General features: G+C 72.8%; 51 protein-coding genes, 1 tRNA gene and 4 pseudogenes (1 of these 56 running past the window's edge). 38 read left to right on the forward strand and 18 right to left on the reverse strand.

Going from position 1 to position 56,231, the window contains the following annotated elements:
• From ABD329_RS21380 to ABD329_RS21400, 5 genes are all read right to left on the reverse strand, one after another.
• Positions 1-589 (reverse strand): lysylphosphatidylglycerol synthase domain-containing protein (locus ABD329_RS21380; RefSeq protein ID WP_344316763.1); only part of this gene is annotated, 589 nt, incomplete at its 3' end.
• On the reverse strand, positions 586-1,491 hold the full coding sequence (locus ABD329_RS21385) for a class I SAM-dependent methyltransferase (protein WP_425574364.1): 906 nt from the start codon (positions 1,489-1,491) through the stop codon (positions 586-588). The genes ABD329_RS21385 and ABD329_RS21380, both read right to left, overlap by 4 nt.
• Entirely contained in the window at positions 1,419-2,525 is a 1,107-nt protein-coding gene (locus ABD329_RS21390; protein WP_198280576.1) for a glycosyltransferase family 4 protein, read from the reverse strand. The genes ABD329_RS21385 and ABD329_RS21390 overlap by 73 nt, the downstream gene beginning before the upstream one ends.
• A complete protein-coding gene (locus tag ABD329_RS21395; RefSeq protein ID WP_037950130.1) occupies positions 2,522-2,920 on the reverse strand; it encodes a 6-pyruvoyl trahydropterin synthase family protein in 399 nt (132 codons plus the stop codon). The genes ABD329_RS21390 and ABD329_RS21395 overlap by 4 nt, the downstream gene beginning before the upstream one ends.
• Before the next feature lie 78 nt (positions 2,921-2,998).
• Positions 2,999-3,997 (reverse strand): zinc-dependent alcohol dehydrogenase, encoded by a 999-nt coding sequence (locus ABD329_RS21400; RefSeq protein ID WP_344316765.1) that lies wholly within the window; start codon positions 3,995-3,997, stop codon positions 2,999-3,001.
• Between the two features lie 118 nt (positions 3,998-4,115).
• Here ABD329_RS21400 and ABD329_RS21405 point away from each other — a divergent pair, with 118 nt between their 5' ends.
• Positions 4,116-4,856 carry a CDP-alcohol phosphatidyltransferase family protein gene (locus tag ABD329_RS21405; RefSeq protein ID WP_198282012.1) on the forward strand — a complete coding sequence of 247 codons (741 nt, stop codon included), beginning with the start codon at positions 4,116-4,118 and terminating at the stop codon, positions 4,854-4,856.
• On the opposite strand, the gene ABD329_RS21410 is transcribed toward ABD329_RS21405, so the two are convergent.
• Positions 4,823-5,539, reverse strand: coding sequence for an SDR family oxidoreductase (locus ABD329_RS21410; RefSeq protein ID WP_198282013.1), 717 nt, complete (start codon positions 5,537-5,539; stop codon positions 4,823-4,825). The two genes, ABD329_RS21405 and ABD329_RS21410, sit on opposite strands and share 34 nt — an antisense overlap.
• A 102-nt stretch (positions 5,540-5,641) precedes the next feature.
• Here ABD329_RS21410 and ABD329_RS21415 point away from each other — a divergent pair, with 102 nt between their 5' ends.
• The 4 genes from ABD329_RS21415 (at position 5,642) to ABD329_RS21430 (ending at position 8,865) form a co-directional block, all read left to right on the forward strand.
• Entirely contained in the window at positions 5,642-6,481 is an 840-nt protein-coding gene (locus ABD329_RS21415; RefSeq protein WP_344316766.1) for a helix-turn-helix transcriptional regulator, read from the forward strand.
• A gap of 886 nt (positions 6,482-7,367) precedes the next feature.
• A complete protein-coding gene (locus ABD329_RS21420) occupies positions 7,368-7,526 on the forward strand; it encodes a hypothetical protein (RefSeq protein ID WP_198276425.1) in 159 nt (52 codons plus the stop codon).
• On the forward strand, positions 7,523-8,071 hold the full coding sequence (locus ABD329_RS21425) for a sigma-70 family RNA polymerase sigma factor (RefSeq protein WP_309142676.1): 549 nt from the start codon (positions 7,523-7,525) through the stop codon (positions 8,069-8,071). Before ABD329_RS21420 ends, ABD329_RS21425 begins: the two co-directional genes overlap by 4 nt.
• Complete coding sequence (locus ABD329_RS21430; protein ID WP_198276426.1) at positions 8,068-8,865, forward strand: hypothetical protein; 798 nt, start codon at positions 8,068-8,070, stop codon at positions 8,863-8,865. The genes ABD329_RS21425 and ABD329_RS21430 overlap by 4 nt, the downstream gene beginning before the upstream one ends.
• A gap of 84 nt (positions 8,866-8,949) precedes the next feature.
• Here ABD329_RS21430 and ABD329_RS21435 read toward each other — a convergent pair.
• Positions 8,950-9,294: pseudogene (locus ABD329_RS21435) on the reverse strand (potassium-transporting ATPase subunit C); the annotation flags it as partial.
• Positions 9,295-9,482: 188 nt separating this feature from the next.
• On the opposite strand from ABD329_RS21435, the gene ABD329_RS21440 reads away from it, so the two are divergent.
• From ABD329_RS21440 to ABD329_RS21490, 11 genes are all read left to right on the forward strand, one after another.
• Positions 9,483-10,640 carry a 4Fe-4S dicluster domain-containing protein gene (locus ABD329_RS21440; protein ID WP_198276427.1) on the forward strand — a complete coding sequence of 386 codons (1,158 nt, stop codon included), beginning with the start codon at positions 9,483-9,485 and terminating at the stop codon, positions 10,638-10,640.
• On the forward strand, positions 10,637-11,092 hold the full coding sequence (locus ABD329_RS21445) for a cyclic nucleotide-binding domain-containing protein (protein WP_198276428.1): 456 nt from the start codon (positions 10,637-10,639) through the stop codon (positions 11,090-11,092). Before ABD329_RS21440 ends, ABD329_RS21445 begins: the two co-directional genes overlap by 4 nt.
• Positions 11,089-11,901: an FAD/NAD(P)-binding protein gene (locus ABD329_RS21450; RefSeq protein ID WP_198276429.1), complete on the forward strand. Its 813-nt coding sequence runs from the start codon at positions 11,089-11,091 to the stop codon at positions 11,899-11,901. Before ABD329_RS21445 ends, ABD329_RS21450 begins: the two co-directional genes overlap by 4 nt.
• A gap of 1 nt (position 11,902) precedes the next feature.
• Entirely contained in the window at positions 11,903-12,745 is an 843-nt protein-coding gene (locus ABD329_RS21455; protein WP_198276430.1) for an NADH-quinone oxidoreductase subunit B family protein, read from the forward strand.
• Positions 12,742-14,097 carry a Ni/Fe hydrogenase subunit alpha gene (locus ABD329_RS21460; protein WP_198276431.1) on the forward strand — a complete coding sequence of 452 codons (1,356 nt, stop codon included), beginning with the start codon at positions 12,742-12,744 and terminating at the stop codon, positions 14,095-14,097. The genes ABD329_RS21455 and ABD329_RS21460 overlap by 4 nt, the downstream gene beginning before the upstream one ends.
• On the forward strand, positions 14,094-14,603 hold the full coding sequence (locus ABD329_RS21465) for a hydrogenase maturation protease (protein WP_198276432.1): 510 nt from the start codon (positions 14,094-14,096) through the stop codon (positions 14,601-14,603). The genes ABD329_RS21460 and ABD329_RS21465 overlap by 4 nt, the downstream gene beginning before the upstream one ends.
• A 187-nt stretch (positions 14,604-14,790) precedes the next feature.
• Positions 14,791-17,106 (forward strand): carbamoyltransferase HypF, encoded by a 2,316-nt coding sequence (gene hypF, locus ABD329_RS21470; protein WP_198276433.1) that lies wholly within the window; start codon positions 14,791-14,793, stop codon positions 17,104-17,106.
• A gap of 18 nt (positions 17,107-17,124) precedes the next feature.
• The gene (locus ABD329_RS21475; protein ID WP_198276434.1) at positions 17,125-17,424 is read left to right on the forward strand and encodes a HypC/HybG/HupF family hydrogenase formation chaperone; all 300 of its coding nucleotides are present in this window, start codon (positions 17,125-17,127) and stop codon (positions 17,422-17,424) included.
• On the forward strand, positions 17,421-18,542 hold the full coding sequence (hypD, locus tag ABD329_RS21480) for a hydrogenase formation protein HypD (RefSeq protein WP_198276435.1): 1,122 nt from the start codon (positions 17,421-17,423) through the stop codon (positions 18,540-18,542). The genes ABD329_RS21475 and hypD overlap by 4 nt, the downstream gene beginning before the upstream one ends.
• A 34-nt stretch (positions 18,543-18,576) precedes the next feature.
• On the forward strand, positions 18,577-19,596 hold the full coding sequence (hypE, locus tag ABD329_RS21485; RefSeq protein WP_198276445.1) for a hydrogenase expression/formation protein HypE: 1,020 nt from the start codon (positions 18,577-18,579) through the stop codon (positions 19,594-19,596).
• 93 nt (positions 19,597-19,689) lie between these two features.
• Entirely contained in the window at positions 19,690-20,355 is a 666-nt protein-coding gene (locus ABD329_RS21490) for a CBS domain-containing protein (RefSeq protein ID WP_309142677.1), read from the forward strand.
• A gap of 31 nt (positions 20,356-20,386) precedes the next feature.
• Here the strand turns inward: ABD329_RS21490 and ABD329_RS21495 are convergent, their stop codons facing one another.
• Complete coding sequence (locus ABD329_RS21495; RefSeq protein WP_198276436.1) at positions 20,387-21,625, reverse strand: Acg family FMN-binding oxidoreductase; 1,239 nt, start codon at positions 21,623-21,625, stop codon at positions 20,387-20,389.
• Between the two features lie 250 nt (positions 21,626-21,875).
• Here ABD329_RS21495 and ABD329_RS21500 point away from each other — a divergent pair, with 250 nt between their 5' ends.
• From ABD329_RS21500 to ABD329_RS21520, 6 genes and pseudogenes are all read left to right on the forward strand, one after another.
• The gene (locus ABD329_RS21500; protein WP_198276437.1) at positions 21,876-22,550 is read left to right on the forward strand and encodes a CBS domain-containing protein; all 675 of its coding nucleotides are present in this window, start codon (positions 21,876-21,878) and stop codon (positions 22,548-22,550) included.
• Positions 22,551-22,581: 31 nt separating this feature from the next.
• A complete protein-coding gene (locus ABD329_RS21505) occupies positions 22,582-23,448 on the forward strand; it encodes a universal stress protein (protein ID WP_246618352.1) in 867 nt (288 codons plus the stop codon).
• A 28-nt stretch (positions 23,449-23,476) separates the two neighbouring features.
• Positions 23,477-23,602 (forward strand): annotated as a pseudogene (locus tag ABD329_RS48260) (universal stress protein); the annotation flags it as partial.
• 33 nt (positions 23,603-23,635) lie between these two features.
• Complete coding sequence (gene ppk2, locus ABD329_RS21510) at positions 23,636-24,517, forward strand: polyphosphate kinase 2 (RefSeq protein ID WP_198276438.1); 882 nt, start codon at positions 23,636-23,638, stop codon at positions 24,515-24,517.
• A gap of 104 nt (positions 24,518-24,621) precedes the next feature.
• A pseudogene (locus ABD329_RS48265) lies at positions 24,622-24,927 on the forward strand (GNAT family N-acetyltransferase); the annotation flags it as partial.
• Between the two features lie 59 nt (positions 24,928-24,986).
• Positions 24,987-25,322 (forward strand): annotated as a pseudogene (locus ABD329_RS21520) (acetate--CoA ligase family protein); the annotation flags it as partial.
• Between the two features lie 22 nt (positions 25,323-25,344).
• Here ABD329_RS21520 and ABD329_RS21525 read toward each other — a convergent pair.
• Positions 25,345-26,223 carry a universal stress protein gene (locus ABD329_RS21525; protein ID WP_198276448.1) on the reverse strand — a complete coding sequence of 293 codons (879 nt, stop codon included), beginning with the start codon at positions 26,221-26,223 and terminating at the stop codon, positions 25,345-25,347.
• Between the two features lie 185 nt (positions 26,224-26,408).
• On the opposite strand from ABD329_RS21525, the gene ABD329_RS21530 reads away from it, so the two are divergent.
• A complete protein-coding gene (locus ABD329_RS21530) occupies positions 26,409-29,060 on the forward strand; it encodes a cation-translocating P-type ATPase (protein ID WP_198276441.1) in 2,652 nt (883 codons plus the stop codon).
• A 29-nt stretch (positions 29,061-29,089) separates the two neighbouring features.
• Here ABD329_RS21530 and ABD329_RS21535 read toward each other — a convergent pair whose 3' ends face one another.
• Genes ABD329_RS21535 through ABD329_RS21545 form a run of 3 tightly spaced genes read right to left on the reverse strand, consistent with a single transcriptional unit; the run spans position 29,090 to position 31,707 of the window.
• Positions 29,090-29,821, reverse strand: a complete 732-nt coding sequence (locus tag ABD329_RS21535) for an FAD:protein FMN transferase (RefSeq protein WP_198276449.1) — start codon at positions 29,819-29,821, stop codon at positions 29,090-29,092.
• A gap of 43 nt (positions 29,822-29,864) precedes the next feature.
• Entirely contained in the window at positions 29,865-30,305 is a 441-nt protein-coding gene (locus ABD329_RS21540; protein ID WP_198276442.1) for an FMN-binding protein, read from the reverse strand.
• Between the two features lie 37 nt (positions 30,306-30,342).
• A complete protein-coding gene (locus ABD329_RS21545) occupies positions 30,343-31,707 on the reverse strand; it encodes a ferredoxin reductase family protein (RefSeq protein WP_344316769.1) in 1,365 nt (454 codons plus the stop codon).
• 169 nt (positions 31,708-31,876) lie between these two features.
• Between ABD329_RS21545 and ABD329_RS21550 the strand changes: the two genes are divergently transcribed.
• Both ABD329_RS21550 and ABD329_RS21555 read left to right on the forward strand, forming a co-directional pair.
• Positions 31,877-32,611: a response regulator transcription factor gene (locus ABD329_RS21550; protein WP_246619180.1), complete on the forward strand. Its 735-nt coding sequence runs from the start codon at positions 31,877-31,879 to the stop codon at positions 32,609-32,611.
• Entirely contained in the window at positions 32,608-34,086 is a 1,479-nt protein-coding gene (locus ABD329_RS21555) for a sensor histidine kinase (protein ID WP_198282060.1), read from the forward strand. The genes ABD329_RS21550 and ABD329_RS21555 overlap by 4 nt, the downstream gene beginning before the upstream one ends.
• A 158-nt stretch (positions 34,087-34,244) precedes the next feature.
• Here ABD329_RS21555 and ABD329_RS21560 read toward each other — a convergent pair.
• A tRNA-Leu gene (locus ABD329_RS21560) sits at positions 34,245-34,329 on the reverse strand.
• Between the two features lie 243 nt (positions 34,330-34,572).
• Here ABD329_RS21560 and ABD329_RS21565 point away from each other — a divergent pair.
• Positions 34,573-35,910, forward strand: coding sequence for a M20/M25/M40 family metallo-hydrolase (locus tag ABD329_RS21565; protein WP_198280740.1), 1,338 nt, complete (start codon positions 34,573-34,575; stop codon positions 35,908-35,910).
• Positions 35,911-36,282: 372 nt separating this feature from the next.
• A complete protein-coding gene (locus ABD329_RS21570; RefSeq protein WP_198280741.1) occupies positions 36,283-37,200 on the forward strand; it encodes a chaplin in 918 nt (305 codons plus the stop codon).
• Between the two features lie 195 nt (positions 37,201-37,395).
• On the opposite strand, the gene ABD329_RS21575 is transcribed toward ABD329_RS21570, so the two are convergent.
• Positions 37,396-37,584 carry a DUF5703 family protein gene (locus ABD329_RS21575; RefSeq protein WP_014059547.1) on the reverse strand — a complete coding sequence of 63 codons (189 nt, stop codon included), beginning with the start codon at positions 37,582-37,584 and terminating at the stop codon, positions 37,396-37,398.
• Positions 37,585-37,631: 47 nt separating this feature from the next.
• Between ABD329_RS21575 and ABD329_RS21580 the strand changes: the two genes are divergently transcribed.
• On the forward strand, positions 37,632-38,321 hold the full coding sequence (locus tag ABD329_RS21580; protein WP_198280742.1) for a hypothetical protein: 690 nt from the start codon (positions 37,632-37,634) through the stop codon (positions 38,319-38,321).
• A gap of 367 nt (positions 38,322-38,688) precedes the next feature.
• Here ABD329_RS21580 and ABD329_RS21585 read toward each other — a convergent pair whose 3' ends face one another.
• Positions 38,689-41,643 (reverse strand): helix-hairpin-helix domain-containing protein, encoded by a 2,955-nt coding sequence (locus tag ABD329_RS21585; RefSeq protein WP_425574365.1) that lies wholly within the window; start codon positions 41,641-41,643, stop codon positions 38,689-38,691.
• Positions 41,644-41,711: 68 nt separating this feature from the next.
• The gene (locus tag ABD329_RS21590) at positions 41,712-42,692 is read right to left on the reverse strand and encodes an aldo/keto reductase (protein WP_198280943.1); all 981 of its coding nucleotides are present in this window, start codon (positions 42,690-42,692) and stop codon (positions 41,712-41,714) included.
• Positions 42,693-42,819: 127 nt separating this feature from the next.
• Between ABD329_RS21590 and ABD329_RS21595 the strand changes: the two genes are divergently transcribed.
• Together ABD329_RS21595 and ABD329_RS21600 are read left to right on the forward strand one after the other, a co-directional pair.
• Complete coding sequence (locus ABD329_RS21595; RefSeq protein WP_198280942.1) at positions 42,820-43,869, forward strand: LLM class F420-dependent oxidoreductase; 1,050 nt, start codon at positions 42,820-42,822, stop codon at positions 43,867-43,869.
• A 258-nt stretch (positions 43,870-44,127) separates the two neighbouring features.
• Positions 44,128-44,952 carry a ferritin family protein gene (locus tag ABD329_RS21600; RefSeq protein ID WP_198280941.1) on the forward strand — a complete coding sequence of 275 codons (825 nt, stop codon included), beginning with the start codon at positions 44,128-44,130 and terminating at the stop codon, positions 44,950-44,952.
• Between the two features lie 52 nt (positions 44,953-45,004).
• Here the strand turns inward: ABD329_RS21600 and corA are convergent, their stop codons facing one another.
• The gene (gene corA, locus ABD329_RS21605; RefSeq protein ID WP_198280940.1) at positions 45,005-45,997 is read right to left on the reverse strand and encodes a magnesium/cobalt transporter CorA; all 993 of its coding nucleotides are present in this window, start codon (positions 45,995-45,997) and stop codon (positions 45,005-45,007) included.
• Between the two features lie 97 nt (positions 45,998-46,094).
• Here corA and ABD329_RS21610 point away from each other — a divergent pair, with 97 nt between their 5' ends.
• The 4 genes from ABD329_RS21610 (at position 46,095) to mshC (ending at position 49,812) form a co-directional block, all read left to right on the forward strand.
• Positions 46,095-46,790, forward strand: a complete 696-nt coding sequence (locus ABD329_RS21610; RefSeq protein WP_198280939.1) for a histidine phosphatase family protein — start codon at positions 46,095-46,097, stop codon at positions 46,788-46,790.
• Between the two features lie 123 nt (positions 46,791-46,913).
• A complete protein-coding gene (locus ABD329_RS21615) occupies positions 46,914-47,504 on the forward strand; it encodes a DUF3090 domain-containing protein (RefSeq protein WP_344316770.1) in 591 nt (196 codons plus the stop codon).
• Positions 47,468-48,442: an SCO1664 family protein gene (locus tag ABD329_RS21620; RefSeq protein WP_344316771.1), complete on the forward strand. Its 975-nt coding sequence runs from the start codon at positions 47,468-47,470 to the stop codon at positions 48,440-48,442. Before ABD329_RS21615 ends, ABD329_RS21620 begins: the two co-directional genes overlap by 37 nt.
• 140 nt (positions 48,443-48,582) lie before the next feature.
• On the forward strand, positions 48,583-49,812 hold the full coding sequence (gene mshC / locus ABD329_RS21625; RefSeq protein WP_198277588.1) for a cysteine--1-D-myo-inosityl 2-amino-2-deoxy-alpha-D-glucopyranoside ligase: 1,230 nt from the start codon (positions 48,583-48,585) through the stop codon (positions 49,810-49,812).
• 121 nt (positions 49,813-49,933) lie between these two features.
• Here the strand turns inward: mshC and ABD329_RS21630 are convergent, their stop codons facing one another.
• Positions 49,934-51,133: a PAC2 family protein gene (locus ABD329_RS21630; protein WP_198277589.1), complete on the reverse strand. Its 1,200-nt coding sequence runs from the start codon at positions 51,131-51,133 to the stop codon at positions 49,934-49,936.
• Positions 51,134-51,351: 218 nt separating this feature from the next.
• Here ABD329_RS21630 and ABD329_RS21635 point away from each other — a divergent pair, with 218 nt between their 5' ends.
• From ABD329_RS21635 to ABD329_RS21650, 4 genes are all read left to right on the forward strand, one after another.
• Positions 51,352-52,806, forward strand: coding sequence for an enolase C-terminal domain-like protein (locus tag ABD329_RS21635; RefSeq protein ID WP_246618509.1), 1,455 nt, complete (start codon positions 51,352-51,354; stop codon positions 52,804-52,806).
• Positions 52,803-53,579: an SDR family NAD(P)-dependent oxidoreductase gene (locus tag ABD329_RS21640; RefSeq protein WP_198277590.1), complete on the forward strand. Its 777-nt coding sequence runs from the start codon at positions 52,803-52,805 to the stop codon at positions 53,577-53,579. The genes ABD329_RS21635 and ABD329_RS21640 overlap by 4 nt, the downstream gene beginning before the upstream one ends.
• A gap of 121 nt (positions 53,580-53,700) precedes the next feature.
• Positions 53,701-54,735 carry a sugar ABC transporter substrate-binding protein gene (locus ABD329_RS21645; RefSeq protein ID WP_198277591.1) on the forward strand — a complete coding sequence of 345 codons (1,035 nt, stop codon included), beginning with the start codon at positions 53,701-53,703 and terminating at the stop codon, positions 54,733-54,735.
• 2 nt (positions 54,736-54,737) lie between these two features.
• A protein-coding gene (locus tag ABD329_RS21650; protein ID WP_198277592.1) for a sugar ABC transporter ATP-binding protein crosses the window boundary here: on the forward strand, positions 54,738-56,231 show its 5' portion. 93 nt of this gene lie beyond the right edge of the window; the window shows 1,494 of its 1,587 coding nt (coding positions 1-1,494); the start codon lies at positions 54,738-54,740; the stop codon falls past the right edge of the window.

The raw sequence follows: 56,231 nt of genomic DNA on the forward strand, positions 1-56,231 counted from the left end.
CCAGGAGCGCGCCGCGGACCGCGCCCCGCCGCCGCCCGGCCACCGGTGCCGCACGGCGGCGCCGGACGGCCGCCACCGCGAGGAGCGCCAGGACGCACCCCGCGGCCAGTGCCCATGCCGCGGCCGGCCCGCCGATCAGCCGACCGGCGTGCTCCAGCGCCGGTGAGGGACGGGCCAGCAGGATCGCCACCCCCACCGCGATCAGCACCACCTGGCCCGCGACCCGCTCCAGCACCACCGCGCGCACTCCCCGGCCGACATCCCCCGCGTCCCGCCCGTGCCGCACCGCGCGGTGCACATCGCCGAGCACCCCGCCGGGCAGCGCGGCGTTGAGGAACAGCGCGCGGTAGTAGTCGGCGACGGCCGGGCCCAGCGGCAGCCGGATCCGCAGCCCCCGAGCCACCAGACACCAGCGCCAGGCGCTGAAGACCGTGGTGAGCAGGCCGAGGCCGACCGCCGCCAGCAGGGTGAGCCCGTCGACGGTGCGCAAGCCGTCCACGAAGGCCCCGGTGCCCAGCCGCCACAGCACCACCCCGAGAATGGCGACGCCCGCGGCCGCCCCGAGCCGGGCCCGCAGCGCGCCGGTCACGCGGCCGCCCCCAGCGTGCGGGGCGCGGGCAGCGCCAGCAGATCGTGGTGGTGCACCACCACCCGCAGCGCGCCCGCCGCGGCCATCGCCAGCCGGCGGCGCAGATACGCCTCGGCGTGCGCCCCGAGCTCCGGCCGGTGCTCCACGGCCGCGCCCACCCAGCCCCGCAGCCACTCGGCCGTCAGCGCGGAGTGCTCGGCGCCCAGCACCCAGGGGCTGGCGTGGGTCCGTACCGTGGCGCCGTGCCGGGCGAACGCCTCGGAGGCCACCGCCATCGCGTCGGGGCCCACCAGACCGCCGCGCCGCTGATGGGCGTTGAACGCCTCGGTGATCTCCGCGTCCATCGGGTCGGCCGGGGTGAGCTCCACCCGCCCCACCACGGACAGCGCCAGCAACGCAGGGCACTCCGCCTCGGCGCAGGCCGCGGCGATCCCGTCCACCTCCTCGGGGGTGAGCACGTCCAGCAGCGCGGACGCCGTCACCAGCGAGGCGCCGTCCAGCGTGCTCGCGGTCAGCCGGGAGAGGTCGCCGCGCGCCGTCGCGATGGTGATGCGGCTGCCGTCGGTGGCCGCCCGGGGCATCCGCACCGCCGCCCGGTCCAGCAGATCGGGGTCGCGGTCGTGCAGGATCCACAGCTGCGGACCGCTCAGCCGGGGCGCCAGCCAGCGCCCCATGGAGCCGGTGCCGCAGCCCAGGTCGTGGATCACCAGCGGCGGGCCGGACAGCCGGGGGCGGAGCGCCTCGAGGAGTTCGGGGGAGCGGGCCGCCGCGTCGGCGCCCTCCCGCAGCTCCAGCCAGTCGGGGGTGTAACGGGGTACGTCGGTCGTCTTCACGCGGCCCTCCGCGGTTCGTCTCGGAGCTGTTCCAGCGCACCGGCCAGATTGCGGGTGGTGTTCTCCCACCCGGCCAGCGCGGTGCGCCGCTCGTGCGCGGCGGCGGTGAGCCGGCGGCGCGCCCCGGGGTCGCCCAGCCAGCGGCGCAGCGCCGCCGTGAGCGCGTCGGGGTCGTCCGGGTCGACGAGGATGCCCGGCACCCTGCCGTCGGGCGCCTGCCCGACCGCCTCCGGAACCCCGCCGACGGCCGTGGCCAGCACCGGGATCCCCCGGGCCAGCGCCTCGGTCACCGCCATGCCGTAGGTCTCGGCGTACGAGGCGAGCACCATCGCGTCGGCGGAGGCGTAGCCGGCGTCCAGCTCGGCGCCGGTCCTCGGGCCGAGCAGATGCACCCGGTCGGCCACGCCCAGCTTCTCGACCAGCTCCCGGAGCCGGGCGGCGTACTCCGGGTCCTGCTCCAGCGATCCCACACAGTCGCAAGCCCAGGGCAGGTCGTCGATCCGCGCGAGCGCCTCGACCAGCCGCAGCTGCCCCTTGCGCGGGGTCACCGAGGCCACGCACAGCAGCCGCGAGCCGTCGCCGCCGGAGGAGGCGAGCGGCGCGATGTCGGCGCCGGGCGCCGCCACATGGACCCGGTCCGGGACCAGCCCGTGCAGCTCCACCAACCGCCCGGCCGCCCAGGCGCTGGTGGCCACCACCGTCCGCACCGCGCGCAGCGTCCGGCCCTCCAGCGCCTTCAGATCCTCGGCCCGGCCGGGGGCCAGCCCCGTCTCGTCGCTCAGCGGCAGATGCACCAGCACCGACAGCCGCAGCCGCTGGGCCTGCGGAACGACGATGTACGGGAGCGCGCAGGCCACCAGCCCGTCGAGCAGGACGGGCGTGCCGTCCGCCAGCGTGGTCAGGAGCCGGGTCAGCTCGGCGCGGGCCGCCGGGCCCGGCTGGGGCCAGTCGCCCGCGATGGCGTGCTCCTCGACCCGCCAGCCGAAGCCGGGCAGATCCCGGCAGATCCGCCGGTCGTAGACGTTGCCGCCGCTCGGCGTGGCCGGGTCGGCCACACCGCCGGGCATCACGAAGTGCACCGTGCGCGGTGCGGCCGGGTTCATAGGCCACGCTCGTAACTCGCCCAGGCGACGTGCGACTCGTGCAGCGTGACGGAGATCCCGGACAGGCCCCGGGCGCCCTCGCCCAGCGCGCCCGAGCCCACCCGCTCGGCGAGGCGGTCGGCGATCACCTTGGCGAGGAACTCGGTGGAGGTGTTGATCCCCTTGAAGTCGGGTTCGTCGTCGAGGTTGCGATAGCTGAGCGCGCCGCACACCTCCCCCAGCTCACGGGTGGCCAGGCCGATGTCGACGACGATGTTGTCGTCGTCCAACTCGGCACGGCGGAAGGTGGCGTCCACGAGGAACGTCGCCCCGTGCAACCGCTGCGCGGGTCCGAAGACCTCGCCGCGAAAACTGTGAGCGATCATGATGTGATCGCGAACGGTGATGCTGAACAACGGATGACCCTCCAGATACGGCGCGTCGGGCCCTCAGCCGGGGCACGCCCTCTAGTACGGCCGTCGCGTTCCCCGTGTTCAGCCGGGCGACACGGCAGATTCCGCGTCGTAGCGAACCCGGTGGCACAACCCCGGAATCTCGCCCGAGGCGAGCCTCGGAAGCACCTCGGGAAGCTCCTCGAAACCGCATTCGCCGGTGACGAGGGCGTCGAAGGCGGGGTCGGCGAGCAGTTCGAGCGCCAGCGCCATCCGGTCGCCGTAGGAGCGGCGGGCGCCCCGGGCCGGGGACACCGTCCCCACCTGGCTGCTGCGCACCGTCAGCCGCCGGGAGTGGAACGCCTCGCCCAGCGGCAGACCGATCCGCCGGTCCCCGTACCAGCTCAGCTCCAGCACGGTGCCCTCCGGGGCGAGGAGCTCGAGCGAGCGCGCCAGCCCCTGCTCGGTGGCGCTGGCGTGCACCACCAGATCGAGGTCGCCCGCCGCCTCCCCGGGGAGCGCGAAGTCCACCCCGAGCGCCCGCGCGACCTCCGCGCGCGCCGGTTCGGCGTCCACCAGTTGCACCCGTACGGCCGGGAACCGGGACAGCACCGCCGCGACGGAGGCACCCACCATCCCCGCCCCCACCACCGCGATCCGGTCGCCCAGCAGCGGCGCGGCGTCCCACGCGGCGTTCACCGCGGTCTCCACCGTCCCCGCCAGCACCGCGCGCGGCGCGGGCACGCCCTCGGGCACCGGGGTCACCGCGCTCGCCGGGACCACATAGCGGGTCTGATGCGGATACAGGGAGAAGACGGTGCGCCCCCGCAGGGCCGCCGGGCCCTCCTCGACCAGACCCACATTGAGATAGCCGTACTTCACCGGCCCCGGGAACTCGCCGTCCTGGAACGGCGCGCGCATCGCGCCGTACTGGCTCTCCGGTACGCCACCGCGGAAGACCAGGGTCTCCGTACCGCGGCTCACCCCGGAGCACAGCGTGCGCACCACCACGTCCTCGGGCCCGGGTTCGGCCAGCTCCACCTCCCGTATCTCGCCGTGTCCGGGGTAGTGGAGCCAGAAGGCACGGGCGGTGCGCGTCATACGACGTTCTCCTGAGGGGCTGAACAATCGGACGGTGGTCCACGTACGGATGACCATGAAGCCGCGAACACGGTACGCGGCACCCATCCACTCCGCCACACAGCCCGGAGGGTGCACGGTGGCCCTGAACAATCCCTACAACACGACGCTGTTGCGCAATGAGACAGCCGCGGGCGCGGCCGCGCAGCTGCTGTTGCTCGTCCTGCTCGGCACGGCGATCGACCTGGGACCCGCGGGCTGGCTGACCGGCCTGGCCTTCGCGGTCGCCACCTGGGCGGTGCTCACCCGCGCCCTCCAGCGGTCCTGGCTCGCCTCCTTCGGCGCGGCCAACCGCGTCACCCTGGCACGGGCCACGCTCGTCGGCGGGGTGACCGCGCTGGTCGCCGACTCCTTCGAGAGCCCGACGCCGGTCACCGCCCTGGTGTCCCTCACCGCCGTCGCGCTGATCCTCGACGCGGTCGACGGACAGGTGGCGCGCCGCACCGGCACCTCGTCCTCCCTGGGCGCGCGGTTCGACATGGAGGTCGACGCCGTCCTCATCCTGGTGCTCAGCATCTACGTGGCCACCTTCCTCGGCCCCTGGGTGCTGCTGATCGGCGCCATGCGCTACGCCTTCGTGGCCGCGGCATGGGTGCTGCCCTGGCTGAACGGCCAGCTGCCCCCGAGTACGGCCCGCAAGACGGTGGCCGCGCTCCAGGGCGTCCTGCTGCTGGTCGTGGGCGCCGATGTGCTCCCGTATCCGGCGGCCTTCGGCGCCGCCCTGCTGGCCCTGACCCTGCTCAGCTGGTCCTTCGCCCGCGACATCAGGTGGCTGTGGCGCACCCGCTACCAGGGAAGGGTGCCCTCGATGTCGAAGTAGCCTCCCGTCGGGCCGTCCGGGCCCACCGTCGCCATCCGGACGATGATCTCGGCTCCCTCCTCGACGGTCTGGTGACCGGTGTGCGCGTTGAGGTCCGTGGCGGTGTAGCCGGGCTCCACGGCGTTGATCCGCATCTCCGGGAACGCCTTCGCGTACTGCACGGTGACCATGTTGACCGTGGCCTTCGACGCCGGATAGGCGACCCCCGGATAGGCGTGCGTCGGGGTGTCCGGGGTGGAGACCCGCTCCAGCGAGGCCAGCCCGCTGCTGACATTGACCACGACCGGGGCGGCGGACCGCCGCAGCAGCGGCAGGAAGGCATGGGTCACCCGCACCACGCCGAAGACGTTCGTCTCGAACACCTCCTTCATCATGTCGGCGGTGACCTCCGCGGCACCGATCACCCCGCCGTCCGGCGTCCGCGCCTCGATACCGGCGTTGTTGATCAGGACGTCCAGTCCGCCGCCGTCGGCCTCGACGGTCTTGGCGGCGGCGGCCACGGAGGCGTCATCGGTGACATCGAGGACGACCAGCCGCGCCCCCGCCCCCAGCCGCTCGGCGGCGCGGCGTCCGCGCTCGGCGTCCCGGCTGCCCAGGTAGACGGTGTGGCCCTCGGCGATCAGACGGCGGGCGGTCTCGAAGCCGAGACCCTTGTTCGCTCCGGTGATGAGTGTTGTTGTCATGCCTCCAGGCTGCGTCCGGTCCGGGCGGACAGCCAGGTGCTCCGTCTTCCTGGGACCGCGGGTACCAGGCTCGTCCCCGGCGCGGGGTGCAGACTGGTGACCATGGCGACCACGGAGTTCGGACAGGCGGTACGGCGCTGGCGGGACCGGGTCCCGCCGGAGGCCGCCGGGCTGCCGGCCGGCGGACAGCGGCGCGCGGCCGGGCTGCGCCGTGAGGAGCTGGCCCTGCTCGCCGGGATCTCCGTCGACTACGTCACCCGCCTGGAACAGGGCCGGGCGTCCCATCCCTCGACCCAGGTCGTCGAGGCCCTGGCCAGGGCCCTGCGGCTGTCGTCGGCCGAGCGAGCCCACCTCTTCCGGCTGGCCGGACTGGCCCCACCCGGCCCGGAGACGGTCCCCGCGTACATCACCCCGAGCGTCCAGCGGCTGCTGGACCGGCTGACCGGAACGCCCGTGGCCGTGAGCGACGCGTCCTGGACGCTGCTCATGGCCAACCCGCCGTATGTGGCCCTGAGGGGCGATCCGTCCCGGTGGCGCGGCAACGAGCGCAACGGAGTCTGGCGCCATTTCGTCAGCGAGGACACCGGCTCCCGGCAGACCCATGAGGCCCGCAGCGAGTTCCAGGCCGCACTGGTCGCCGACCTCCGCACGGCCGCCGCCCGCTACCCGGCCGACCAGCGGCTGCGGCGGCTGGTCGCGGAACTGCGCGCGAACAGCGAGCGGTTCGCCGAGCTGTGGGACTCCGGCGCCGTCGGCCACCACGAGGCATCGCGCAAGACCATCGACCATCCGCGGGTGGGCCCGCTGACGCTGGACTGCGATGTGCTCACCGTGGCGGGCAGCGATCTGCGCATCGTGGTCTACACCGCCGAGCCCCACACCGAGGACGCCGAACGCCTCGCCCTCCTCACGGTGCTCGGCACCCAGTCGCTCACCGGCTAGGCGATGTCCCGCGGCTCATGCCGCCTGCGGCGGGGCTGTCCCCCTCCCCGCCCCTTCCCACAACCGGGACTCCGCCCCGGCCCCCGACCATGTCGCGGGTGGTGCGGTCGGTGTTGTGGCGGGTGGTTGTTGGCGGGGGCGGGGTGGAGTTGGGGGTTTGCCTCTGCCCCTGGCCGGGTCGCGGGGGTGCGTGCGGTCGGCGTCCTGGCCGGTGAGTCATTCGCGGCGTTGGTTGGCTTGTCGGTTTCCGGGGCCCGGGGCGGAGTGGAGCTGGGGCTTCGCCCCGGCCCCCGGCCGTGTCGCGGGTGGTGCGGTCGGCGTCCTGGCCGGTGGTTGTTGGCGGTGGCGGTCGGCTTGTAGGTCTTGGGGGTCGGGGGCGGGGTGGAGTTGGGGGTTTGCCTCTGCCCCTGGCCGGGTCGCGGGGGTGCGTGCGGTCGGTGTTCTGGCCGGTGAGTCATTCGCGGCGTTGGTTGGCTTGTCGGTTTCCGGGGCCTGGGGCGGAGTGGAGCTGGGGCTTCGCCCCTGCCCCTGGCCGCGTCGGCGGGTGGGCCCGTCGGCGTCCTGGCCGGTGAGCTGTTCGGAGCGACGGCGGGCTGTGCGGCCCGGGGTCCAGGGGCGGAGCCCTTGGTTGTGGGAAGGGGCGGGGAGGGGACAAGCCCGCCGCAGGCGCCGCCGGGCGGTACCGGCTCGGACCCGCACCCCCGAATCTGGCGATGAGATTTTCATATTTGCGTAATTGGATCGCTGCGTTCCGTAAGATTTTAGGCTCATCCGATGCACGAACCGGCGTCGGCGCGCGCTATCTGAACAGAGGGCGCAACACGGCGCACTCGCGGGGCGTGTGGGGGCCACCCTCGTACGACGAACAGAAGGACAGCGAAGTCCGGTGAATCTTCAAACCGTGGTGAACGTCGTCACCGCCGTACTCGTCACCCGAGTATTCGGCAGTGACGCCATCGCCCTCCTGCGCCGCGCGGCCGCGATGGGAGTCCGCGTCGGCGTATCGGAACTGCATCGCAACAACCCGGAGGGAGGGGAGCGGTGACCAACGACTTCCCGCGCTCGCGCGAGATCACCTCGATGACCGCCGGACTCCCCGCCGACTTCCGCGCCTTCCACCAGCTCCACCGGAAGGCGTACATAGACCGCGCCATGGTCTACCTCGGCAACCACGCGGACGCCGAAGAGGCCGTCGACGCCGCCTTCGAACAACTCCTGCGCTGCTGGCCCAAGGTGCTGACCATGGAGAACCCGGCCGCCTACGCCTGGAAGGTCATGAAGAACCGGGTCATCGACCTCGCCAGGGCCCGCAACCGGGGCCCCGCCCTCCTGGACAACGCGACCTTCGAGACCGCGATCCTCAAGGACGCGGTCGACCCCATCGCCGCCCTGGAGGAGAGCCTGAACCTCTATCAGGCGATCAAGAAACTCCCCGAGCGCCAGCAGGACGTGGTCATCCTGCTCCACTGCCGCGGCTACAGCGTCGCCGAGACCGCCACCCACCTCGGCATCACCGAGGCCGGCGTCCGCTCCACCGTCCGCTACGCCCGCCGCCGTCTGCAACAACTCCTGGCCAAGGACAACCGATGACCTCACCCATTGACCGCATCCTCGCCCGGGCCCTGCTCAACCCCACCCCTCCCATCGACTTCGAGGCCGCCGAGGCCCGGCTCGTCGCCCGCCGCGCGGGCCCCGGCGGCGTCCCGCCCCAGGAGCTCCCCCCACAACAGGGCCCGCGGACCGCCGCGGCCGCCGGAGCCGCGGCGCCGGGCGCGGATGAGCGGATGGCGCAGGATCTGCACACGCTGTGCGAGGCGATCATCGCCCGGCCCGACGCCCTGACCCAGTTGCGGGACTTCCTCACCCGCCGCATCCTCGAACCGCCCGGCTCCCGGGTCCTGGGCTGCGTACTCCAGCTGGCCGGGCATGAGGACCACGCCCAGTTCTGGTGGCAGTTCGCCGCCGGGGCCGGCGACCCCGCCGCCGCGTACTGCCTCTACCTCCACCACATGGCCCTGGGCGAGGACGGCCAGGCGCACGCATGGCTCGAGTGGTGGCACGAGCAGGCGGGCAACGACATCCCGCCGGTCACCGACACCGTGGAGGACTGGACCGCCACCGACCACGAGATGGCCGCCGCCCTGCGCATCCTGCACGGCCTGAAGAGGGGACAGGAGGTCCCGCCCGCCACCAGGGCGGTCATCCACTACGTCGCCGAGGCCGTCGACTTCACCGACGACCCCGACATCGACCTCCCGCTGCCGGAGCCGGGGTTCGCCGACCGCATCGAGGACCTCACCACCACCAAGACCACCACGGACGCCGCGCCCCCCGCCGACCGCGCCGTGCTGCCGGAGCGACCGCGCAGCGGTTCCCCCGCCTAGCCGCCGCCGCACGTGGCACAAACAGCCGGCGGCCGGAGAATGTCTCCGGCCGCCGGCTCCCGTTCCTGAAGGCCGCGGAACTCCTCAGCACTTGGCCACCGCGTCCTTGAGCGCGACGTTCAGCTCGAGGACGTTCACCCGCGGCTCGCCGATGAACCCGATCGCGCGCCCCTCGGTGTGGTCCTCGACCAGCCTCTCCACCTGGCCGACGGACAGCCCGTTCCGCGCCGCGACCCGATGGACCTGGATCTCCGCGTACCGCGGGGAGATGTCCGGGTCCAGACCGGAGCCGGAGGACGTCACCGCCTCGGCGGGGACCTGGGACGGCCGCACGGTGTAGCCGGGCACCGAGTTGTCCTTGACGACCGCCGCCTTGGCGTCCCGGACCTGCTGGAGCAGGTCCTTGCTGTCGGCGGAGAGGTTGGTGGCCCTGATTCCCGGATGGTGGCCAAGCGGTGGCCCGTCCGGGCCGTGGTGAGGCGGCGCTGATACGCCCACCAGCGGTGGGGTCCCGCGCATTCGGCCGATCACGGCCGTGTCGGGGCCGGAATTCCCGCACTCAGGGCGGTATGTGTGCGCACATGGGCCTTGTAATCCGGCGATGACCGAGGTGGGCAGTGGTGAGTGCGTCGACACTTCCTTCGGCCGAGGGAGCCGTGATCGGCACGGACGGGCTGGCCGCTCTGGTCGATGTTCTGCGGGCCCGCGGGTACACGGTGATCGGCCCCACGGTCCGGGACCGTGCCATCGTGCTGGAAGAGCTGGAGTCCGCCGCTCAGCTGCCGTACGGATGGGGTGTGGACCTCGAAGCCGGGCAGTACCGGCTGCGGTCGCGTACGGATGGCGCGGCGTTCGCCAACGCGGCCGGTCCGCAGTCGTGGAAGACCTTCCTGCACCCCGCCCGGGTCCGCCAGTGGACGGCCGAGCGCGCGGGCGGAGAGCTGGTCATCGAGGCGGACGACACCACCCCTCCCCGCTTCGCGTTCCTCGGCGTCCGTTCCTGCGATCTGCGGGCCATCGCCGTCCAGGACCGGATTCTCACCGCCGGGCCGCACTCCGACCCGGTCTATCGGGGCAGGAGGTCCGGGGCGTTTCTGGTGGCGGTCGAGTGCACCGAGCCCGGTGGGACCTGCTTCTGCGTCTCGATGGGCACTGGCCCCGCCGCCGGGCCCGGGTACGACCTGGTGCTGACCGAGCTGGTCGATGACGAGGGGTACCGGTTCTGGGTCCGCGCCGGCAGCACGGAGGGGGCCGAGATCCTGGCGGAGCTGCCGGGCGAACCGGCCCCGGAGGCCGTTTGCCGGGCCGCCGTGGACGCCGTCACCTCCGCCGCCGAGCGGATGGGCCGCACGATGCCGGACACCGACATGCGACGGCTGATGGCGGAAACGCTGGAGGCACCCCGCTGGGACGACGTCGCCTCCCGCTGCCTGACCTGCGGCAACTGCACCATGGTGTGCCCCACCTGCTTCTGCACCACCACCGAGGACGTCACCGACCTGACGGGGGACCACGCCGAGCGCTGGCGGGTCTGGGACGTCTGCTTCGACCTGGACTTCTCCTATCTGCCGGGCGGACCCGTACGCGCCTCGCCGCGCAGCCGCTACCGGCAGTGGCTCACCCACAAACTGGGCACCTGGTACGACCAGTTCGGGTCGTCGGGGTGTGTGGGATGCGGCCGGTGCATCGTCTGGTGTCCGGTCGCCATCGACATCACCGAGGAGGCCGCGGCCCTGCACGACTGGACCCGGCGTGCGGAGGACGAGCCACGATGACCGGGGAGCCGCTGTTGCTGGACACCCTTCCGCGGGTGCAGCGCGACCGGCTGTTCACGCTCGCCGACGAGCGGGACTTCCGCGCCGGCAGCGCCCTGTTCGACGAGGGCGGTGTCGCCGACCGGTTCTGGCTGATCCGTTCCGGCGAGGTCGCCCTGGACGTGTACGTTCCCGGGCGCCGGGCCCAGGTGGTGGAGACCATCGGGCCGCGGCAGCAGCTCGGATGGTCGTGGATCTTCCCGCCGTACCGCTGGCACCTGGGCGCCCGCGCGTTGGGGCCCGTGCGGACCTGGGAGTTTCCCGCGGCCGAGGTGCGTGAGCTGTGCATGGCCGACACGGAGCTCGGATACGAGCTGATGCTGCGCTGCGCGGCGCTGATCGCCGACCGGCTCCAGGCCACCCGGTTGCGGCTGCTCGACCTGTACACACCGCACGGAAGCGTCCCGTCGTGACCACCGTGCCCCTGCCGTACCGGGTGACCGCCGTCTCGACGGAGACCGCGGACTGTGTGTCGCTGGAGGTGGCACCGGTGCGGCGGGCGCTGCCGGAGTTCTCGCCGGGCCGGTTCGCCATGGTGTACGCCTTCGGCGTCGGGGAGGTGCCGATCTCGGTCAGCGCGACCGGTGACGGTCACCGTCTGGTGCACACCGTGCGCGCGATCGGCGCGGTCACCGGCGCGCTGTGCCGGCTCAGGGCGGGGGAGGCGATCGGCCTGCGGGGCCCTTACGGCACCGGCTGGGACCTCGACGCGGCGGCCGGGTCGGACGTCCTGGTGGTCGCCGGTGGCATCGGACTCGCCCCGCTGCGCCCGGTGGTGCGCCATGTGCTCGGCCACCCCGGGCACTACGGCCGCCTTCATGTGCTGATCGGGGCCCGCACCCCTGAGGATCTGCTCTACGGGGAGGAGCTGGAGCACTGGCGGCGCGCCTCGGCCCAGGTGGAGGTGACCGTCGACCGGCCCGGCCCCGGCTGGCGTGGCAGCGTGGGCGTGGTCACCACCCTGCTGGACCGGGTCGACTGGCGCCCGGATCGGACCGCCGCGCTGCTCTGCGGCCCCGAGGTGATGATCCGGCACACCGCCCGGGCGCTGCTCGCCCGCGGCCTGCCCGCGCGTCGGGTCCAGGTGTCGCTGGAACGGAACATGCGCTGCGGCACCGGCCACTGCGGTCACTGCCAGCTCGGGCCGCTGCTGCTGTGCCGGGACGGCCCGGTGGTCGGCTACGACCGCGCCCAGCCCCTGCTCGCCGTCAGGGAGCTGTGACATGGGACCAGACTCCCGCCCCTCCCTCGCCGTGTGGAAGTTCGCCTCGTGCGACGGCTGCCAGCTGACCCTGCTCGACTGCGAGGATGAGCTGCTCCCGCTCACCGACCGGGTGCGCATCACGCACTTCCTGGAGATGTCCAGCGCGGAGGACTCCCGGGAGCGGGCCACCCTCGCGGGGACCGGACCGTACGACCTCTCCCTGGTGGACGGGTCCATCACCACCGCCGAGGACGTCCGGCGCGTCCACCACATCCGGCGGATCTCCCGTCGCCTGGTCACCATCGGCGCCTGCGCCACCGCGGGTGGCATCCAGGCGCTCCGCAACTTCGCGGACGTCGAGGAATTCCGGGCCGCGGTCTACGCCAGTCCGGAGTACATCGCGACGCTGGACACCTCCACCCCCATCTCGGCGCATGTACCGGTCGACTTCGAGTTGCGGGGCTGTCCGATCGACCGCGGCCAGCTGCTGGAGGTGATCACGGCCTTTCTGGCCGGGCGGAAGCCGAACATCTCCAGCCACAGCGTCTGCTTCCAGTGCAAGCGGCGCGGCACGACCTGCATCACCGTCGCCCAGGGCATCCCGTGCCTGGGGCCCGTCACCCACGCCGGGTGCGGCGCTCTCTGCCCCGCCTACGGGCGCGGGTGCTACGGCTGCTTCGGGCCGATGGCCCAACCCAACCTGGAGGCCATGGTGCGCGAGCTGCGGCACGACGGCATGACCGAGCGGGACATCGTGCGCGTCTTCCGCACCTTCAACGCGGCCTCCCCCGAATACGGCCCCGTACCCGAGCTCGCGGCCCAGCGGGCCCCCGAGCCCCCGGCGGAAGAAGAGCCCCGATGAGCCACCGCGGTTCCCGTGTGCTGCGTCTGGACGCACTCGCCCGGGTGGAGGGGGAAGCGGCCCTCCACCTGGCCGTGCGCGACGGGACGGTCAGCGAGGCGCGACTGCGGATCTACGAGCCGCCCCGCTTCTTCGAGGCGTTCCTGGTCGGCCGCGGCCATGGCGAGCCACCCGACATCACCTCACGGATCTGCGGAATCTGCCCGGTCGCCTACCAGACGACCGCATGCCAGGCCATCGAGCGGGCCTGCGGGGTGACGGTCGACGGGCCGCTCGCCCAACTGCGGCGGCTGCTCTACTACGGCGAATGGATCGAGAGCCAGACCCTGCACATCCACCTGCTGCACGCCCCCGACTTCCTCGGCCACCCCAGCGCCGTCGAACTCGCCCGCGAGCACCGCGCGGCCGTGGAACGGGGCCTGCGGATCAAACAAGCGGGCAACACCATCATGGAGCAACTCGGTGGCCGCGCCATCCACCCCATCAACGTCCGCGTCGGAGGGTTCTACCACGTGCCCGCCCCGGCCGAACTCATCCCACTGGCCGAGCGGCTGCGCCGGGCCCACGACGACGCGCTGGAGACCGTGCGCTGGGTGGCCGGCTTCGACTTCCCCGAGGCCCGGTACGACGGCCCGTTCCTGGCGATGCGCGACCCCGGCCGGTACGCCATCGACTCCGGAACCCCGGCCGTCATGGCCGCGGGGGCGGGCTCGAACGGCGCCACCCCCGTGCGAGCGCTTCCGGTGGAGGAGTTCGAGCGCCATGTGGTCGAACGACAGGTCCCCCATGCGACCGCCCTGGTGTCCGAGCTGGACGGCCACCACTACCTGACCGGCTCACTGGCCCGGTACGCGGTCAGCGGACGGTGGCTCCACCCCTCCGCCCTCGACGCCGCGCGCGCGGCGGGGCTCGGCGATCCCACCACCGGCACGGTGTGCCGCAATCCGTTCCGGAGCATCATCGTCCGCGCCGTCGAGGTGGCCCACGCCGTGGCCGAGGCGCTGCGGATCATCGATGCCTACGAGCCGCCCTCCCGGCCGCACGTCGCGGTGCCACCACGCCCGGCGACCGGCTGCGCGGCCACCGAGGCGCCCCGCGGGCTGCTCTACCACCGCTACGCCATGGACGCCGACGGCACCCTCACCCTCGCCCGTATCGTGCCGCCCACCGCGCAGAACCAGGCCGCCATCGAGGACGACCTGCGCCGCCAGGTGCAGTCCCGCCTGGATGGGCCGGGCGAGCCGCCCGGCGACGAGGAGCTGACCGCGCTGTGCGAGCGGGCCGTCCGCAACCACGACCCGTGCATCTCCTGCTCCGCGCACTTCCTGGACCTGACGGTGGAGCGCGGATGACGGGCCGGGTCGTGGTCATCGGCGTGGGCAATACGTACCGACGGGACGACGGGGCCGGACCGGCCGTCATCGAGGCCCTGCGGTCCCGAGCGCCCGAGGGCACGGTGCTGACCGACAGCGACGGCGAGCCCGGAAGGATGCTCGGCCTGTGGCGCCGTCAGGACGCCGTCGTCGTGGTCGAGGTGGTGCACGCCCACCCCGGGCAGCCGGGGCGGCTGCACACCCTGACCGCGGAGCGGGCCGCCCGATGCGCCGTGCGCTCCGCCAGTACCCACGCCCTCGGGCTCGGTGAGACCTTCGCCCTGGCCGCGGCGCTCGACCGGATGCCCAGTGAACTGACGGTGCACGCGGTGGAAGGGGAGGACTTCGGCCTCGGCCGCGGGTTCAGCACCGCGGTGGCCGACGCGCTCCCCGAGCTGATCCGCCACGTGGCCAAGGCCATCGACGAGGCGTACGACCGGCTTCGGCGCGCGAGCACGCCGGCCGACGACCGGGGGACCGCATAGTCCGCCTGCTTGGCGGCATGGTGCGTCGGCTGGGCCGTTCGGGGTGCGTCGGGCCGCCGCGCGGGCGTGGTTTCCCAAGGTGGCAGGACCCGTTCCTAACATGACGAACGGCCTGGTCGGACGGGTTTCACGGCACGGCCGGAACCCTCGCGCAGGCTCGACCACTCCGGACGGAAGCGCCGTGTCCATGAAACAGCCCTTGGTGTCCGGCTCCGCCGCGGCCGAGCCGGACACCAAGGGCTCGCGACGGCCGGTCCGCCGTTTGGTGGCGGTCGGCGGCGTGGTGCAGGGAGTCGGCTTCCGGCCCTTCGTCCATGCCTTGGCCACCGAGCTTGGCCTGTCCGGACAGGTGGCCAACGGACCGGCCGGGGCGCGGATCGAGATCGAGGGCGGCCCTGAGGCGGTGGCCGCGTTCTGCCACCGGCTCACGGCGGACGCACCCCCACTGGCGGACATCGCCTCGGTGGCCACCTCGGAGCTGCCCCCGACCGGCGGCACCGGTTTCGCGATCGGGTCCTCCCTGACGGGCCACGGCCGCACCCTGGTCCCGCCCGACGCCGCCACCTGCGACCCCTGCCTGACCGAGCTGGCCGATCCTGCCGACCGCCGCCACCGGCACCCGTTCCTCACCTGCACCGACTGCGGCCCACGCTTCACCATCACCACCGCCACGCCCTACGACCGGGCCACCACCACCATGGCGGCCTACCCGATGTGCCCGGACTGCGCGGCGGAGTACACGAACCCGTCCGACCGGCGGTTCCACGCCCAGCCCATCGCCTGCTGGGCCTGCGGGCCACGCCTGAGGCTCACCGGCGCCGTACGGCGGGAGGGCGGGGCCGCGCTGACCGAGGCCCGGCGGATGCTGGCAGCCGGGGCGATCCTGGCGATCAAGGGCATCGGCGGCTATCACCTGGTCTGCGACGCCACCGCCCCGAGCGCCGTGGGCGAACTGCGGCGCCGCAAGGCACGTGGCGAGAAACCGTTCGCCGTCATGACCCCCGATGCCGACACCGCCGCCCGGCTCGGCCACCTCGGCCCGGCGGAGCGCCGCGTCCTCACCGGGCGGTCCCGCCCCATCGTGCTGCTGCGCCGCCGGTCCCCGACTCCGCTCGCACCGCGGGTGTGCCCGGGGAGCCCGGACATCGGGGTCATGCTGCCCTACACCCCGTTGCACCGGCTCCTGTTCGGCCTTCCGGGCGACCCACCCGGTCCCGGCATCCTCGTGGTGACCAGCGGGAACCTCTCCGGCGAGCCGCTGGTGACCGACGACCGGGAGGCGATGCTCCGCCTGGACGGGCTGGCCGACGCCTGGCTCTGGCATGACCGGCCCATCGTGGTGGCCTGTGACGACTCGGTGGTCCGGGTCCGCGCGGACGGTTCGCCCCTGCCGATCCGCCGCTCGCGCGGCCTCGCCCCCGCGCGCATCCGCCTCCCCGTGGCCGTCCGCCCGGTCCTCGCGGTCGGCGGGGACTTGAAGAACACCCTGTGCCTGGCGGACGGCGACGCCGCCTGGCCGTCCGCCCACATCGGAGACATGGACAGCCTGTCCGCCCGGCACGCCTTCGAACGCGCCGAGAGCCACCTGCGGGCGCTCACCGGCGTCGAGCCGGTCCGCATCGCCGCCGACCGCCACCCCGGCTACCGGTCCGCGCGATGGGCCCGGCGTGACGGCCGACCGCTCACCCTGGTCCAGCACCACCACGCCCACATCGCCTCCGCGATGGCGGAGCACGGGCTGGACGAGCCGGTCATCGGTATCGCCTTCGACGGCACCGGCTACGGCGACGACGGCGCCGTTTGGGGCGGCGAGGTGCTGCTGGCCGACTACGCCCGCTACCGCCGCCTGACGCATCTGGCCTATGTCCCCCTCCCGGGCGGTGACGCGGCGGTGCGCAACCCGTACCGGATGGCACTGGCCCATCTGCGCGCGGCCGGCCTCGCCTGGTCGCCCGACCTGCCGTGCGCCGCCACCTGCCCGCCCGAGGAACGTCGTCTGCTGGAGGCCCAGTTGACACGCGGTATCGCGTGTGTGCCGACGTCCAGCGTGGGGCGGTTGTTCGACGCCGTGTCCTCGCTGTTGGGTGTCTGTCACCGGGCGGGGTACGAGGCCCAGGCCGCCATGGAGCTGGAGGCGGCGGCCGTGACCGCCGACGGGGTGCGGGACGGCTACCCGTTCGCGCTGGAGGATCCCGCACCGCTGCTGGCGGCGATCGTGGCCGATCTTCGCGCGGGTACGGCGGTCCCGCTGATCGCCGCCCGCTTCCACCTGGCGGTCGCCGGTGCGGTCCGCACGGCCTGCCGGAGGGCGCGTCGGAGCACGGGCGTGCGGACGGTCGTCCTCACCGGCGGGGTGTTCGCCAACGCACTCCTGGACGGGATGTGCACCGCCGGGCTGGCCGAGGACGGATTCACCGTCCTCGGCCACCGGGTGGTCCCGCCCGGTGACGGCGGCCTGGCCCTGGGGCAGGCGGTCGTCGCCGCCCGTGTCGCCGAGAGGTGAGGAACCGAGGAGGAGCGCATGTGTCTGGCGGTACCCGGCCGCGTGGTCGGCATCGAGGAACGGGACGGTACGCCGATGGCGCGGGTCGATTTCGGCGGGGTGATCAAGGACGTCTGCCTCGCCTATCTGCCGGAGATCGAGGTCGGTGAGTACGCGATCGTCCATGTCGGCTTCGCGATCCAGCGGCTCGACGAGGAGTCCGCCCTGGCCACCCTCCGGCTCTTCGAGCGGATCGGGGCGCTGGACGAAGAGTTCGGCGATGCCTGGGCGCGTGCGGCGGCCGAGGTGGGAACGGCGCCCGAGGAGGAGAACCGGTGAAGTACATCGACGAGTTCCAGGACCCTGCCCTGGCCCGACGGCTCCTGGACGACATCGCCGGGACGGTCACCCGGCCCTGGTCGGTGATGGAGGTCTGTGGGGGTCAGACGCACTCGATCATCCGGCACGGCATCGACCAACTTCTGCCCGGGAACATCGAGTTGATCCACGGCCCGGGGTGTCCAGTCTGCGTCACTCCACTGGAGGTGATCGACAAGGCGCTGGAGATCGCCTCCCGCCCGGGCGTGGTCTTCTGCTCGTTCGGCGACATGCTCCGGGTACCGGGAAGCGGCCGTGACCTGTTCCGGGTCAAGAGCGACGGCGGGGACGTCCGAGTCGTCTACTCACCGCTGGACGCGCTGCGGATCGCCCAGCGGACCCCGGACCGGCAGGTGGTGTTCTTCGGCGTCGGCTTCGAGACCACCGCGCCCGCCATCGCCATGGCGGCCCACCAGGCCAAGCGGCTCGAGGTACGGAACTTCAGCCTGCTGGTCTCCCATGTCCGGGTGCCACCGGCCATCGAGGCGATCATGCGGTCCCCGGACTGCCGCGTCCAGGCGTTCCTCGCCGCGGGACACGTGTGCAGCGTGATGGGCACCCTCGAGTACCCAGCCCTCGCCGACACCCACAAGGTGCCCATCGTGGTCACCGGATTCGAGCCACTGGACATCCTGGAGGGCATCCGACGGGCGGTCCGCCAACTCGAACGGGGCGAACACCGCGTCGAGAACGCCTACCCACGCGCCGTGCGCCCACAGGGCAACCCGGTCGCCCTCAGCGTGCTGCGCGAGGTGTTCACCACCACCGACCGCGCCTGGCGCGGCATCGGCACCATTCCGGGCAGCGGCTGGCGGCTGACGGACGCCTACCGGGACTACGATGCCGAGCACCGGTTCGAGGTCGCCGACGTGGCCACCGCCGAGCCCGCGGTGTGCCGCAGCGGAGAGGTGCTCCAGGGGCTGGTCAAACCCCATGAATGCGCGGCCTTCGGCACCGCCTGCACTCCGCGCACACCGCTGGGCGCGACCATGGTTTCCAGCGAGGGCGCGTGCGCCGCCTACTACCTGTACCGGCGTCTGGCCACGCCCCGCACGGAGGAGACGGCTTCCGTTGACTGACAGCACCACCGACACCACCGGCTGGTCCTGCCCGATGCCGCTGCGCGACCACCCGGTGGTGGTGATGGGCCACGGTGGGGGCGGAGCGCTTTCCGCGGAGCTCACCCGGCACCTGTTCCTCCCGTCCTACGGCGGCGAGACGCTGGGCGGACTCACCGACTCGGCCGCCGTCACGCTCGGCGGCGCCCGGCTGGCCTTCTCGACCGACTCCTACGTCGTCCGCCCGCTGTTCTTCCCCGGCGGGAGCATCGGGGACCTGGCGGTCAACGGCACCGTCAACGACCTGGCCATGAGCGGAGCCGTTCCCGCCCACCTGTCCTGCGCGTTCATCCTGGAGGAGGGCACGGAACTGAGCACCGTCGGCCGGGTCGCCCAGGCCCTCGGCGCGGCCGCCCGCGCGGCGGACGTCACCGTGGTCACCGGGGACACCAAGGTGGTCGACTCCGGCCACGGCGACGGTGTGTACGTGAACACCTCGGGGATCGGGCTGATCCCCGAGGGGGTGGACATCCGTCCGCAGCGGGCCCGGCCCGGCGACGTGGTGATCGTCAGCGGACCGATCGGACAGCACGGCATCGCCATCCTCAGCGTCCGCGAAGGGCTGACCTTCGGCACCGAGGTGGTCAGTGACACCGCGCCCCTGGCCGGACTGGTCCAGGCGATGCTCGCCGTCACCCCCGAGGTCCACGTCCTGCGCGACCCGACGAGAGGCGGCCTGGCCGCCGCACTCAACGAGATCGCCACAGCCTCCGACACCGGCGTCGTCCTGGACGAGGCGGCGGTGCCCGTCCCGGAAGCGGTCGCCACCGCCTGTGCCCTCCTCGGCCTGGACCCGATGTACGTGGCCAACGAGGGACGCTTGGTGGCCTTCGTGCCCAGGACCCACGCCGACGCGGTCCTGGACGCGATGCGCGCGCATCCGCTGGGACGTGGGGCGGCCGTGATCGGCGCGTGCGTGGCCGAACACCCCGGCACGGTCGTGGCCCGCACCGGACTGGGCGGGACCCGGATCGTGGATCTGCCACTCGGCGAGCAGCTGCCCCGGATCTGCTGAACGGCGTGGCCCTCGGGTGGCCGGGGGACACCGGCGAGCCGGACACTGAAGGGGGAAGAGCCCCCGGAACGCCGCGCGGAGGGAGGTACTCCCGTGTCCGAGACTTTCCACATCGTGAGCGATGTGATGACCCGGACGGTGGTCGCCGTCGGGCGTGAGGCGTCGTTCAAGGAACTGGTGCAGACGCTGGGCCAGTGGCGGGTGAGTGCCATGCCGGTGCTGGAGGGCGAGGGCCGTGTCATCGGTGTCGTTTCCGAGGCCGATCTGCTGCCCAAGGAGGAGTTCCGGGACAGCGACCCGGACCGGTTCCAGCAGCTGCGGCGCCTCCCCGACCTGGCGAAGGCGGGGGCGTTGACGGCGGAGGAGCTGATGAGTTCCCCGGCGGTGACCGTGCATCCGGACGCCACGCTGGCCGAGGCGGCCCGGATCATGGCCGTCAGAGGGGTCAAACGGCTTCCCGTGGTCGACGCCGAGGGCAAGCTGCTGGGAATCGTCAGCCGGGGCGATCTGCTGAAGGTCTTCCTCCGCTCGGACCAGGACATCGAGGAAGAGGTCCGTCGCACGGTGGTGTCCGACGTCCTCCCCGGCAGCAGCGTCCATGTCCACGTCCGGGACGGAGTCGTCACGCTTGGCGGACAAATCCACGACACCGCGCTGATCCCCGTGGCCGCGCGCCTTGCCCGGGCCGTGGAGGGGGTCGTGGACGTGGAATGCCACTTCCGGGGCGTCGGACGGGACGAGGCGGAGCACACGGCCTGAGGGCGATCCTCCCGGAAACGCGGGGCCGGGGCTACGGCTCGATGTCCAGCACGTCGTCGACCGGCCGTCTGGGGGTCCGCGTGCCCGCAGGGCCGTATCCGAGCCGCAGCACCGTCTGTACGTAGGCCATGCCCGACATCGGGTCGCGCAGTGGCCAGCGCAGGTCCTGCCATTCCAGGGCCTGTGTGACGAACGAGGCGGACAACCCGTCCAGCGTGGCCCGCAACAGAACCCGCTCCACCGCCTGGCCGGTGCGCAGCCAGTCCACGGGACGGTCGCGGGAGGTGCTCAGCAACGCCAGATGGGGCAAGGTCTCGAAGTCGGCGGTCGGACGGCCGGGGACGGTCTTGCCGCCCGCGAAGTCACGCATGGGGGCCTTGCCGATCCGGCGGCGTGGCCCGAAGGCGTACTCCGGGACCCCTTCGGTGGCCGGCCGCTGATCGTCCGTGGCGCGGGTGAAGCGGGCCAGGTCCGCGGCGGCGCCGGCGTCGGTGAGGTTGCGGGCCTCGGCCTCCAGCGCCAGGTCCATGACGTGCTGGAGATGCCAGCCGGAGACGAAGGCCAGCGCGACCTGTTCCCGGTGTGCGGCGTCGACGAGCGCGGTCCGTACCGGCGTGGGGATCTGTGTCTCGGCGAACGGGTACCGGCTGCTGTGCCGAGTGTGCACGGCGGGGTACAGGGCGGCCGGGTCGGCCTCGTCGCCGAGCGGGCCGGTCAGGGTCACCGATGCCAGCAGCATCGGGTCGCCGGGGTCGGGCAGCGGCTGGGTCTGCGCCTCCCAGCCCTCGTGGGCCACCGCGACCCGCAGGTTCATCAGGGCGGCGCCACAGCCGATGTGCAGGGCGCGGAGTTCGGGATCGGAGTGCGGCAGGGCCCCCCGCAGGTCGGCCCGCAGATGGAAGACCCGCCTCCGCCGGAAGTACTGGAACCGCCAGGGCTGGGCGTTGTGCATCGACGGGGCGGCCGTGGCGTCTTCCACCAACGACATGACCACCGCTTCGGAGAGCGAACGAGGGCCGCGGTGTGTCGCGGCGGACGCACGCTGCCCGGTTGCCTCCCGCTGCCCTCCGGGCCCGTGGCCGATGGGCTGAATGTGTGCGTCCGGTCCGGGGAACACAAGGGTGATCTGGTCGGTGTCCGACCACCGCACGTCGTAGGGAGGTGTCCCGTCGTCATGGTGGAGTCCGACGATCTCACCGTCGCGTTTGGTGGCACCGGTGGTAGGGCTTTCGACAATCAGTTGGTCGCCGATATGGGCACGCATCGACATCCCGCCTCTCCTGCCTGACGCCGTCCACTGTGACACCGCCGGTGAGCGGTGTCCTGGGGGCGGAACGCCCTCGGTCGAGGGGCCGGATGGCCCCGTGGTGGGCCGGGTGGCCGGGAGAGGGAGCCATGAGGCTCATTCGGCGGCGCGGGCGAGCTGGCAGGCTCGACGAGGGAGCCGGGCTCGACGAGGGCCGGGCTCCGCGACGGGAACACCGGCCGACCCGCCGCGAGTGTGCGAGAGGAGTCGGAACATGCACCACAGAACGGTCGGAGACCTCATGACGCGCCCGGTGGTCCAGGCGCCCCGTGACATGCCGTTCAAGGAACTCGTGGCGCTGCTCGCGGAGTGCGATGTCACCACCGTGCCGGTCGTGGACGGTGAGGGACGCCCGGTCGGCGTCGTGTCCGAGGGCGATCTGCTGCGCAAGTCGTCCGGCCAGGCGGACCCCTCCGGGCTCCTGCCGGTCCCGCACCTGGAGGCGTGGGAGCGCGCGAAGGCGGAGGGGGCGAGGGCGGAGGAGCTGATGTCGGCGCCCGCCGTGTGCGCGCGTGCGGAGTGGACGGTCGTCGAGGCGGCCCGGGTGATGTCGGACCGGAACATCAAGCGGCTTCCCGTGGTGGACGAGACCGACAAGCTGCTCGGCATCGTCAGCCGTGGCGATCTGCTGCGGGTCTTCCTGCGCCACGACGACGCCATCCGCGACGAGATCGAGCGGGACCTGCTGCGGCGGACCCTGCGGCTGGCGCCCTCGGCCGTGACGGTCGACGTACGGGAGGGCGAGGTCACGCTGGACGGATCGGTCGAGGCCAGGAGCCTGGTCGCGGTCATCGTGCGGCTGTGCCGGGGCGTGGACGGGGTGGTCTCGGTCACCGAGCACATCGCCTACGGCACTGATGACACCGGCGGCTCTGCCCTGGCCGCGTGAAACTCCGGAGAACCCAGCAGGAGGCACCGCCATGGAACCAGCCGCCATGGAACAAGTGGTCACCGTGGGGCTCGACGGCTCGCCCGAGAGCCTGGCCGCCGCACACTGGGCCGCGGACGAGGCGGAGCGGCGTGAGCTGGCGCTGCGTCTGACCCACGCGTGGATCCTGCTGGCCCCGCCCACACCCGACAGCCCGGCGGCGGACGACCAGAACTACTGGGCGAAGCACATCGTGCACGACGCGCACACCGAGCTGGCCCGGGACCACCCGAAGCTCACCATCATCGAGGACCTGGTGGCGGACGAGGCCGAGACGGCCCTGCTCGACGCCGCGGCCCACTCCCGCATGCTGGTGCTCGGATCGCGGGGGCTGGACCGGGTGGCCAGCTTCTTCCTCGGAGACATCGGGCTGCACACCATCGCCCGGGCGGAGCGGCCGGTGATACTGATGCGCACGGGACAGAGGGCACGAGAACACCCGGGGCGGGTGGTCGTGGGCCTGAGCCTGCACGGCCCGCAGGACAACCTCCTGGAGTTCGCCTACGTCACCGCGTTCACCCGCGATGTGCCACTGCACGCCGTCCACGGACGAACGCCCGACCGGACCCACACCGGCACCGGGGGCGATGGCACAGCCCGGGACACCAAGGAGCGGGCGCGACAGGAGCTGGACGAGGTACTGCGGCCGTGGCGGGAGAAGTTCCCCCGGGTGCGGGTCGTCGACGAGATCCGGCTGGAGAGCCCGGCCCGTGCCATCGTCCAGGCCGCGGCCGACAGCGATCTGCTGATGGTCGGACGGCGGAAACACCCGCCCGCGCTGGGGCCCCGCCTGGGCCCCGTGGTGCAAGCCGCGGTGCACCACGCGAGCTGCCCGGTCGCCGTCGTCCCCCACGAATGACGGGACGCGGCCGCCCTCGGAGATCACCATGAGGCACCCCATCACCGCGGGCGTGGACGGGTCACCCGAAAGCCTGGCCGCCGCCGACCGGGCGGCACGGGAGGCGCGGCGCCGCCGGGCTCCGCCGCGGCTGATCCACGCCCCACGCCTGACGTCACGTGCTCAGCCGGTCCGGAAGGGGGAACCCATGGCGCGCCACACACCGCCGGGTGAGAGTGAACCAGTACGATTGCCGCGTGCCCCGTACGAGAGGGAATTGCGCCGTCTACAGATCGAACTGGTGAAGCTCCAGGAGTGGGTGCGGGTCGAGGAACAGCGCGTCGTGGTGGTCTTCGAGGGACGGGACGCGGCCGGGAAGGGCGGCGTGATCAAACGGGTCACCGCACGGCTCAACCCGCGTGTCGTACGCACCGTCGCCCTGCCGGTGCCCACGGACCGCGAACGCACCCAGTGGTACTTCCAGCGCTATGTCGAGCAGCTACCGGCCGCGGGAGAGATCGTGCTCTTCGACCGCAGCTGGTACAACCGGGCCGGCGTCGAACGCGTCATGGGATTCTGCACCGAGGAGGAGTACCAGCGCTTCCTCCACCAGTGCCCGCTCTTCGAGCGGATGCTGGTCGAGGAGGGGATCCTGCTGCGCAAGTACTGGTTCTCGGTGAGCGACGCCGAGCAGGAGCGGCGGTTCCGCCAGCGCCTGGGCGATCCCACGCGGCGCTGGAAGATCTCCGCGATGGACCTGGAGTCCATCACCCGCTGGGAGGCGTACTCCCGCGCCAAGGACGAGATGTTCGCGTACACCGACATCCCCGAGGCCCCGTGGTACGTCGTCGAGAGCGACGACAAGCGCGCCGCCCGGATCAACATGATCGCCCATCTGCTGTCGACCGTTCCGTACGGCGACGTCCGGCTCCCGGAATTGCGTCTGCCGCCCCGCCCCGCGCCCACCGGCTACCAGCGGCCGCCCAAGCACCTTCAGACCTTCGTGCCCGACCACGCGGCCGCGCTCCGGACACCGGACCGCGGACCAGCTCCCGACGCGGACCCGGCCGGGGGGAGGGAACACCGATGACGGATACCGCGTCCCGCCCCGATACCGTCCACGCCCTGCTCGCCGACGGCTCCACCGTCGAGATACGCCCCGCGCTGCCACAGGACCGGGACGAGGTCCTGCGCATGCATCGGGAGCTGTCTCCCGAGGCCACGCGGCTGCGGTTCTTCGCCGTCAACCCGTACTACGCGCGGGAGGCGGCGGACCGCGTCTGCGCGCCGGGACACCGCGGTTACCGTGCGCTCCTCGCCCTGGCGGACGGCCGGGTGGTCGGGGTGGCCGAGTACACGGTGCTGCCCGCGCCCCCCGGCGAACCGGTGTCCGCCGATATCGGCCTGGCCGTCGCCGAGGGCCGTCGCGGGCAGGGCATCGGCACACTGCTGCTCGAACACCTGGTCCACTCGGCCCGGGAGGCGGGCGTCTCCGGCTTCACCGCCGAAGCGCTCGCCGAGAACCACGAGGTCCTGAAGGTCTTCGCCGATCTCGGGCTGGCACCGCCACCGAGCTCCTCGCCGACCACGCCGCGAGGCTCGCCCCGCTCACCGACCGCGATGTGCACAGCCTCCTCACCGCTCCGCGCTGCGCCCCGCTGCTCTTCGGCTACCGGGGCGGCGAGGCCGTGGACCTGGAGGGACTGGAGCAGCTGCTGCTGAGGCTGTCCCGGATGGCCTGTGACCTGCCTCAGCTCGCCGAGACCGACCTCAACCCGGTAGTGGTCCGGCCCGACGGAGCCGTCGCCCTGGACGTCCGGCTGCGCATCCTGCCACGCCATGCCCACGACCCCTACCCGCGGCGACTCCGTGCTGCCCGGCGGTGGCGCACCTGAGCCCACGTGGTGGCGTGCGCGCTCACACTCGCTGGGGCACGATCACGACCGGGCACGCGGAGCGGTGGAGTACGGCGTGGCTGACCCGGCCGAGCTGCATCCCAGTGTGGTCACGACTCCGGAGAGCACCGACGACCAGCAGATCGGCCTGCTCCGACACGTCCAGCAGGACTTGGTGCGCCGGCCCTTCGATCACTTCGCGATGGACCGTGATGTCGTCGCGCCCGCGCTCGACGCCGTCCAGGACTTCGCTGAGGACGCCCGCCGCCTGCTCCTCGTAGATCAGGCCGCCCGCCTCACGCTCCAGCGGCGACTGACCTGCGCGGGGGTGCGCGGGGCGCCGCCAGGAGCGCACGGCGTGCAGTGCGGCGTCCCGCGCCCGCGCCTCACGGAAGGCGAACCGTACGGCCGCCGACCCTTCCACCAGATCGCCGACGGCGAGGACCACGCGCCGGAGAGCGCCTGCGCGGTTCTGCTCCCCGCCCCGGACCACGACCACCGGGGAGACGGCGCGCGCCGCCACCGCCAGACTGACCGACCCCAGCAGCGCTCCCGCGACCGCACCCCTGCCACGGGACCCGGTGACCACGGCGAACGCCTCACGACTCTGCTCCAGCAGCGCCATCACCGTGTCCTCGGCCAGGACCTCGGCGGACACCTTCACGTCGGGGTTGCGCAACGCCGCACGTTCCGCGCAGGCGGCGACGATGTTCTCGGCCGCCACATCCCCGGTGGGACGGTCGGTGCCGAACGAGGGCAGGCGGCCCTCGTACCGTTCCCACCGGGAGGCATTGACCAGGTGCAAGGGGAGTTCATGGCGTGCCGCCTCGTCCACGGCCCAGTCCACGGCGTGCAGGCTGGACTCCGATCCATCGACACCCACGACCAGCGGGAGCGCCATCATCCCCACCGCCTTTCCTGCGGTCGACTCGTCCGCATGTGGGGGTACCCCGCGGGGACGGACACACCGCCCCGCTTCCTGGTTCGGACCGATCGGTTCTGACGGCGGAAGTGGTTGGCTTCGGTCCCGTCGCCAGTCCCGGGGCGCCGGATGCGATCCAAGAACATCGGCCACACGATGAAGGCATGCCAACCCCTCGCCCCGCCGAGCACTTCGCCGCGGGCCTGTCGCGGGAGGAGGCGGCGCGGCGGCTGGGGGAGTACGGGGCCAATGTCGTCGCCCGGGAGCGGCGCACTCCGGTGTGGCGTCGTGTGCTCCAGCAGTTGCGCGACCCGCTGATCGTGGTGTTGCTCGTGGCCGCGGTGCTGACCCTGACCACCGGAGATCTCCCCGACGCCGCGGTGATCCTGCTCGTCATCACCGTGAACACCGTGGCCGGAGTCGTCCAGGAGGTGCGGGCGGAACGGGCCGTGGCTGCCCTGACGGCGCTCAGCGCGCCCACCGCCCGGGTGATACGCGACGGCGCGGAGTGTTCCGTACCGGCCGCCGACGTCGTGCCGGGAGACCTGGTCCTGCTGGGCGAGGGGGACATCGTGCCCGCTGACGGCGAGGTCATCGACGCGGCTCTGCTCCTGGTCGACGAGTCGGCGCTGACGGGCGAGTCCGTCCCGGTGGAGAAGGCCACCTTCGCGAACCGGCCGCCGTCCACGGTCTCGGCGGACACGGTCTCGTCTGACACGGCCTCGGCGGGCACGGTCTCGGCGGGCACGGTGGTCGTCCGCGGCCGCGGACGGGTCCGGATCACCGGGACCGGCCCGGACAGCGCGCTCGGCCGGATCGCCGCGCTGATGGGAACCGCGCCCGGACTCACCCCGCTACAGCGCCGACTGGCCCGCTTCGGCAGGGTGCTGGCGGCCGTCACCGTCGCACTGTGCGCGGTGGTGCTCGCCCTGGGGCTGGTCCGCGGGCAGCCGGTCGAGCTGATGGTCGTGGCCGCGATCAGCCTCGCCGTCGCGGCCGTGCCCGAGTCCCTGCCCGCCGTGGTCACCCTCTCCCTGGCCCTTGGGGCGCGGCGGATGGCGGAGCGACACGCCATCGTCCGGCGGCTGCCCGCGGTGGAGACCCTGGGCTCGGTCACGGTGCTCGCCACCGACAAGACCGGCACCCTGACCGAGGGCCGGATGGCCGCGGAGAGGCTATGGACGCCATGGGGCGAGGCCACTGTCAGCGGCATCGGCTACGACCCCGAGGGCCGCGTCGCACGCGACGGCCAACCGGTTACCGTGAGCGACGCCCCGGACCTGGCCGCGCTGCTGCGGGCCTCGATGCTGTGCAACGACGCCGCGCTGGAGCCTCCGTCGGACGATGACGAACGGTGGCGTGCGATGGGCGACCCCACCGAGGCGGCCCTGCTCGCCGCGGGGACCAGACTCGGCCTGGACCGGGCCGCGTTGCAACGCGAACTGCCACGGGTCGACGAGATCCCCTTCGACAGCGCGCGCAAGCGCATGACGACGGTGCACCGCGCGCCCGGCGGCGGACTGCGGGTCATGTGCAAGGGAGCCCCGGAGGTCATGCTCCGGCCGCCGGTCCTCACCGATCCCCCGGACACCCGGGCCCGGGCCGCCGCCCAGGCCGAGACCCTGGCCCGGGACGGATACCGTGTCCTCGCCATCGCCTCGGCCGACCACGACGAGACACGGCCCCGGAGCCCCGACGACTGGGAGGCGGGGCTTTCGCTACTCGGCCTGGTCGGCATCCTCGACCCGCCGCGCCACACCTCCCGGACCACCATCGCAGCGTGCGAACACGCCGGCATCACCTCGGTCCTCATCACCGGCGACCACCCTCTCACCGCACGGGCGGTGGCCGCGCGTGCGGGCATCGTGGCCCGGGAGGACGAGGTCACCACGGGGATGCGGATCCGCCAGGGCACCGCGGGTCCGCTGACCGCCTTGCGCGTCTACGCCCGGACCACACCCGATCAGAAGCTGGACATCGTCCAGGCGTGGCGCGCCTCGGGGCAGGTGGTGGCGATGACCGGCGACGGCGTCAACGACGGCCCCGCGCTGCGCCGCGCGGACATCGGCGTGGCCATGGGGCAGCGCGGTACCGAGGTGGCCCGCCAAGCGGCCGACCTCGTGCTCGCCGACGACAACCTGGCCACCGTCGTCGCCGCCGTCGAGGAGGGCCGCCGTGTCTACGCCAATGTGCGCCGGTTCCTGCTCTACGCCCTCGCCGGAGGAACGGCGGAAATCCTGGTCATGCTCCTCGGCCCGTTCCTCGGCATGCCCCTGCCCCTGCTTCCCGCACAGATCCTGTGGATCAACCTCCTCACCCACGGCCTCCCCGGTGTGGCGATGGGAGCCGAACCCGTGGAGCCGGGGGTGATGCGCCACCCACCGCGCCCGCCCGAGGAGAGCGTCCTGGGCGCCGGACTCTGGCCGCGGCTCCTGGCCATGGGGGTCTTCGTCGCCGCTGTCACTCTGGCCGCCGGAGTCTGGGCGCGGGAGACCGGCCGCCCCTGGCAGTCCATGATGTTCCTGATTCTGGGCGCCACCCAACTCGGCGTCGGGCTGGGCTCCCGGGCCCGCCCGGGCAGCCTCACCAACCCGTTCCTGCTGCTGGCCGTGGGCACGGCCCTGGCCCTGCAAGTGGCGGGCGTCTATCTCCCGCCCCTGCGCGCCCTGCTGGGCACCGAGCCGCTGCCACCTGTCGACCTCGCGATCGCCGGTGTGCTCTCCGGCCTGGGGCATGTCGTCATGCGCGTGCAGAGACGACTCTTCCCGGCGCGCCCGCCCGGCGCCCGCTCGGCGCCCGGCCCGGCCCATGGCTGAACCGGCCGACGGCCGGGCGGGGCCGGGCCTCAGGGCCCCGCCTCATCGGCCACGGGAAAGCCCGGGGTGCGCCAGATCTCACCCGCCGCGGTGATCCCCATCCCCTCGTGGCCGTCCAGTGCCTCGACCCAGTCCCGGGCCCGGGCGCCCATGGCGAACGCGGCCGTGGCGTAGGCGTCGGTCCGGGTGAGGTCGTGGCCGGTCAGGGTGAGGGAGGCCAGGGCGGTGGCGGGCTCGCCGGTGTGCGGGTCCAGGATGTGTGGGCCGCGCTCGGCCGTTCCCGAGGTGGCGAGGGCCAGATCGCGTCCGGTGACCACGGCGGCCAGCTCCCCGGGGCGGGCGGGGTGTGCGATGCCGATCCGCCAGGGCGTGCCGGGGGCGGCTTCGCCGCGCAGCCGGATGTCGCCGCCGCCGTTGACGCAGGTGTTGTGGGCGCCCGCCGCGTACAGCATCCGCGAGACCCGCTCGATCGCCCAGCCCTTGACCAATCCGGACGGGTCGAGCCGACCGCCGGGGGTATGGCTGAACCAGCCGCCGGTGGTGTGCGCCACCTCCTCGCACAGCGCCAACACCTCGGACACGTCCGGCCCGTACCGCTCCGGTACCGGCTCGCCACGGCCGAGGCGGCTGATCGCGCTGCCGGGGCGGTAGGTCGAGAAGACCTCGTCCACGTGGTGCAGCCAGGCCATGGCCTCGTTCAGGGCCCGGCGGACGGGCGGGGTGACCGGGTCGCGGAGGTCGAAGGAGAACACGGTGCCCATGACGTGCTCGACGTGGCGCGGCCCGCGCGCGGGGGCGGACACCTCAGACACCGGCCTTGTCCAGTGCGCTCTGGAGGGATCGGGTGTACCCGTCGCTGGTGTAGGTGGCGCCGGAGACCGCGTCGATGTGCGCGCTCTGGGCGCTCAGCGCCTCCCGCGTCAGCCGGGGCACGGCGTCCGCGGCGATCTGCTGGGAGCGGGGGCGGTCGGACGGGGTCCGGAGCGCCTTGACGGCGGTGATCCTGCCGTTGGAGAGCGTGACGGACACCTGGACCGGTCCGTACGAGGTGTTGATCACGCTGCCGGTGAAGGTGCCGGAGGTGCCGGAGGCGCCACCGCCGGAGGACTTGTGCCCGGTCGGCGCGGGCGACGGCCGTCCCGACGGCTCGGCCACGGCCGGGGCCGGGTTCTGGTGCGGTTTGAGCGACAGCAGCAGGATCACACCCGCCACGGTCGAGACGGTGGTCACGGCGGCCTTGCGCACGGTCTGACTCCTGTTCGTCGGGGAGATGGCGGGCGGCTCAGAGCGCGAACGACTCGTGGTGGATACGGCCGCGTGGCACCCCGGCCCCGCGCAGGGCCGCGGACGCGGCCTCGGTCATCCCGGGCGGCCCGCACAGGTAGACGTCGCGCTCCGCGAGGTCGGGCACCAGACCGCGCAGCGCCTCCGGAGTCAGCGGTGAGGAGTAGGCGGCGGGCTCGTCCACGACGTAGTGGACGGCCGCCCCGCGCGCCGCGGCGAGCGCGTCGAGCTCGCCGCGCAGCGCCAGGTCCTGGGGGCGCCGGGCCCGGTAGACGAGGATCACCTCGCCGGGCAGCGTCTCGAAGAGGGTCCGCAGCGGGGTGATCCCGACGCCGCCGCCCAGCAGGAGGGTCTTGCGGGCGCGGCGGCGGCGTGCGGTGAAAGCCCCGTACGGACCCTCGGCGAGAACCCGGGTGCCGGGCCGGAGATGGGCCAGGGCCGCGCTGTGGCCACCGGACGCCTTGACCGTGATCCGCAGATAGGCGGGGTGCGGCGCGGCCGAGAGGGAGTAGGGGTTGGCGGCCCACCACATGCCCCGGGTCAGGAACCGCCACCGGAAGAACTGGCCGGGCTCCGCGCGCAGCTCCGCCAGCCCGCTGCCCGACAGATACACCGATACGACGCCCGGAGCCTCGGGCCGGACCTCGGTGACGTACAGCCGGTGGCGCAGCGCCCGGCGCACCGGGACGGCGAACCGGTACCAGGCCAGCAGCGCCGCCGCCCCGATGTAGAGGGCGTACCAGGCCACCTGGGCGGGGCGATCGCCGACGAAGTCGGCCCCGTTGGAGAGCTGGTGCCCGAAGGCCAGGAAGACCGCGAGGTAGGTCGCGAAGTGCAGAAGGTGCCAGGTCTCGTAGGGGATGCGACGGCGCACGGCGCGTGCGGACACGATCGCGGTGATCAGGAACAGCAGAAAACCGATCGTCCCCTTGAGCAGGTCCGGATAGTGGAGGACCAGAGTGGTGGTCTGGCCCACCACTCCGGTGTGCGATTCCAGCGAGTACCCCCAGATGATCAGCAGGACATGGGCGCAGGCCAGCGAGATCGTGTAGCGGCCGCCCAGGGCGTGCCAGCGGGCCAGCCGGTCGGTGCCGATGGCGCGGTCGAGCAGCGGCACGCGCGCCATCAGCAGCAGGAGGATCGCGCAGGCGTAACCGGCGAGCAGTCCGGTGATCCGCCCCGCGCCGGTCAGCCAGCCGACGGCACCCACGACCGAGGGGGTGTCGCTCCACCACAGCGCCAGGACGGCGGCGGCCCCGCCCCAGATCACCAGGTGCGCGAGGGCCGGGACGGGGCTGGGCGGGCGCGGTGCCGACCGGGACGGGCGGGTCCTGGCCGGGGCCGGTGGCGTCGTGCTGGTCATGGGGGTCCTCTCGGCGACGTGCCCGGTCAGCGTCACCGGCGGAGCTCTGAGGACCCTATGAATCCGGGTGGACGAGCTCGGATTCGGAGGAAACTCATCGGATTCAGAGGAAACTCAGAGGAAGGGCGGGGCCTCGGCACCGCGCACCGCGAGGGATGCTGGACGCATCATGAATACGCACTCCACCAGCCGTTTTCTGCTGCGCCCCGACGGCGCCAGGGTCCGCGTCCTCGTCGTCGACGACGAGCCCGATCTGACCGAGGTGCTGTCGGGGGCGCTCCGCTACGAGGGCTGGGAGGTCCGTATCGCCGCCGACGGCGGATCCGCGCTGGACGCCGCACGGGCGTTCCGGCCGGACGCGGTGGTACTCGACTGGATGCTGCCGGACACCGACGGGCTCGCGGTGCTGCGCGCGATGCGAGCGGAGCTGCCGGATGTGTGCGTGCTGTTCCTGACCGCGCGCGACGCGGTGGAGGACCGGATCGCAGGGCTGACGGCGGGCGGCGACGACTATGTGACCAAGCCGTTCAGTCTGGAGGAGGTGCTGGCCCGGCTGCGCGGACTGCTGCGCCGGGCCGGGATGGCGCGGGAGCCGGGTGACGACCGGCTGGTGGTCGCGGACCTGGTGATGGACGAGCAGGCGCGGGAGGTGACCCGCGGGGGCGTGGCCGTGGAGCTGTCCCGCACCGAGTTCGAGCTGCTGCGGTTCCTGATGCGCAACCCCCGCCGGGTGCTGTCCAAGGCGCAGATCCTGGACCGGGTGTGGAGCTACGACTTCGGCGGCCAGGCCCATGTGGTCGAGCTGTACATCAGCTATCTGCGCAAGAAGATCGACGCGGGGCGGGCACCGCTGATCCACACCGTGCGCGGGGTCGGCTACGTCCTGAAGGCGGAGGTTTCATGACGCGGCCGCTCACCAGGTGGCTGTGCTGGTGGCCACCCCGTACGCTGCGTGCCCGGCTGACCGCCGGGCTGGTGGTGCTGCTGGCGGTCGCGAGTCTGGCGGTGGGGCTGACCACGGTGTTCGCGCTGGAGGGATTTCTGGTGCGTCGGCTGGACCAGCAGCTGACGGCGGCCGGAGGCCGGTTCCCGGCCAGCCTGGAGCACGGTGAGCGGCACCCCGACGCCGACAACGCGCCCGACACCCGTGGCCAGTCGGACCGCACCTTCGGCGCCCGGCTGCTGCGCGGTACGACGACCGATGCCGCCGTGGTGCGCGACCAGACGGACGCCGCCGTGCCGCTGACCGGCGCCGACCGGCGGGTCCTGGCGGGACTTCCGGTGGACGGCGACGGTCACGGCGTGCGTCTGTCCGCGCTCGGCGGCTACCGCGTGGTCGCGGTTCACGGCGACGACGGGGACGTCCTGGTCACCGGGCTGCCACTGCGTCCGGTGGAGGAGACCGTGCACCGGCTGGAGATCGTGGAGAGCGTGGTGTTCGGCAGCGCGCTGCTGGCCACCGGGGTGGCCGGGGCGCTGTGGGTGCGGCTGTCGCTGCGCCCCCTGCGGCGGGTGACCACGACCGCCGCGGGGGTGGCCGAGCTGCCGCTGGCCAGCGGTGAGGTGGCCATGCCGCCACCGGTGCCGGACACCGATCCGCGCACCGAGGTCGGCCAAGTGGGCACCGCGCTCAACCGCATGCTCGGCCACGTCGGGGACGCGCTGGCCCGTCGCCAGGCGAGCGAGGAACGGCTACGGCACTTCGCCGCCGACGCCAGCCATGAGCTGCGCACCCCGGTGGCCTCCGTCCGCGGCCACGCCGAGCTGGCGCTGCGCCATCCGGGCCCGGTACCGGACGAGGTGCGGCACGCGCTGGAGCGGATCCAGGCCGAGTCGGAGCGGATGTCCACGCTGGTGGACGATCTGCTGCTGCTCGCCCGGCTCGACGCGGGACGGCCGCTGGCCCGCCGACCGGTCGATCTGACCCGGCTGGTACTGGATGCGGCGGGCGACGCACGGGCCGCCGGGCCCGGCCACCACTGGACGCTGGAGCTGGCCGAGGAACCGGTGACGGTGCTCGGCGACGAGCACCGGCTCCAGCAGGTGGTGGGCAACCTGCTGACCAACGCCCGCACCCACACCCCACCCGGCACCCGGGTCACGGTCCGGCTGAGACCGGCCGGTGCGGACTGGGTGGAGTTCAGCGTGGCGGACGATGGGCCGGGGGTCCCCGAGTCGCTCCAGGACGAGGTGTTCGAGCGGTTCGCCCGCGCGGACCCGGGGCGGGCGCGGACCGCGGGCGGCACCGGACTGGGGCTGGCGATCGTCCGGGCCGTCACCGCGGCGCACGGTGGCACGGTCCTGCTGACCAGCAGGCCCGGCGCCACCGTCTTCCGGGCCCGGCTGCCCCGCTCCACCACGGCACCCGATCCGGGCTGACGTGACACGGTAAGAACCCCTGCACCCCTACGCAGAGCACGACCCCGTCTATAAGGCCGAGGTCCACCGACAGCTCGGACCGCACCTGACCTACGACCATGAAACACAAACGCTGCTGACCGAGACCCGGCCAGCAGCGACTATGTGCGTAGTGAACGTGTCCGAGGGGGGACTTGAACCCCCACGCCCGATAAAGGGCACTAGCACCTCAAGCTAGCGCGTCTGCCATTCCGCCACCCGGACCAGGTGTCTGCCGTTCGGCCCGTGGCCGTTCCGACATGGAAAACCATAGCAAACATCGGGACGTGCTCGATCACGGCCGGTCGTGCCCCAGGGTGGCCGGGCGGGCGGGCTGTGTGACGGGGGCATGACGGCGGTATTGCCGCCTTGGGCTGGGCGGGCGAGCGGAGGAGTATGGGCGGGTGACCCCCGCCGCGGGGGTCCGTGGCAGGGCGTTCCGCGGCAGCGCAACGACGAGGAGGCATCGTGAGTGAGTCGCTTTCGGGCGCGACGACGACCGGGACGGTCAAGGGCGAGGACGAGGTGGTCGACCTCTGCCGTGACCTGATCCGGATCGACACCAGTAACTATGGCGACCACTCCGGCCCCGGTGAGCGCGCGGCCGCCGAGTACGTCGCCGAGAAGCTGGCCGAGGTGGGGCTCGAGCCCAAGATCTTCGAGTCGCACAAGGGCAGGGCGTCGACCGTGGCACGGATCGAGGGGGAGGACCCGTCCCGTCCCGCGCTGCTCATCCACGGCCACACCGACGTCGTACCGGCCAACGCCGAGGACTGGACCCACCACCCCTTCTCCGGCGAGATCGTGGACGACTGCGTCTGGGGCCGGGGCGCGGTGGACATGAAGGACATGGACGCGATGACGCTCGCGGTCGTCCGGGAGCGGCTGCGCAGCGGCCGCAAGCCCCCGCGCGACATCGTGCTGGCCTTCCTCGCCGATGAGGAGGCGGGCGGGGTCTACGGGGCCAAGCACCTGGTCAACAACCACCCCGACCTCTTCGAGGGCGTGACGGAGGCGATCGGCGAGGTCGGCGGCTTCTCCTTCACCGTCAACGAGCAGTTGCGGCTCTATCTGATCGAGACCGCGCAGAAGGGCATGCACTGGATGCGGCTCACGGTGGACGGCACCGCGGGTCACGGCTCGATGACCAACAACGACAACGCCATCACCGAGCTGACCGAGGCGGTCGGGCGACTCGGGCGGCACAAGTTCCCGGTGCGGGTCACCAAGACCGTACGGTCCTTCCTGGACGAGCTGTCCGACGCCCTCGGCACCCCGCTCGACCCGGAGAACATGGACGAGACGCTCACCAAGCTGGGCGGCATCGCGAAGATCATCGGGGCCACGCTCCAGAACACCGCCGCCCCGACCATGCTCAGCGCCGGCTACAAGGTCAACGTCATTCCGGGGCAGGCCACGGCGCATGTGGACGGGCGCTTCCTGCCGGGGTTCGAGGAGGAGTTCCTGGCCGACCTCGACCGCATCCTCGGCCCGCGGGTCAAGCGCGAGGACGTGCACGCGGACAAGGCGCTGGAGACCACCTTCGACGGGGCACTGGTGGACGCCATGCAGTCGGCGCTGAAGGCCGAGGACCCGATCGCCCGCGCCGTGCCGTACTGCCTCTCGGGCGGTACGGACGCGAAGTCCTTCGACGACCTCGGCATCCGCTGCTTCGGCTTCGCGCCGCTGCGGCTGCCCCCGGAGCTGGACTTCGCCGGGATGTTCCACGGGGTCGACGAGCGGGTGCCGGTGGACGGGCTGAAGTTCGGTGTGCGGGTGCTGGACCGGTTCCTGGACGCGTGCTGAGGGCGGGCCGAGGGGTCTGCCGGGGTGTTGAGGGCGCACTGAGGGGCTGACCCGATCGGCCTAATCGATCACACATACCGAAGGGACCAAAAAGGGTGAATGGTGTCGTAGCTTGATAGCTTGATTGCTCCCTCCTCGTTACATGGTGTGTGCGGCCCGTAACCGGGCCGCGATGCCGACAAGGGGGTGGTGCTGTGCCCCGCCTTCGGCAACTACCGCATCGATCACGTGACATCGAGTCACGGTCCACCGGGGTGTGATCCCGGGTGGTCTCGGAGTGTGCGTGCTCCGGGGCCGCTCGGGGATGGGGGTGCGGGCGAGATCGCCCGCGCGCACTCCGGCCGGGACGGAAGGCTAGGGGAGCAGAAAGTTATGCGACAGGTTGCGAAAAAGGGCCTGATCACCGTAGCCGCGGCCAGCGGCGTTCTCGCCGTGACCGGCGGCTATGCCCATGCGGCGGGGTCGGGCGCCGACGGTGGCGCCGCGTACTCGCCGGGCATCGTCTCGGGCAACAACATCCAGGCCCCGGTACACGTGCCGGTGAACCTGTGCGGAAACACGGTCAGCGTCATCGGTGTCTTCAACGGCGCGGGTGGGGGGCAGTGTGGCGACCGGTCCGGCGGCGGCTCGGGCGACTCGTCCGGCGGTGGCGGCTCGCAGTCCGGCGGCTCGCAGGCGCAGGGCGGCAGCAGCGACTCATCGGGCATCGCCTCCGGCAACAACATCCAGGCCCCGATCGGCGTCCCGGTCAATGTGTGCGGGAACAACGTCAGCGCGGTCGGGTTCGGGAACAGCAGTGACGGCGGCGACTGCGGGGAGACGGTGCCGGCGGTGCCGGAGAACCCGGGCAACCCCGGGAACCCCGGGAACCCCGGGAACCCCGGCAATCCGGGAAACCCGGGTAACCCCGGCAACCCGGGGAATCCTGGCAACCCGGGTAACCCCGGGAACCCCGGAAATCCTGGTAACCCGGGCAACCCCGGAAACCCGGGTCAGCCTGGGAACCCGGGTCAGCCTGGGAACCCGGGTAACCCCGGGAACCCCGGTAACCCGAGCAACCCGGGGGGTTCGAACCCCGGTGGTGGCTCGGAGCAGCCCGGGCACTCCTCCCAGGGCCACCAGGCCGAGCACACGGGAGCCCACGGCCTGGACCCGTCCGCGAACCTCGGCAGCAAGGAGCAGCTCGCGCACACCGGTGCGGGCCCCGTCGAACTGGCCATTCCGGCCGCCGCGGGCATGCTGCTCGCGGGCACGGTGCTCTACCGCCGGGCCCGCGCCGCGCAGCGCTGATCACACCGCGCGCTGATGGGTGCTGACGGGTGCCGGTCGGTGTCCCCACCGCACCACACACCACCGCACCACACACCGTGCACCGCACCTCACACGCCGCGCATCACCCACCGGACCCCGTTCGCCGGGTGACGGTGGCATCACTCCGGGCGGGCCCCGCGCCAAGCGGGGCCCGCTCGATCATGCCCCGGCCCGCTACCAGGTCGCCCGGAGCTGGCGGATGATCCGGCGCCGCAATCGCACTCTGCGGCTGCCGTCGGGGTTGAGTCTCAAGCGATCCAACTCCCAGTGTCCGTACTCGGCATGGTCGGTGAGCAGGCGGGTAGTGGCCTTGCGGGAAACGCCCCGCGGCACATACACATCACAGAATTCGTATTCCGGCATCGCATCTATTGTGCGGGAACTGCCCTGCTACGGATAGCGTCTGCACTATGTCTGATGCTGCGCAGCCATCCGCTGCCGAGGTACGTGCCGCCGCTGAAGCGGTGAAAGCCGCACTGGATCGTCACCTCGACGCCGTCGAACGTCGGTCGGGGGAAGGCGATCCGGCCGTCTACGCCGCGTTCAACGAACTGGCCGCGGCAGCCGAGGTCTACGACGAGCTGCTCTATGACGCCTACGACGAGGTGACGCCCTTCGAGATCCCTGGTGACGACCGCCTCCCCGCCTACACCGGGCCGGAGGAGCCGAGCGCGCTGAGCGTGCTGATCCGCAGGGACTACGTCGTCGCCGAACCGCAGCGGCTGCTCTCGCAGGCGCAGCGGATCGCCGACCTGGATCCGGACATCGACACGGGGAACGACAAGCAGGGCGGGGCGGCCGCCGGGGAGAGCGTGCACACCGCCCTGGGGGTGGTCTTCGGCGAGTTCGAGCCGGACGAGATCGCCTCTCGGCACAAGGAGTTCGGCCTGGAGGAGGGTGACTCCACGCTCTGGGTGGTGGCGGCCGAGGAGCCCCCGGAGCCGGGGGAGTGGCTCTCCGCCCCCTTCGACCAGGCGGATCCGCATATGGTCGTGTGCCGCTTCGACATGAGCTCGGTCTTCGACGAGGAGCTCGAGGACGACGAGGAGCTCGAGGACGAGGACGAGGACGATCTGGAGGCCCTCGAGCCGGGCAGCTGAGCGGGGGCTCCGGGACCGCTCGGTCCCGGACCATCCGGGCAGGGCCGGGCCGTTCCGCTCGGACCGGCCCGAACCGCTCGACCCCGGATCGCCTGGCTTCGCACAGCGGTCCGGGATCGCTTGGCCTCGGACCAGAGGGTCCCGGACCAGCCGGTGCCGGATCGCTCGGCCTCGGACCGGCCGGGCCCGGAGCCAGTCGGTCCCGGATCGTTCGGCCCCGGACCAGCCGGGCCCGGAGCCAGTCGGGTCCGGATCGCTTGGCCCCGGACCAGAGGGTCCCGGATCAGCCGGTCCCGGATCGCTCGCGGTCCGGGACCGTTCCGTTTTGGGCCGCGCCGTACCGGGCCGCCTGGCGCGGGCCACTCGGTCAGCCGGTGGGCGCGGGTGGGACCTGGGCCTGGAGGAGCGCTCGTAGGCGGGTGGTGCGGTCCTTGAAGGGGGTTTCCGCCACCGCTCGCGGCAGCGCCGCATCCGCGCCGTGGACCACCGACAGATGGCGCTCACCGCGGCCGAAGGCCGTGTAGACCCAGGCCCGGGTCAGCCCCGCCGTGGCGTCGCCCGGCAGCACCACCACGGCCGCGGGCCAGCGCGCTCCGGCCGCCTGGTGTGCGGTGAGGGCCCAGCCGTGCCGCACCAGCCCGCCGACCTCCTCGCGCGCCACCACGACCGGTGTGCCCGCGCAGTCCAGACGCAGCCCCTCGGCGTCCGCCGAGACCACGGTGCCCGGCACCGTACGGCCCGGGGCCGGGGTGTACGCCACGCGGTCGCCCGGGTCGAAGCCGCCGAACCGGCCGGGGCCGGGGTTGAGGCGCTCCTTCAGGGCCGCGTTGAGCGCCCGGGTACCGGCCGCGCCGCCGTGGCCCGGGGTGATCACCTGGGTCTGCTCCGGCGGGACGCCGATCGCACGGGGCACCGAGTCGGCGACGAGCTGCACGGTGCGGTGCACCGCCTCGCCCGCGTCCCGCACGGGCACGATCACGACCTCCTTGCCGGGCGCCTCCACCTGGTTGAGCTCGCCGATCCCGATGCCCGAGACCAACTCGCCGATGGGGCCCGGGTCAGGGGTGCGGGAGACGACCTGCGGGCAGCGGCGGGCCGCCACCAGGTCCGCGAAGACCCGGCCGGGACCGGCCGACCACAGCACGCCGGGATCTCCGCTGAGCACCAGACGGGCGCCGTCCGGCAGCGACTCGACCAGCATCGCGGCCGTCTCCACATCGAGCTGCGGGGCGTCCAGGACGACGAGCAGATCGAGCGCCAGCGCGCCCTCCTCGTCGCGTCCGGGGCCCTCGGCGTCGGCCAGCAGCCCGGCGACCGTGACGGCCGCGGAGACGGCCTCGGGGGCCTCGTCCGGGCCCGCCTCGTCCGGGCCCGCCGCGTCCGGGGCCGCCGCGTCCGGACCGGCGCCCGGGACCCCGCTCAGCGCGGCGGCCAGCCGCCGCCTGCCGTCCTCGGCGTGCGCGGCCGCGTAGGCCCGCAGGCCCATGGCGCGGGCGGCGGCGCCCAGCGCCGGCGGTTCGGCGCGCGCCGCCTCGCCACCGCTGTGGGCGACCAGGCCGTGGGTCGCGACGGTACGGATGAGCTCAGCGGCGGAGGCGGTCGGCGCGGCGGCGGCCGCGCCCTCCCACTTGGCGTCGCCCGCCGGTGCCTCGCCGTCCTGTGCGGGGGCGAAGGTGCTCGCCAGCCGGGCCAGCCCGTCGGCCAGGCTCTCCTCGGCCAGGGCATAGCGGTCCAGCCCCAGCAGCACCCGCACCGGCTGCTCGGCGTCCTCGTCCTCGGCCGCCCGGGGACGGGCCCCCGCCGGGGCGTCGAGCGCGTCCTGGAAGACCAGCACCGCGCCCTCCGCGATCGCGGTGCGCAGCGCCTCGTCCGGGTCCGGCACGGACGCCTTGGCGAGCGCGTCGCGCAGCGCGGACGACTCCAGCGCGGTGTGCCCCTCGAGGGCGGCGCGCTCCAGCAGCCAGCCGGTGAGCGCCAGCGCACGGCGCTCGTCGCCGGGCTCGCAGGCCGGGCCGAGGAGGGCGCGGGCGAAGCCGTCCGCCTGGTCGGGGCGTACGCCGGGCACGGCCAGCAGTTGCCACGGGTCCTCGCGCAGCGCCTGCGCGGCGGTCTCTCCTAGCGTTTCGGCGACCTTCCGGGCCAGGGCCTCGGGGGCCCCGCCCGCCGCGAGCACCTCCCGTACGCCGCCACTGCCGGGGACCTCGCCCCCCGGCCCACGCGCCGGACGGGCCGACGCCGGACGTACGGGAGCGGGCGCGGCGGCGGGCGCCGCCGCATGGGCCCGGTCACGGGGGGCTGCGGGTGCGGCGGGCGCCGCGGTACGCGCTGCCGGGGCGTCGTTGAAGAACGACGCCGCCGACCGCTCACCGCTCTCCACGGCCCGCACGGCGGCGGCCAACGCCTCAGCCGCCGCTGACCGCCGCCCCTTGCCACCACCGCCGGAGGTCTCCGCGGCGCCGCCGGTTGACCCCTGCCCGGCGGGTCCGGAAGCGCCAGCACCATCGCCCGCGCCTGCGTCACCACTCGCCCCGGTGCCGCGCTGGTCCGGCTCGGGGCGGGATGCGCCGTGTCCGGCGGGGGCCCGCTCTTGGTCGGTGTCCTCGGAGTGGGGGCCTGCCTTGGCATCGCCGGACTCGCTCTGTCCGGCGGGGGTGGGGACACCATCGCCTGCGCCCGCGCCTGCGTCACCGTTCGCCCCGGTGCCGCGCTGGTCCGGCTCCGGGCGGGATGCGCCGTGTCCGGCGGGGGCCGGCTCTCGGTCGGTGTCCTCGGCGTGGGGGCCTGCCTTGGCATCGCCGTACTCGCCCTGTCCGGCGGGGGCGGGGACACCATCTCCCGCGCCAGCACCATTTCCCGCGCCCGCGCCCGCGTCATCGCTCGCCCCGGCGCCGCGCCGGTCCGGCCCCGGGCCGGATGCGCCGTGTCCGGCGGGGGCGGAGACACCATCGCCTGCGCCTGCGCCTGCGCCTGCGCCTGCGCCTGCGCCTGCGCCTGCGCCATCGCCCGCCCCGCCCGGACCCGGCGCTTCCGCGTCCCCGGAGCCCTGGCCCGCCCCTGGGCCGCCGGACGTGCCCTGCCCAGCGGGTGGGGCCTGCCCACCCGCTACTGGCCCGTCGGCCCTGCCTGCCGGGGGCTGTTCGCCGTCGGTGCCTTCTTGGGAGCTGTGGAGGCTCGCTCCGGCGCCGAGAGCCCCCGCCTCGTCGGCCCCGCCCCGTCCGGCGGATTGCGCGGGTCCGGCGGCCGTGGCCGCCCCCGCGGGGTCACCAGGGGCACCCGGCGCGTCGGCCCCGGTGTTCGCCGGCTCCGCCGGCTCCGCCGGCATCGTCGGCTCCGCCGGCGGGTCGGCCTCCTCGGGCGCGGATGCGGCGTCGCCGGCGAGGCGGTCGGTACTCACAGCGTGCTCCAGTCCTGATCGGGATAGCGGTGCACGGGCGCCGAAACATCGTCGAGCGCCTGGCAGATCTCGTCCGGAAGACTAAGGGTCTCCGCCGACAACGCCGCCCTCAGCTGCTGGGCGTTGCGCGCGCCGACGATCGGGGCGGTGACGCCCGGGCGGTCGCGGACCCAGGCCAGGGCCACGTTGAGCGCGGTGGTCGCGAGGCCGTCGGCCGCTATGGCGACCGCCTCGACGATCCGGCTCGCCTCCTCGTCCAGATACGGCTCGACGAACGCCGCGAGCTCGGAGGCGCCGCGTGAATCGGCGGGTGTCGTATGGCGGTACTTGCCGGTGAGCACCCCGCGACCGAGGGGCGAGGACGGCAGCAGCCCGACGCCCAGGTCGAGCGCGGCGGGCAGCACCTCGCGCTCCACACCGCGCTGGAGCAGCGAATACTCCATCTGCGTGCTGGCCAGCCGGGTGTGCGCGCCCGAGGAGGCCAGCTGCCAGGTGGCGGCCTTCGCGAGCTGCCAGCCGCTGAAGTTGGACACCCCCACATAGCGGGCCCGCCCGCTGCTCACCGCGATGTCGAGGGCCTGAAGGGTCTCCTCGAGCGGGGTGAACGGATCGAAGGCGTGCACCTGCCACAGGTCGACATAGTCCGTGCCCAGCCGCTCCAGCGAGGCGTCCAGCGCGGCCAGCAGATGGCCGCGCGAGGCGTCGAAGCGGCGGTCGGGGTCGGGCACGCTGCCCGCCTTGGTGGCGATCTGGAGATCGCGCCGGGGCAGTAACCCCTCCAGCAGCTGCCCCAGGAGGTATTCGGCGCCGCCGTCCGCGTACACGTCCGCGGTGTCGACGAGCGTCCCGCCCGCCTCCCAGAACGCCTTGAGCTGATCCGCGGCGTCGTGTTCGTCGGTGTCCCGCCCCCAAGTGAGCGTGCCGAGCCCGAGCCGGGAGACGCGCAGGCCCGTGCTGCCGAGGTGCCTTAGCTCCATGAACGTCGAGATTACTGGCCGCAAAGCGCCACGTGGCAGCCTGTGGATAACCCACCCCTGACGTAGCGGGGCCATGCGCGCTAGAGTCCCCGGAACAGCGACGTTACTGATCAGTAAGGGGTGCGGTATGAGGCTCGGCATCAACCTCGGCTACTGGGGCGCCGGAATGGACGCGGACAACCTCGCGGTCGCCCGCGAGGCCGACAGGCTCGGCTATTCCGTCTGCTGGGCGGCCGAAGCCTACGGTTCGGACGCCGCCACGGTGCTCGCGTGGGTCGCCGCGCAGACCGAGCGCATCGACGTCGGCTCGGCCATCTTCCAGATCCCGGCCCGCACCCCCGCCATGACGGCGATGACCGCCGCCACCCTGGACACCCTCTCCGGCGGCCGCTTCCGCCTCGGCCTCGGCGTCTCGGGACCCCAGGTCTCCGAGGGCTGGTACGGGGTGCGGTTCGACAAGCCGCTCGCCCGCACCCGCGAGTACGTGGAGATCATCCGCAAGGCGATGTCGCGCGAGCGGCTCACCCACGAGGGCCAGAACTGGACCCTGCCGCTGCCCGACGGCCCCGGCAAGCCCCTCAAGCTCACCGTGCACCCGGTGCGGGAGTACATCCCGCTGTACATCGCGGCCATCGGCCCGAAGAACCTGGAGCAGACCGGCGAGATCGCCGATGGCGCCCTGGTCCTGTTCTACGATCCCGAGCACGCCGAGGAGACCACCCTCAGCTCGCTGCGCGCGGGCCGCCAGAAGGCGGGCAAGGACCTCGAGGGCTTCGACGTGGTGCCCACCGTCCCCATGGCCCTCGGCGACGATGTCCGCGGCCTCGCCGACCAGTTCCGCCCGTACACCGCGCTCTACGTGGGCGGCATGGGCAGCGCCAAGCAGAACTTCTACAACAAGCTGGCGCAGCGCATGGGGTACGAGAAGGAGGCCGCCGAGATCCAGGAGAAGTACCTCTCCGGGGACAAGGAGGGCGCCGCCGCGGCCGTCCCCCACGAGCTGATCGACTCCACCGCGCTGATCGGCCCCGTCGAGCGCATCGCCGACCGCATGCAGGCGTACGCGGGGGCCGGGGTCACCACCCTGTCGCTCACCCCCGCGGGCTTCACGCTGGAGGAGCGGCTCGCCGGGCTGCGGGCGGGCGTCGAGGCCCTGGAGCGGGCCGGACTCGCGTAAGCGCCGGGCCGAGCGCGGCCGCCGGGAAATTTCTGCGGCCGTGGTGGGGGCTCGGGGGTCTTCCCCGCCACGGCCGTCATCCAGCACAACGCCTCCGCCGCCCAGGGGTTACGCGGACGCGGCGTACCGAGGGGTCCCCCGTTCGGCCGAGCCGGGTGCCCCAGCTGTTGCCGCCGCCCCCACCGGGCCGTTGACTTTTTCTGCGCACGGCGGCTTCTGCGCACGGCGGCGCACGACCAGCGCACGGAGGTGGCGGCGATGCTCTCGGCGAGAAGCGTGTTCCAGGAGATCCTCGACAACGACGAGTCGTTCCGGCTCTTCTGCTCCGTCGCGGCCAGCGGGGAGGCCCAGGGCGGCTGGGAGAACGGCCGGATCTCCGCCCTGGTGCCCGAGAGCCGCCGCGACCTCGCGCCCAAGATCGCCCGCCATGGCGCCGACGAGGACAAACACGGCCGGATCTTCAACGCCCTGCTCCACAAGCGCGGTCTGGAGCCCATGGAGGTGCCGCGCGAGACCGACTACACGATGCTCCTGGAGGCGCGTGGCATCGGCCTCGCCCATGACAAGCTGCGCCGCGACGAACCGCTGACCGAGCACGACATCGTGATCTACCTCGCCCACAGCCGGGTCACCGAACAGCGCGCCTCCGCCCAGATGACGATGTTGCGCGGATACTTCGGCGACCACCCCGACCTCGGCCGCGCGGTGCGCATGATCGCCGACGACGAGGACAACCACCTCGCCTACTGCCACGAGGAACTGCTGCGCCTGGCCGCCGACGGATACGGCCGGACCATCCAGCGGATCCTGCGGGAGAGCGCGCTCGCCGAGATGGCGGTCTACCGGGACGTCAGCCTGGCCGTGATGGCCCACATGGGCCGCCTCCTCGGCTGGCCCCAGCCGAAGTCCGCGCTGCTCGCGGCCGGGATCCACGCCCTGCACACATATGAGCGGCTGGGCGGCTGGCGGCGCATGGTGTCACTGCGGATGCCCGAGCGGCGGAACGCGCTGGGCGGGCCCGCGAGGAGCGCATCCGGCGCATGCGGCGCATCCGGCGCGCCCGAGGCGCCCGAGTTCGTCTGACCGAGCCGCGCGCCCGAGGCGCCCGCGTCCGACCGGGCCCCAAGACCTCCGCTCAGAGCCACCCACGCCGCTTGAACCAGCGGTACAGCACCGCGATCACACCGGCCATGAGCGCGACCACCCCCGGGTATCCCCAGGGCTGTTTCAGCTCCGGCATGTGCGTGAAGTTCATGCCGTAGATCCCGGCGATCATCGTCGGGACCGCGGCCATGGCCGCCCACGCCGAGATCTTCCGCATGTCGTCGTTCTGCCGCACGCCCATCTGCGCGAGATGGGCGGAGAGGATGTCCGACAGCAGCCGGTCCAACCCCTCCACATGCTCGTTCACCCGGGTCAGATGGTCGCTGACATCGCGGAAGAACGGCCGGGAACCCTCGTGCACGAACGGCACCCCGGCGCCGGTCAGCCGCTCCATCGGCTCCCCCAACGGCCCGGCCGAGCGGCGGAATTCCATCACCTCGCGCTTGAACGCGTAGATCCGCCCGGCGGTGTTCTGCCCGGCGCCCGCGTTCGGGGCGAAGACCTCCGTCTCCAGCTCCTCCATGTCCCCGTGCAGATCGTCGGCCACGTCCAGGTAGTGGTCCACGACCGCGTCGGAGACCGCGTACATCACCGCCGTAGGGCCGTGCTGGAGCACCTCGGGCATCTTCTCCAGCCGGTCGCGCACCGAGCCGAGCGGATTGGCCTCGCCGTGCCTTACGGTCACCACGAAGGAGTCACCGACGAAGACCATCAGCTCACCCGCGGTGACGGCCCCGGCCTTCTCGTCGTACTGCACCGGCTTGAGCACCAGGAACAGCGAGTCGTCATAAACCTCCAGCTTCGGCCTCTGGTGGGCGCACAGGGCGTCCTCGACGGCCAGCGGATGCAGTCCGAACTCGCTGGTGACCAGCTCGAACTCCTTCTCGGTCGGCTCATGCAGCCCGATCCACAAGAAGGCGTCCCCACTCGCGCGCGCCTCGTCCAGGGCGTCGGAGAAGTCGGCGGGTCCCTCGGTGCGGGCCCCGTCCCGGTAGATGGCACAATCCACGATCACGCTGCGCATTGTGCCTCGCCCGATGCCGATCGGCACAGGGGACCCCGGTGCGGGATCGGTGCGCATCCCCGCTGAGCGGCGCCGGAGGGGTCGTAGGGTGGCAGCCATGCCCATGCTGATCCTCGTACGGCACGGCCGGTCCACCGCCAATACCGCGGGCGTCCTCGCGGGCTGGACACCCGGCGTCGCCCTCGACGAACGCGGTACGGCCCAGGCCGCGGCGCTGCCCGGCAGACTGGCCGGGCTGCCGCTCGCCGCCGCCGTCACCAGCCCGCTACAGCGCTGCCGGGAGACGCTGGCCCCGCTGCTCGCCGCCCGCCCCGAACTGCCGCTGCACCCCGAAGACCGGATCGGGGAGTGCCACTACGGCGACTGGTCCGGCCGGAAGCTGGCCGAGCTCGCCGATGAACCATTGATGAACATCGTCCAGCAGCATCCGTCCGCGGCCGCCTTCCCCGGTGGTGAGTCCATGCGCGCCATGCACGCGCGCGCGGTCGAGGCGGTGCGCGACTGGAACGCCCGGATCGAGAGCGAGCACGGCGCCGACGCGGTCTATCTGATGTGCTCCCACGGGGACATCATCAAGGCGCTGGTCGCGGACGCCCTCGGACTCCATCTCGATCTGTTCCAGCGGATCTCGGTCGAGCCCTGCTCGGTCACCGCGATCCGGTACACCCCGACCCGGCCCTTCCTCGTCCGGCTCGGGGACACCGGGGACTTCGCCGGTCTGGCGCCGCGCGAGGAGAACTCCGGCCACCGCGGCGGGGACGCGGCGGTGGGCGGCGACGCGGGAGCACCGTGATCGCCGCGCGCAGTAGGGTGGTGCCGCGGTGCGAGGGCGCCGTGACAGCCGTGACCGGGCGGTCATGACACCCAGCGGTCAGCAGTCAGTCAGCCGAGCAGTCGAATCAAATGGAGCAGGACGTTGTCCCGTCAGGTGTTCCTCTATGACCCGCCGGACCGTTTCGTCGCCGGTACGGTCGGGCTGCCTGGTCGCCGTACCTTTTTCCTCCAGGCCTCCGCCGGTACCCGGACCACCAGTGTCGCGCTGGAGAAGACGCAGGTCGCCGCGTTGGCCGAGCGGATAGACGAGCTGCTGGACGAGGTGGTGCGGCGCACCGGCGGCAACGCCCCGGTCCCCGCCGTCGCACCGACCGAACTCAGTGACACCGGACCGCTGGAGGTCCCCGTCGAGGAGGAGTTCCGGGTCGGCACCATGGCACTCGCCTGGGACGGCGAGGAGCAGCGGATGATCGTCGAGGCGCAGGCGCTGGTCGAGCTGGAGGCCGAGTCCGAGGAGGACCTGGCCGAGGCCGAGGAGCGGCTGCTCCAGGACGATGTGAACGGCCCGCCCATGCTGCGGGTGCGGCTCACCGGGACGCAGGCGCGCGCGTTCGCCAAGCGCGCCCTGGAGGTCGTCAACGCCGGCCGGCCGCCCTGCCCGCTGTGCAGTCTGCCGCTCGACCCGGAGGGACACGTATGTCCGCGCCAGAACGGATACCGCCGCGAAGCCTGACGCCCACCCGTCTCCCACCCCCCTCAACGGAGGCTTCGCGCCCCTTGCCCACCCGTCTCCCACCACCCTCAACGGAGGCCCCGCGCCCCTTGCCCGCGGCCGAGCTGCTGGCTCTTGGCGAGCTGACGGTGCGCGGCCGGGTCCGGGAGGCGTCCAACGCGGTGCTGTACTGCACGGTCGAGTACGAGGGCCAGAGCGCCCCCTGTGTCTACAAGCCGGTGGCCGGGGAGCGGCCGCTGTGGGACTTCCCGGACGGCACCCTCGCCCAGCGCGAGGTCGCGGCGTACGAGATCTCCGAGGCCACCGGCTGGGGCCTGGTGCCGCCCACGGTGCTGCGCGACGGGCCGTACGGGCAGGGGATGTGCCAGCTCTGGGTCGAGGTCGAGACGGCCACCGACGGGCCGGACGGGGCCGACGGCGGGCCGCACGGCGACGGCTCGGAGGAGACCGGGGGAGCGGAGCTGCTCGCGCTCGTCGACGGCGATGAACCGGGCCCCGGCTGGAAGGCCGTGGGCTACGCCGAGGTGGGCGAGGGCCGTACGGCGCTGCTGGTGCACGCCGACGACGTACGGCTGCGCCGGCTGGCCGTCCTCGACGCGGTGATCAACAATGGCGACCGCAAGGGCGGCCATCTGCTGCCCGCGGCCGGTGGCCGGCTCTATGCGATCGATCACGGAGTGACCTTCAACGCCGACGACAAGCTGCGCACCCTGCTGTGGGGCTGGGCCGGGGAGCCGCTGCCGGACGATGTGCTGGAGGTGCTGCGCCGGCTGGCGGGCGAGCTGGCCGACGGCGGCCCGCTGAGCGCCCGGCTGGCGGAGCTGATCACCGAGGCCGAGATCGAGGCCCTGCGGGCCCGTGTCGCCGCGCTGTTGCGCACCGGGAAGCACCCCGAGCCCAGCGGCCAGTGGCCCGCCATCCCCTGGCCGCCGGTCTGACCGGACCGGGCTCTTCCGGGCGGGGTGAACGCGGATCGGGCGGCTCAAGCAGCTCGCGGACGTCCGCGCAAGACCGCCCATCCGGCCAACACCACTGGTCCGGTTCGTATACGGACGCTGCATCCGGTTACGCTCATTGCATGTATGCCTGGCCCGCTTCTGAGGTTCCCGCCCTGCCCGGCAGTGGCCGCGACCTGAGCATTCACGACACCGCGACCGGGGGACGGATCACCCTGACCCCCGGTCCCGTCGCGCGCATCTACGTCTGCGGGATCACCCCGTACGACGCGACCCACATGGGTCATGCGGCGACCTACAACGCGTTCGACCTCGTTCAGCGCGTATGGCTCGACACCAAGCGCCAGGTGCACTACGTCCAGAACGTCACCGATGTCGACGATCCCCTGCTGGAGCGGGCGCAGGAGAACGGCGACGACTGGACGGCCCTCGCCGAGCGTGAGACCGCCCTCTTCCGCGAGGACATGACGGCCCTGCGGATGCTGCCCCCGCGGCACTACATCGGTGCCGTCGAGTCGATACCGGGAATCGTGCCGCTCGTGGAGCGGCTGCGCGACCTGGGCGCCGCCTATGAACTCGAGGGCGACATCTACTTCTCCGTGGAGTCCGACCCCGCCTTCGGCTCGGTCAGCCGACTCGACGCCGAGGCCATGCGGCTGCTGTCCGCCGAGCGCGGCGGCGACCCGGAGCGCCCGGGCAAGAAGAGCCCCCTGGACCCGATGCTGTGGATGGCCGCCCGTGACGGCGAGCCGAGTTGGGACGGCGGATCGCTCGGCCGCGGCCGCCCCGGCTGGCACATCGAGTGTGTCGCCATCGCCCTGGATCACCTCGGCATGGGCTTCGACGTGCAGGGCGGCGGATCCGATCTCGCCTTCCCGCACCATGAGATGGGCGCCTCGCACGCCCAGGTCCTCACCGGTGAGCGGCCGTTCGCCAAGACGTACGTGCACGCCGGGATGGTGGCCCTGGACGGCGAGAAGATGTCCAAGTCCAAGGGGAACCTGGTCTTCGTCTCGGCGCTGCGCCGCGACGGCGTCGACCCGGCGGCCATACGGCTCGCGCTGCTGGCCCGCCACTACCGCTCGGACTGGGAGTGGACGGACGGGCTGCTGCGGGAGGCCGAGGAGCGCCTGGGCCGCTGGCGTGCCGCCGTCTCGCGGCCCGACGGGCCCTCGGCCGAGGCGCTGGTGGAGGAGATCCGCGCGGCGCTCGCGGACGACCTGGACTCCCCGGCCGCCCTGGCCGCCGTCGACCGCTGGGCCGCCGCGCAGTCGGCCACCGGCGGTACGGACGAGGGGGCGCCCGGACTGGTCTCGCGCGCCGTGGACGCGCTGCTGGGCGTGGCCCTCTGAGCGCTCGTCTGACGCGTCGTCGGGGCGTCGCGCCGCGACGGTGAACGCATGAGCCCGCGCCGGGATCCTCCCGGCGCGGGCTCCTCGCTGTCTCGTACGAGGTGTACGGCGGCGTTCGTGGTTACCGGTCGGAGCCGGACCCCTCGTCCCCGTCGTTACCCCGGTCCGTGCCGCCCTCGTCGCGCCGGTAGGCGTCCTGGCCCTCGGGGCCCCGGCCGTCGCCCGCCTCGTTGGCGCTGTCCGCCTCCTTGGCGCTGTTGGCGTCCTTGGCGTCGTCCGCGTCCGCGTCCTTGGTCCCGTCCTCGGCGCCGCCGCTGTCCTCCGCGTCGTCGTCCTTGGCCATCTCGTCCTTGGGGGACGGTTTGCGCGGCCGCCCGTGGCCGGTGGAGGGGTCGCGCAGATAGGGGGCGCCCGGACCTCCCACGCCGCCCTCCAGACCGCCGCTCTCGGTCGCGTGGCCGCCGGCGGGGCCGGGCTGGCCGTCCCGCCGCCGCAGATAGCGCTCGAACTCGCGGGCGATGGCCTCACCGGACGCCTCGGGCAGCTCGGCGGTGTCCCGCGCCTCCTCCAGCGACTGGACGTACTCGGCGACCTCGCTGTCCTCGGCGGCCAGCTGGTCCACGCCCAGCTGCCAGGCCCGGGAGTCCTCGGTCAGCTCACCGAGCGGGATGCGCACCGAGATGAGGTCCTCGAGGCGGTTCAGCAGCGCCAGGGTGGCCTTCGGGTTCGGCGGCTGCGAGACGTAGTGCGGCACGGCCGCCCACAGGCTCACCGCCGGGACACCGGCGTGGGCGCACGCCTCCTGGAGGACCCCGACGATCCCGGTCGGGCCCTCGTAGCGGGTCTCCTCCAGATCGAGGCTGCGGGCCAGGTCCGGGTCGGAGGTGACCCCGCTGACCGGCACCGGCCGGGTGTGCGGGGTGTCGCCGAGCAGCGCGCCGAGGATGACGACCATCTCCACGCCCAACTCATGGGCGTAGCCGAGGATCTCGTTGCAGAACGACCGCCAGCGCATGCTCGGCTCGATACCGCGCACCAGCACCAGGTCCCGGGACTTCTCCCCGGTGTCCGCCCGGACCACCGAGAGCCGGGTCGTCGGCCAAGTGATCTTGCGCACGCCGCCCTCGAGGGCCACGGTGGGCCGGTTCACCTGGAAGTCGTAGTAATCCTCCGCGTCGAGCGAGGCGAAGACCTCGCCCTTCCACTCCCGGTCCAGGTGCCCGACCGCGGTCGAGGCGGCGTCTCCGGCGTCGTTCCAGCCCTCGAAGGCACAGATCATGACCGGGTCGATCAGCTCGGGAACCCCCTCAAGCTCGATCACCCAGCGCCTCCTTCCGACCGGGGCGGACGGATGATGCCGCCTCCAGCTGCAGTTTCCCATTGCGTGCCACCCAAGCCTACGGCTTTCCGGGGCTCCGGCCGCAGCCCCTGTCCAGGAGCACTAAGAGATTCATCCGATCTGTCCTTCGAAAGTTCGGCCGCACCTCTGGACGAAACCCCTAGGGCAGCGCTATACATCGGATCATCGCGAAAGGTCCGATGTTCTCTCTCGCGCATCGTTTCAGGGAGCCCCCATTGAGTCAGCGTCCATCCGTCACCGAGCTCGAGGTCCATGACATCCGGTTTCCCACCTCGGAGCAGCTCGACGGCTCGGACGCCATGAACCCGGACCCCGACTACTCCGCCGCCTACGTCGTGCTGCGCACGGACGCGGGGGAGGGGACGGCGGCCTCCGAGGGACACGGCTTCGTCTTCACCATCGGCCGCGGCAACGATGTCACCGCGGCCGCCATCCGCTCCCTGCGCCCCCATGTGGTGGGCCGCCCCGCGCCGCTGACGGCCACCGAGCTCGCCGCCCTGCACCGTGAGCTGACCCATGACTCGCAGCTGCGCTGGCTCGGGCCCGAGAAGGGCGTCATGCACATGGCCGCGGGCGCGGTGGTCAACGCCGCCTGGGACCTCGCCGCCCGGCAGGCCGGAAAGCCCCTGTGGCAGTTCCTCGCCGAGATGCCGCCCGAGGAGCTGGTCGAGCTGGTCGACTTCCGCTACCTCAGCGACGCGCTCACCCCGGAGGAGGCGCTCGCCATCCTGCGGGCCGCCGAACCCGGCCGCGCCGAGCGCGCCGCGCTGCTGCGCGAGCGGGGCTACCCCGCCTACACCACCTCGCCCGGCTGGCTCGGCTACTCCGACGAGAAAATGATCAAACTGGCGCAGGAGGCCGTCTCCGACGGCTTCGGCCAGATCAAGCTCAAGGTCGGGTCCGATCTGGACGAGGACCTCAGACGGATGCGGCTCGCCCGCGAGGCGGTCGGCCCCGATGTGCGCATCGCCGTGGACGCCAACCAGCGCTGGGACGTGGCAGAGGCGGTGCGCTGGATGAGCGCCCTGGCGCCGTACGACCCGCACTGGATCGAGGAGCCCACCAGCCCGGACGACGTCCTCGCCCACGCCGCCATCCGCGCCGGGCAGCCGGTCAAGGTGGCCACCGGTGAGCATGTCGCCAACCGCGTGGTGTTCAAGCAGCTGCTCCAGGCCGAGGCGGTGGACTTCGTCCAGATCGACGCGGCGCGGGTCGCGGGGGTCAACGAGAACCTCACGATCCTGCTGCTCGCCGCCAAGTACGGACTTCCGGTGTGCCCGCACGCGGGCGGCGTCGGGCTGTGCGAACTCGTCCAGCACCTGGCCATGTTCGACTACGTGGCCGTCTCGGGCAGCTGGGAGGACCGGGTCATCGAGTATGTCGACCACCTCCACGAGCACTTCGCCGATCCCGTGGTCGTCGAGTCGGGCCGCTACCGGGCTCCGACCGCGCCGGGCTTCTCCGCCCGTATGTACCCAGAGTCGATCGCCGCCTACCGCTATCCGGACGGGCCGGAATGGCGGACCCGCCTCGCACAGCCCGTATCGGCACAGCCCGTACCGGCATCGTCCGTACCGGCTCAGCCCGTATCAGCACCGTCCGCACCCGCACAGCCTCAGGAGGACCACCAGTGACCACCGGCGACTTCGAAGGGCTGGCCGCGCTCGTCACCGGCGGCGCCTCCGGCATCGGCGCCGCCATCGCCGCCACCCTGCGCGACCGGGGAGCGCGGGTCGCCGTGCTCGACCGCGATCCGTCGGGCGCCCCGGACGGCACGCTGCCGCTCAAGGCCGATGTCACCTCCGACGAGGGGGTCAGGATCGCGGTGGACGCGGCCGTGGCCGAGTTCGGCGCGCTGCACACCGTCGTCGGCAACGCGGGCATCGGCGCGATCGGCAGCGTCGAGGACAACTCCGACGAGGAGTGGCACCGGCTGCTGGACATCAATGTGCTGGGCCTGGTCCGCACCGCGCGGGCCGCGCTGCCCCACTTGCGCGCCGCCGCGGCCGACCGGCCGGGCGCGGTCTCCATCACCCACACCTGCTCGATCGCCGCCACCGCGGGGCTGCCCCAGCGCGCCGCCTACAGCGCCAGCAAGGGCGCGGTGCTGTCGCTGACCCTCGCCATGGCGGCGGACCACATCCGCGAAGGGGTGCGCGTCAACTGCGTCAACCCCGGCACCGTGGACACCCCGTGGGTCGGCCGGCTGCTCGACCAGGCCCCCGACCCGGCGGCCGAGCGCGCCGCCCTGGAGGCCCGGCAGCCCACCGGACGGCTGGTCTCCGCCGACGAGGTGGCCGCCGCCGTCGCGTATCTCGCCAGCCCCGCCGCCGCGGCCGTCACCGGCACCGCGCTGGCCGTCGACGGAGGGATGCAGGGGCTGCGGCTGCGCCCCGCCTCCTCCTGAGACAACGGCCCGACCGCTCGGGACGACAGCCCAACCGCTCGGGACAACGGCACAACCGCCTCCGCCCGAGGCCGGCACCACCCGCACGACTCGACCCAGGAACGACCAAGGACGGGACTCGATGACGAGACTCCGCACCACCGGCACCGCCGCCTGCGCCGTGCTGCTGGCCGTCGCAGCGCTCACCGGCTGCAACCGAGAGAGCAATGGCGCCGGCGGCGGCAAGGTCGGCATCGACATGCCGCGGACGGACACCGACTTCTGGAACTCCTACCAGCAGTACCTGGAGAAGGGCATCGACAAGGGCACGGTCTCCGCGCTCCCGCTGTCCAACTCGCAGAACGACATCGGCAAGCTGGTCGCCAACGTCCAGGCGTTCACCGACCAGGGCGCCAAGGCGGTCATCATGGCGCCCCAGGACACCGGGGCCATCTCCTCCACCCTGGAGCAGCTGGAGGAGAAGAAGATCCCCGTCATCAGCGTGGACACCCGGCCCGACTCCGGCAAGGTCTACATGGTGGTGCGCGCCGACAACCGGGCGTACGGCACCAAGGCGTGCGAGTACCTCGGCGAGAAGCTGGGCGGCAAGGGCCGGATCGCCGAGCTCCAGGGCGACCTCAGCTCCATCAACGGCCGGGACCGCTCGCAGGCGTTCGCCTCCTGCATGAAGAAGAAGTACCCCGGCATCAAGGTGCATGAGCTGCCCACCGACTGGAAGGGCGATGTGGCCTCCGCCAAGCTTCAGAGCCTGCTGGCCCAGCACAAGGACGTGAACGGCATCTACATGCAGGCGGGCGGCGCCTTCCTCCAGCCCACGCTCGCCCTGCTGGAGCAGAAGCGGCTGCTGAAGCCCGCCGGTTCGGCCAAGCACATCACGATCATCTCCAACGACGGGATACCCGAGGAGCTGGACGCGATCCGCTCCGGGAAGATCGACGCCACGCTCTCCCAGCCCGCCGACCTCTACGCCCAGTGGGCCCTGAACTACGCGAAGGCCGCTCTGGACGGCAAGAAGTTCAAACCCGGCCCGACCGACCACGACTCCAAGATCGTCAAGATCGAGAACGGTCTGGAGGACCAGCTCCCGGCGCCGCTGGTCACCAAGGAGAACGTCGACGACAAGAAGTTGTGGGCCAACCAGCTCGAGAAGAAGTGACCATGGCCGAGGCCGAACAGCCCGCCGTCGTACGGGCTCAGGGCATCGTCAAACGGTTCGGGCCCACCGTCGCCCTGGACCACGCCCGGCTGGCGGTGCGGCCCGGGGAGGCCCACGCGCTCGTCGGGCGCAACGGGGCGGGCAAGTCCACGCTGGTGTCCGTCCTGACCGGGATGGAGCGCCCGGACGAGGGCGAGGTGACCTTCGCGGGCGAGTCCGCCCCCGGCTACGGCGACACCGCCGCCTGGCAGCGCAAGGTGGCCTGCGTCTACCAGAAGTCGATGGTGGTCCCGGATCTGACGGTCGCCGAGAACCTCTATCTCAACCGCTTCCCGGGCGCGAGGCGCATCCGCTGGCGCGCCCTGCGCGAGGACGCCCGCGCGCTGCTGGCCGAGTACGGCGTGGAGGTGGATCCGCAGGCGCGGGCGAAGGACCTCAGCGTCGAGCAGCGGCAGTTCGTGGAGATCGCCCGGGCGCTCTCCTTCGGCGCCCGGCTGATCATCCTCGACGAGCCCACCGCCCAGCTCGACGCGGGCGGGATCGACCGGCTCTTCGCCAAGCTGCTCGAGCTGCGCCGGCAGGGGGTCGCGTTCCTGTTCATCTCCCACCACCTGCAAGAGGTCTACGAACTCTGCGACACCGTCACCGTCTTCCGCGACGCCCGGCACGTGCTGACCGCCCCGGTCGCCGGCCTCCCCAAGGAGGAGCTGGTGGCGGCGATGACCGGGGACGACGGCGGGGCGCCCGAGGGCGACTCCCGGGCCGTCGTCCGCGCTCCCGTCGCCCGTAAGGAGGCCGACCCGGACGGGGAGCCGGTGCTGCGCACCGAAGGGCTCGCCCTGGAGGGCGAGTTCGACCCGCTGGACCTGGTGGTGCGCCCCGGTGAGGTGCTCGGCCTGGCCGGGGCCACGGCCAGCGGCAACACGGCGGTCGGCGAGACCCTGGTGGGGCTGCGCAAACCGGCCGGCGGGCGGCTGTCGGTGCGCGGCCGGCCGGTGCGCCCCGGCAGCGTGCCGCACGCCATCGACGCGGGCATCGGCTACGTTCCGGAGGACCGGCACGACCAGGGCCTGGTCCTGGGCCGCAGCGTCGCCGAGAACGCCACGCTGACCGTCACCGACCAGCTCGGGCCCTACGGCACGGTGCTCCCCTCCCGGACCCGCGCCTTCGCCCAGCGGATGATCACCTCGCTGGACATCAAGACCTCAGGACCTTCGCAGCCGGTTTCGGGTTTGTCCGGCGGAAATCAGCAGAAGGTCGTCATCGCGCGGGCGCTGGCCCGTGAGCCCAGCGTCCTGGTCGCGATCCGCCCGACCGCCGGGGTGGACGTGAAGTCCAAGGACGCGCTGCTCGGCGTCGTACGGGACGTGGCGGCGGCCGGGAGCGGCGCGGTCATCGTCTCCGACGAACTGGACGATCTGCGGGTCTGCGACCGGGTCCTGGCGTTCTTCCACGGCCGGGTGGTCGCCGAGTTCGGCGGCGGCTGGAGCGACCGG

This window comes from Streptomyces javensis, assembly GCF_039525925.1.
In the GTDB taxonomy this organism is placed as follows: domain Bacteria; phylum Actinomycetota; class Actinomycetes; order Streptomycetales; family Streptomycetaceae; genus Streptomyces; species Streptomyces asiaticus.

Excerpts from the sequence above, each read along its gene's own strand:
- ABD329_RS21460 (WP_198276431.1), top strand. The coding sequence starts at position 12,742 with ATGAGCCACCGCGGTTCCCGTGTGCTGCGTCTGGACGCACTCGCCCGG.
- ABD329_RS21475 (WP_198276434.1), top strand. The coding sequence starts at position 17,125 with ATGTGTCTGGCGGTACCCGGCCGCGTGGTCGGCATCGAGGAACGGGAC.
- ABD329_RS21620 (WP_344316771.1), top strand. The coding sequence starts at position 47,468 with ATGTCCGCGCCAGAACGGATACCGCCGCGAAGCCTGACGCCCACCCGT.
- ABD329_RS21400 (WP_344316765.1), bottom strand. The coding sequence starts at position 3,997 with ATGACGCGCACCGCCCGTGCCTTCTGGCTCCACTACCCCGGACACGGC.
- ABD329_RS21535 (WP_198276449.1), bottom strand. The coding sequence starts at position 29,821 with ATGGGCACCGTGTTCTCCTTCGACCTCCGCGACCCGGTCACCCCGCCC.
- corA (WP_198280940.1), bottom strand. The coding sequence starts at position 45,997 with ATGCGCAGCGTGATCGTGGATTGTGCCATCTACCGGGACGGGGCCCGC.
- ABD329_RS21390 (WP_198280576.1), bottom strand. The coding sequence starts at position 2,525 with ATGAACCCGGCCGCACCGCGCACGGTGCACTTCGTGATGCCCGGCGGT.
- ABD329_RS21645 (WP_198277591.1), top strand. The coding sequence starts at position 53,701 with ATGACGAGACTCCGCACCACCGGCACCGCCGCCTGCGCCGTGCTGCTG.
- ABD329_RS21455 (WP_198276430.1), top strand. The coding sequence starts at position 11,903 with ATGGGACCAGACTCCCGCCCCTCCCTCGCCGTGTGGAAGTTCGCCTCG.
- ABD329_RS21500 (WP_198276437.1), top strand. The coding sequence starts at position 21,876 with ATGCACCACAGAACGGTCGGAGACCTCATGACGCGCCCGGTGGTCCAG.
- ABD329_RS21585 (WP_425574365.1), bottom strand. The coding sequence starts at position 41,643 with ATGCCGGCGGAGCCGGCGGAGCCGGCGAACACCGGGGCCGACGCGCCG.
- ABD329_RS21590 (WP_198280943.1), bottom strand. The coding sequence starts at position 42,692 with ATGGAGCTAAGGCACCTCGGCAGCACGGGCCTGCGCGTCTCCCGGCTC.
- ABD329_RS21545 (WP_344316769.1), bottom strand. The coding sequence starts at position 31,707 with ATGACCAGCACGACGCCACCGGCCCCGGCCAGGACCCGCCCGTCCCGG.
- ABD329_RS21495 (WP_198276436.1), bottom strand. The coding sequence starts at position 21,625 with ATGTCGATGCGTGCCCATATCGGCGACCAACTGATTGTCGAAAGCCCT.
- ABD329_RS21595 (WP_198280942.1), top strand. The coding sequence starts at position 42,820 with ATGAGGCTCGGCATCAACCTCGGCTACTGGGGCGCCGGAATGGACGCG.
- ABD329_RS21415 (WP_344316766.1), top strand. The coding sequence starts at position 5,642 with ATGGCGACCACGGAGTTCGGACAGGCGGTACGGCGCTGGCGGGACCGG.
- ABD329_RS21580 (WP_198280742.1), top strand. The coding sequence starts at position 37,632 with ATGTCTGATGCTGCGCAGCCATCCGCTGCCGAGGTACGTGCCGCCGCT.
- ABD329_RS21600 (WP_198280941.1), top strand. The coding sequence starts at position 44,128 with ATGCTCTCGGCGAGAAGCGTGTTCCAGGAGATCCTCGACAACGACGAG.
- ABD329_RS21575 (WP_014059547.1), bottom strand. The coding sequence starts at position 37,584 with ATGCCGGAATACGAATTCTGTGATGTGTATGTGCCGCGGGGCGTTTCC.
- ABD329_RS21635 (WP_246618509.1), top strand. The coding sequence starts at position 51,352 with ATGTTCTCTCTCGCGCATCGTTTCAGGGAGCCCCCATTGAGTCAGCGT.
- ABD329_RS21570 (WP_198280741.1), top strand. The coding sequence starts at position 36,283 with ATGCGACAGGTTGCGAAAAAGGGCCTGATCACCGTAGCCGCGGCCAGC.
- ppk2 (WP_198276438.1), top strand. The coding sequence starts at position 23,636 with ATGGCGCGCCACACACCGCCGGGTGAGAGTGAACCAGTACGATTGCCG.
- ABD329_RS21445 (WP_198276428.1), top strand. The coding sequence starts at position 10,637 with ATGACCGGGGAGCCGCTGTTGCTGGACACCCTTCCGCGGGTGCAGCGC.
- ABD329_RS21530 (WP_198276441.1), top strand. The coding sequence starts at position 26,409 with ATGCCAACCCCTCGCCCCGCCGAGCACTTCGCCGCGGGCCTGTCGCGG.
- hypE (WP_198276445.1), top strand. The coding sequence starts at position 18,577 with ATGCCGCTGCGCGACCACCCGGTGGTGGTGATGGGCCACGGTGGGGGC.
- hypF (WP_198276433.1), top strand. The coding sequence starts at position 14,791 with ATGAAACAGCCCTTGGTGTCCGGCTCCGCCGCGGCCGAGCCGGACACC.
- ABD329_RS21555 (WP_198282060.1), top strand. The coding sequence starts at position 32,608 with ATGACGCGGCCGCTCACCAGGTGGCTGTGCTGGTGGCCACCCCGTACG.
- ABD329_RS21525 (WP_198276448.1), bottom strand. The coding sequence starts at position 26,223 with ATGGCGCTCCCGCTGGTCGTGGGTGTCGATGGATCGGAGTCCAGCCTG.
- ABD329_RS21430 (WP_198276426.1), top strand. The coding sequence starts at position 8,068 with ATGACCTCACCCATTGACCGCATCCTCGCCCGGGCCCTGCTCAACCCC.
- ABD329_RS21505 (WP_246618352.1), top strand. The coding sequence starts at position 22,582 with ATGGAACCAGCCGCCATGGAACAAGTGGTCACCGTGGGGCTCGACGGC.
- ABD329_RS21465 (WP_198276432.1), top strand. The coding sequence starts at position 14,094 with ATGACGGGCCGGGTCGTGGTCATCGGCGTGGGCAATACGTACCGACGG.
- ABD329_RS21410 (WP_198282013.1), bottom strand. The coding sequence starts at position 5,539 with ATGACAACAACACTCATCACCGGAGCGAACAAGGGTCTCGGCTTCGAG.
- ABD329_RS21550 (WP_246619180.1), top strand. The coding sequence starts at position 31,877 with ATGAATACGCACTCCACCAGCCGTTTTCTGCTGCGCCCCGACGGCGCC.
- ABD329_RS21610 (WP_198280939.1), top strand. The coding sequence starts at position 46,095 with ATGCCCATGCTGATCCTCGTACGGCACGGCCGGTCCACCGCCAATACC.
- mshC (WP_198277588.1), top strand. The coding sequence starts at position 48,583 with ATGTATGCCTGGCCCGCTTCTGAGGTTCCCGCCCTGCCCGGCAGTGGC.